Here is a 57671-nt window from a genome sequence, read left to right on the forward strand (position 1 = left end):
ATATTTTATTACCCAATCATTATTTTCTAAATCAGAATATTTATAGTGATGAACTTGATAATCACCTAATTTTAATAAACTATCACTTTTATTTTTATTACTCGCCTCATATTTATTATCCAAGAAAACATAATCACTAAATATTACTACGCTAAGAATACTATCACTAGAATCTTCAAATTCTGATTCCCAACTATAAAGCTTCCCTATTCTTTCCTTACTTTTTGATTTTATTTTTCTTAGCCCAACCATAGTTTCTTTAACATCTTTATTAATAAAAATCATCCTGACAAAAATATCATCTGAACTGTTATTGTAAACTAGCATTCTATTATCCATGGGATCGCAACTTAAAATCAATAAAGTTAAAGTGACTATATAAGCTATATTGTATTTTTTCATAACAACTACCTCTTCTTTAATGTTTTATTATCACTCCATTCCCCCCCTAGACGATTAGCACGTTTCTCGGTTGTTGAACCTTTATGACTTTTATTTCCAAAAGTGCTTTCTGTTGCACTTTTTAAACTTGGCCAGCCTATCTCTTGTAAATACTTTGTCTTATTGTATTTAAAATGAAATTTATAGTCTAAATAATGACCATATTCGTGATCTAAAGTATTAGCTCCTTCCATGTCTGGATTAGTGATAATCAAGTTCCCTAAGGTAATAGCGCCATTCATATGTTCAGAACTATATATTTTAACTCCTGGATATTTTTCTGGGTCACTTATATCCTTAACCTCTGAAAAGGTAACAGCAGACATTTTTTCAAAACCTGCTAATAAAGGTGCTGCTACTGACCAAATAGTTTTAGAAGGATCGTATTCATCATCAGGTTCCATCCCGGAAAGATCAAAAATAATAGAGTAATCACCTACAGGTTCCGCATATTGATCCGCAGAATAATAACCTTGAAAAGATCCATCTTTTGGACTATAATGTTCATATTTACCTTCATCTTCATTCCAGAAATAGTCCCCAGTATCATCTGCAAACCAGTCCAGTCCGTTTACAGGTGGCTCTTCCACTACCATCCCCGTAGGATCGGTAAAATTGACCGGGTTTTGCAAAGTATAATTATATGGTGACCACCCGGGGTATTTCTCCGCCATTGGGTCAACACTTAGCCACAACCACTAAACTTTTGCCTCGCGCGAGCTTCCACTTTCTTCAAAGAACTCAACTTCCCCATAAGAATAGCCTTTTATTTTTAGTAGAAAGAAAAAAATACAGGACTTTCTTTTACTGTTTTAAAGGCTGAAGATTTCCGCCTAGAAATACTCTAAATAAACCTTGTCTATAAATAAAGGGTTTTATATATGCTTGATCTGATATTCAAAGATGTACAATCTGATTGCCTTGATGAAAAATTGGCAGGGTAAGAATAAGTTGTTATTTTATTTGGAACATTGAAAGCTTTTTAATGGTTTTAAACTATCCAATGGCATAAATGCTGTGTGTCTTATTATCTTATGTTTTTTATTTCTGCAAACAGCCAAAATCCATTCATCACTATTGGTCTGATTTTTAGTCCATCCACTGATTCTGTATATTTTTTTATCTCTAAAGCTATCTTTTTCTATACTAAACCTAATTTTATCTACTTTAAGCTTTATACTTTTTGCATATTCCTCCTTAACTCTTTTTAAAAGTTGATTTTCATTTTGTTTATGACTACAACTAGATATCAATAAAATCAACAACAGACCTACTTTAATTTTCATATTTTAATTTCTAATTATTATACTATTCAAGTAAGTATCTAAATCATTAGATGGTTGAGCTTGTTTACCTCCTATAGGATAATACCTAGTTACTCCGTGGTGCTTAGATAAAATATAATGAGGCAGACTTGGATTCTTTTTTATATGCAAAAGATCACCACCATTTAAGTTTCCAAATTCATCAAAACTTTTGGAAGGGTATCCATATCCATAACCAGGAGAACCTCCAGGGTGAGTATGTATATGAAATAACTTCTTTCCGAAATCAACCATATTGCCTACTTTTTTTGAGGATGCATAGTAGTCCCAAGATTGCGACATTGTATTTCCACTCCAAGGACTTAAAGCTAATCCTTTACCACCTATTGATTTATCATCAAAGGCCCAGGCACTAAATTCTTTACTTGATTTAAAGGATAAAAATTTCATTGCTTGTAAACCTTCATCTAAACTACCACCTCTAAAAATCATCCCCTCCTTAGAGTAATCTAATCCAAATTCACCAGATAAGACACCTTTACTTATATCTTTATAATCACCATCAGGCATAAACAGACCACTTGCTTTTTTTTCTCCCGTAAATATCCTATCAAAATTGTCTTTTGTTTTTCTAATTAAGAATAATTCTCCGGTATTCTTGTCATACCCATAATCATCAAGTGGCTTTTGAACAGATTCAACCACCATCCTCGTAGGATCGGTAAAATTGACCGGGTTTTGCAAAGTATAATTATAAGGACTCCACCCGGGATATTTCTCCGCCAATGGGTCAACACTTAACCAAACACTCCATTTCGGTTTATAGTACCTCGCCCCATAGTAATTGGCTACTTTTTAGACTGGTTTTATAAAATTTATTTTATTTTTTTATAAAACAAATTTTGATCGTAATTTTCAATTAGTCGAAACTTTCCTAAGCTAGATTCTATTGGAAAATAAACAGTTATTAAATCAATATTCAAATATTTTTTATTTTTTTCAATCTTATTATTATTCAGTAAAAAATCTTTTAAAATTAGCTCTCCTTCAGATATTTCCCATTCAGATAAGTTTTTAAAAATAAGAGTACTGTCTTTTGAATAAATAGTTCTAACATATTCATTATTTTCGGTTATTTTTAAAGTATCAATATTATTTTGAAAATTACCAATATAAACTCCTTGGATATTATCTTCATTTATATTTTTGTTAGAGCAACTCTGAAAAATGAAGAAAATAAATATTAAAAGCATTTTACCAATCTGTGTCAAATCTAGTGTCATAAATATAATGGTTTTGTTTTAAGCTATTTACAGATTCTATCCATATATAGCTTTGCTTAGTTTCAGAATATGGCATTAACCTGTTAGTACGATTATGATCTCTATTATGCATTGGTTTTAAACCTGGTAAATGATAAAATAATGATTGTGGTGTTTTAGTATCGGTTAACAATATAATGACCTGATCTCCTAATGGGTATATACTTGCTCCTGCAGAGCCAACCATCTGTTCTGTCATATTTAAACCTGACCTAACTATACCACCCAAACCAAAATTAACAGGAGTATATCCTTTCTCGGCTCTTTTCAAGTACATAGCCCTTGCTTTATAAGCAGCATAAGACATTTTCATATCTTCTGTCATTGGATGATTATCGTCCATCAGACTTCTTTTCGGACCATTACCATTTACAAATTCATCATAAATTTTTTTCCAGTTTACATCTTCATTTCTATGGTTAAATCCTTTTATAACATCTGCACCTAAACTAATAAATTGTGAATAACAACCTGCTGTTAACTCTGTTCTCCCATCAAGACTACCTCCTTTATAATGCGTTACATCATACTTATCACCTCCTAGTCCACTAATTTTGTTTGTTTCATATTTTTGTTCTTCTTCATTCCAAACGGCTTCGTATTCGTGGTCGGATCCTTCCACCACCATTCCCGTAGGATCGGTAAAATTGACCGGGTTTTGCAAAGTATAATTATAAGGACTCCACCCGGGATATTTCTCCGCCATTGGGTCAACACTTAGCCACAACCACTAAACTTTTGCCTCGCGCGAGCTTCCACTTTCTTCAAAGAACTCAACTTCCCCATAAGAATAGCCTTTTATTTTTAGTAGAAAGAAAAAAATACAGGACTTCCTTTTACTGTTTTAAAAGCTGAAGATTTCCGCCTAGAAATACTCTAAATAAACCTTGTCTATAAATAAAGGATTTTATATATGCTCGACCTGATGCTCAAGGATGCACAATCAAATTCACTTGAGGAAAAATTGGCAGGATAAAATTTTACACTTTTACGGACGATTGTTGGTAAAAGAATTATTATTAGCTATTTCAAAAAACTCTCAAAGTCTTCTTCATCTTTAATAGCTTTCGGAAGAAAATCCTTAGCTATTTTTAAAATCTCTTCCCAATGCTGTAGAGTAAATTCTGTTGTTGTTTTTGAACCATAGATTTTGAAAGACAACTCTTTATCATCAGTTATTGAAATTTCCATAAGCGGCTCTCTTTCTTTTTCAAAACAAACCTCTACAAAAGGATATTTTGAAGATATATCTCCTACTTTTTCAAATCTTAGTTTTTTCATAATATTTATTTTACACCTCTAAATCCAATAAATTCTCCACTTGATCTCCAACTTGCAGCATTCCCATTCTTCAGTGTATAAGTTACCCAGCCTTCGGGAAATCTACCACCTGCTCCTGTTGTTCTTACTCCATTTCTCAAAATGTTTTTCAAACTTTCAGAACCTAACTTATTAAGAGCTTGAGGGCTATTATACACCTTCATTAGAGCTTCTGCTGATTCAAACCCAAAATATTCTGGATGTTTGGTCGTTGCTCTTCCAGCATTCGAAAGAAGTGTTTTTTTTAATTGAGAAATTCCTGATTTAAATAATAATTTGGCTTCAGGACCAGCAGGACCTGCCAACCATTCTAAACCACCTGACGAACCCAAAGGCTCGATTACATTTAACTTTGGTTTATTAAAAGCATAATCCCATAGGTTTGCCAAAGATGCCCCATCATAATAATTATGCTCATTATAAAATTCGGTATATGCATCTGCCATTTCACGGCTAAAAAAACCAAGAGATACACTCCCGTCATTAAGATCTTCCCTAGGGTTAATTAGGCTTGCCCAAGCTTTAGCTTCTTGAAAGTCACTATCGTTTACTACTAAAGTTTTATTTATATTATCTTTTACTTCAACTGTCTCCACCGTATCGGCATTCTCATATATGGTTTCCGGTACCATACCTGTTGGATCCACCATATTGATGGGGTTGTTCATCGTGTAAGCATATGGACTCCACCCGGGATATTTCTCCGCCAAGGGGTCAACACTTAACCAAACACTCCATTTCGAGTTATAGTACCTCGCCCCATAGTAATAGTTACCTGTTTCTTGGTCCAGTTCTTTCCCGTTAAACTTATAGGGTAAGCGTGGTCCCGGGGCATCGCTGTACTGCTCGGCAAGGGTTTCGCCAAAGTGAAAGTTTACTATAATATTGAATTATTAAAATTTTAAATAGAGGTTTTTCTGCTTAATAAACTGATAATCTCTTTTACCTGAAAACTTAATTGCTAAATTATTATTAGAATCTAAGTACATTTTTTGTATTATAGAGTCTCTAGAATTTATTAGATAAGAAAAGTCTATCATATATTTGAAATTAGACGTATCAATAGTTTGTTGAAATTCTTGTGATTTAGAATTCATTAAACTAAGCCATATTTTAAACTCTACTTTAGACCTTTTCAGTTTTGTTCTAAATTCTATATTTTTCTTTTTTTCTATATCTTTTATTCCAAGAATTTTAATTTGTTCATATAATTTATTATTTATTGTATCAAACCTTTTATTATTATAACTGAGTTTTTTTAAATATAGATAAAGATCTTTATATCTCTTGGATATTGGCTCTTCACTAATATCAAATTCATATCTTTTATTATTAAAAATAAAAGATATTGAACAAACAGATTCATATTCACTTTGCTTTTTATTAGACGAAACTAACTTATTATTTACTAATGAATTTAAAATGAATTTAATGGAATCTAATTCTTTTGTATCTAAAATTGTAAATTCCAATTTATTATATAAAGAGTTGTACTTGTTTCTATTTTTAAAAAGGGTATCGTTCTTTATATAAAGATTTAGTTCTCCCATCTTATTAGGAGAAGTGAAAAATTCATTATAGTAGAACTCTGAAAATTGATTTTTTTCGGAGCAACCAACTGAAAATAGAATTAAAAATATGAATGAATATTTAAAATTTATGTTTTTCATATTAGTTATTTAGCTTTTCATTAAAAGGTTTGCCATATTTACTATAAAGTGATCTATAACGTAGGTTTCTTCTTATATCTATACCTATATTTTGACCATAATTATATAAATGATTTAAGTGAAAACCTTTAAAATTATCAGTAGTAAATTTAAATTGAGGATTATCAATTTGCATTTTAAAAATCTTGAAATGCCCTTTTGTATCATTAAATGTTCCAGAAGTTATATGACCATAGGCTTCATGAACTTTAATTAAATTTCTTAAATTTTCTACTGTTGGCTTAAACCATTCATCTGCTACACTTTTACCATTTTTATGAACACCTCTTTTTATAAGTAGATTATCAGGAGTGCCATCTTTAGCATTATATAAACCTCCCAAAGCATCTACAATGTGTCGTTTTATAGTTATCTTTCCATTATTATTTAGACCATCATTAAGGTTATAATTTGCAATATGAGTTTCTACTCTATCTCTTGAACCAGGGAAAAGATAATTGAAAATTTCATTACTTAGATATTTTCCTCCATTGTCATCAACCAACTCATTTTTACTCATATTAGAAAAATCTTTATCGCCGTCATAAATGATAGGTTCTCCCGTAAAACCTTCTTCTGTATCTCCTCTATAACAACCTTTTGAATCATAAACAGGATTTTCTTCCACTACCATCCCCGTAGGATCGGTAAAATTGACCGGGTTTTGCAAAGTATAATTATATGGTGACCACCCAGGGTATTTCTCCGCCATTGGGTCAACACTTAGCCAAACACTCCATTTCGGGTCGTAGTAACGTGCTCCATAGTAATAGTTACCTGTTTCTTGGTCCAGTTCTTTCCCGTTAAACTTATAGGGTAAGCGTGGTCCCGGGGCATCGCTGTACTGCTCGGCAAGGGTTTCGCCAAAAGGTAAATTTACAAAAAATTGATAAGGATTCCCATCTATACTGGTAATGCCTGTGTTAGAACCTAAGTGGTTGGCATGGTAGTAATAGACTGGTAATGCTTGTGGGGCTGCTGCTATTTGAAGGTTACTTTCTATAGGGGCTGGCCTACTGGTATTATTCGTTGTAGCGGTATCTTTGCTCGCTTCATATTTTTTAAAAGTGACACTCCCTTTGCCTGCTTTTTGCGCATATAGTTGCAAGTCTGCAATTTGTTGTTGTTGCAGTTCTTTTGGTTTTAGTTGGTTACTTTCTTGTGTTGCCGCCGCCTGCGGGCTTCTTTCTGTTGCTGCTGTTGGTGACGTTTCAAACATACTAGGATCGCCGTTTCCTATGGCTGTGGCTATTCTTTTTGAACCATTAAAGTAATGCTTGGTATAGGAGCCTTGCGGGTGTATTACTATAAATGGGTTAGGATAGGTGGTATAAGGGTTAAACTGTATGGAGCTTTGGTTAGCTAAGGTTCCGTTTTCATAAACCTGTTCTAAATTGGAGGAGGCTTTTAGTACCCGCTCTCCGGTATAGTCATAGATATAATGGTGCATCACATGGTTCTCTTCTAATACCCTTAACCTATTGCTCTCATCCCAATACATTTTTGTTTCTACCTCTTGGGGGTTCATAATGTATTTTAGGTTTCCATTTAAATCGTAGGAAAAATATTTTTCTGTTTGTGTAGCTTCATCTATAATCGCTTCTATTTTATGGGTGCCATCTACGTATTTGTAAACATTTTTATAGGTGTTATTATTGTCTATACTTCCATTCTTGTTATGTTTCTGGGTTTTATTTAAAATGCTATGTGCATTTGTGTATCTTAATTCTGATTCATAATTCGCGTTAATATCACTGTAGCTATTTTGAAATTCACTTTCAAATATACCTTTGCTGCTGGCTAATCTGTTTATTTTATCGTAAGCATAACGAAATTCGTATTTTCCCCCCATTTTATTGGGATCCATCGCAACATCGTTTGCTACACTTACTACATTATTCATTTTATCGTAGTCATACTTTAAATTCAGGAGTTTATCTCCATTCTGTAGCTTTACACTATATCCATTTACATTGCGCAAAGCATTGGTATAGTCGTACTCTGTAACGGTATTATTACCATGTATAATTAACCTGGGACTTTCAAAAAATGTATAATAGGCTTCTTTTATATAAGTATAATCTCCTATAATGGAGAAGAGGTTCCCTCCCTCGTCATAAGAATAGACTACGTTTTCTCCATCGGGGTACTCTATATTTTTTATTCTGTTCCAAGAGTCGTAATTAAAGTTGGTGGTAAAATACCGGGTGGGTATATTGGGGCCTACTACAATTCTGGTATTGCTGGTTATTTCTCCCATATTACCATACTTAAAAGACTGTGATCCTGTCGCATCGGTTACATATACAAGTTTTCCTGTTTGGTTACCTTCTCCCGCTGATCCATATTTGTAAGTTACATTACTAATATTGCTGCCATTGGGCATATTGGGGTAATTTTCTTCTATGAGCCTATTATATTCATAATTATAAGTAATTTCTTCACTGTCTTGAGCTAAATTAGCAGTAACCAAGCTTATTAGGTTTCCGGCTCTATCGTATGTATAGGAAGTCATTCCTTTATCTGGATTGGTGTAAGCTATTTTTCTGCCGGCAAAATCATATTCGTAGGAAGAGGTAATATTATCTCCATCTGTATATGACAACAGTTCTCCTATAGCATTATAGGTGAATTTGGTTAAAATATCGCCATTGTCGCCTATCGTTTTTTCTTTTACCACTCTGCCTCGTACATCGGTAAATTTTTCAGAAATTACCTGACTGGAGTTGTTTTGCTCTATAATGGTTTTTGTTTTAAAAAGGTTATCTTCAATACCCGGGATATTAAATGTAGCATTATCTTCGGCATTGGTGAGTTTTATGGTTCTGTCTAGTTCGTCATATTTAATAATGGAAAAATAAGAAGGTGAAGGTAAATCTGCTTTTATAAAGTAATTTTCTATACCTTCTCCTTCTGCTGTCGATTGGTGTTGGTTTACTACCCTTGAAAACTCATCGTACACTTTCCAACCTGAAATATGAACAATGTTACCCCCCCACGTCTTTTTTAGTTTGCCTTACTCTTCCTAAACCATCCATAATGGTATAGGTTTTAATAGGGTTGTTGGGATGCTCGTAATCGTAATGAGAGGTTAATGCCACAGGAAGAAATTCTTCTCCTGAGGGGATAGATATAGTTTGACTTAAATCTTGTTCTCTTGGATAGTAATCAAATTTTATGGTATAGGGTTTATTGGCCTCTTGTTCTTTTGGACCTAATACGGTAGATAACCTGCCAAAATCGTCATAGGTATAATTCATCTCATTACCACTAATGTCTGTTTCTTTGGTGATGGCATCATACAAATAATCATATTCGGTAGAAGATTGGTAGCCAAATACATCTTCAACTTCTGTTAAAAATTTATGCTCTATATTATCGTAGGTGTACGTATAAGACATATTCTCTCCATTTAGGTTTCCAGGATAAAAGATTTCTATAAGGTTTCCATACTGGTCATAATCCATTATTGTTTGAGCCCATTGACCTTGTTGATTTAACTTTACACCGATTTTTTTAATGGCTCCTGTATTAACATCTACTTCGTTTATATTACGATCTCTTTTTTGATTGCCGTTATTATCGAATACTTGAATTCTCGTAGGTATGTTGAGGATGTTATTTTGTTCTAGGGTAGGGTTTTCAAAATATCCTATTTCGCTATAATAGTTATCACTAGTATTAGAAACATCTCCATTGTCGTAATATTTTGTAATACGACCTAAACCATCATATTCCATAACTATTTCACTTACAATGGGAGAATTGGTTAATTCATAATTCTCAGTAGTGGTTTTTTCTAATAGTACTGCAGCTCTTTTTCTTCCTTCAGTACCTCCAACGTCGTAATTTTCATCTAAATCAGAATTCACAATTATTAATCCATCATTTCCAATTTCTTTTAAACCATATTCATGTATAGTTCTTACAAAAATATTATTGGGATTGTTTTCGTCCCATTCGCCCCTTACTACTATAGATTCTTTGAGTTTACCTTTTAAAAAGTAGTTTTGGTTATGAAATTTATTTACTTTGGTTCTAAAAACATCTTCTGAGATGTCTCCGTTGGCATCAGCTAAATATTCTACGGTTTTTACGGTTTCAAATCCGTAGGACAGTCTTTCTCTTCTGTCATAATAAGCATTTTCATATTCATAAAATTTTGAGTAATTGGAATAACCTGTATTGGGAAGGTCGTAACCATCTTCAAGAGTGGTCTTGCTCAATACCCATGTCGCTTTTGGATTATTATAGGTTTTTCCTTGTGCTTTATAATCTAGGGTTACTTTTCCTCCTAAGGGATTGTTTACAGATTTTAGTTTGTTGGTTCTTCCTATCGCTGAGTAATTTACATTAATTTCGTCATTTGAATATTGAACAATATAATCGGCAAACCCATCACCGTTTAAATCTCTAAAATCTTTGGTTTGAACGGTTACGTTTTCACTTACATTTCCTCCTAAATTTACACCGAACTTTACGTGAATAACAGGAACCAACCAGCAACATATGGGGAAACCAAAAAATATTCCTACATCGCCGTCTGCACCAATAATTACATCTTGATAGTTTCTTTTTAAATTTACAATAGAACTAGCTGCAGTTAAGGAATAATCTTGATCAGCAAATTTATTTCCGTAATTAAATTTTACAGAACTAGAGCTACCTTCTAGGTTACCATCACTTTCTATGATATCGATTAATCCATCTCCATTTATGTCTTGAAATGCGGTTTTGGTATTGGTTTGCGATTCAGATATACCAGCATTTAAACTTGCTCCTACATTTGGAAATAATGAAGGGAAACTTAATCCTCCTCCTATACTGCTACTTGTTAACGTTGGAAAGGATTCACTATAGGTGAGATTTTTAAATATTTCAAAATTGTTATTATTCTGATGTTGTCCTTTATTTAGTTGATATAAATAACTTCCATTTATCTCTTTAATCCTATCGGGTAGCCCATCTCCATTTAAATCTAAGAAAAATTGTTCTTCTTTGTTTTGCCCAGCAACATTTACTGTAATCCCTATCTGGCTGGTAGCATTCCCTATAGAAAACTTATTACTTTTAGTAGAAGAAGCGTCTGTTCCTTCAGCCGAAGAAGATGAGTAAAGGGTATAGGCATCGCTACCTGTTGCAGAGGCTGCTATTCCCCAATTATTGTAAGAATTTAAAACTCCAAAATTGTGATCACCAGAAGGGTTGTTTAAACCTCCTGTCATATTCGATAAAACTAGGTTGTCTGCATACCAAATATCGGGGTAACCATCTCCATTCCAGTCCATAAATCCGGTAAGGGTATTGCTGTAACCGGGTGTAAAGCTAGATATTGCAAGCGGATTATACCCTGCGGACATTGTTCTTCTTGAACTTTTGCGTTTTATTTTAATAGCTTTCATTCCAGTGATATTGTTAGAAGGTAAACTTGGACCTTCCGTATCATTATCACTAATCTCTCCTGCAACGCTTCCGATACTTGAACCTCCAGAACTTCCAGTAGAAGATGGATCTATATTTCCTATGGTTATCTCTGTTATTCTGTCGAAATATTGATTTTCTGGATCGATTCCTACCCATCTATCTTCGTCTAAAGTACCATTACTTTTTGCATTTGCAGGCATAAAAGATATTTCTGGAATATATCCTGCCGGATTATTATTCATCCAAGCTTCCAAATTATTTATAACATCTTCTACCGCATTGGGGTCGGAGAAATCGGTATTTTCATTGGGCAAATTCATCTGATCTGCAATTGATTGTTGGGCGCAATCTTCAAAATCACTACTTTCTTCATCACAATTAATAGTAATTAAATCGAAATTATAATTATTGGACGTATTTACCAGAAGGTCATGATTGATTAGCTTTCCAATGTTATCTTCAGGAATGTTACTATCGTCATAGTTATCATTGTAATAAAATTGGCCAAAATTACCGTGCATTGATCCATAGTTGGAAAGATCGTTAAAATAGGAAACAGCATTAATTTTTAAAGAATTCCCCTGCCAGTTATAGCCTAATAATACTCCTTTAGTATTACCTACAGACAAAAGGTATTTTTGATATACTTCTTTATTAGTGTTTCCTGTTACATAATAGCTAAAATAAATTTTCCCTGACCAGTTGCCGAGGGGACCATTATGAACACTAATAGGCGAATCATCAGGTAAAATTATTTGTCCGTCTTTAATCTGAACTTTTCTTTTTCCAATAGGGATTCCTCCTTTTTTCACTACTAATAAGAATTCTCCATTATCACTACTACTAAGATTTCCAGAGTTAATGATTTCTGTGTTTGGTTTAACTCCAAAATTTTGTGAAGAATTGTTCCAATTTGTATAGTTGCTTAAGTCTTGACTATATTTATCCTTGTTGTTAGAGGCATAAAAAATAGAATAGTCGGGAACAGGGTGGAACTCCTGAGTTACATTAGGTACTTGTTGGTTATCTTGAGCATCTTGATCTGGTGCATAAGTTACTACAGGTTGCCAATTTATATCTTCCCAAAGAACATTAGAGTCTGAATATACTTCAAATTTAAAACTAAGTGGCAAATCATTTTGCTGATATAATTGATTGTTTAAGTTGTTAGATACTGTAGTGGTAGCTCCTGCAGGACAGTATTGTTGATAAATAATGTTTTCATTTTCACCACTAACTTCATAAATTCTTACATATACATCATCGGTTGGTTTATTGATGGAGAAATCTGGCCAATTAATATTCACCATTCCCGATCCCGGAATTCTAATCACTCCATTACTAGTTAAGTGAAAATAGTCTTTGTAAGTATATTCATTAACCTTTTTTCCATTTTCATCTCTATCAGAAACATTTAGATAATAAATTTTGGGCCTGGCACTATAATACGAATATCCTTGATTGGGTTTATGATATCTAAAATATATCTCTTGTCCTTTTATTACTTTAATGGGTGAATTATTACCTAAACCTAGATCTTGAACTCCCAATGGGGGATTGTTTCCGAAATAATTTTGTAAGCTGAACTCTCCGTTAACTCCTGGAGAATATTGATCCCTAAAAATTCTAAATGGTTTATTTGAGTATGTCTCACTTGTTGTTTCTATAGTGTGATTGAAGGGGGAAGAGCCTATATATACTTTTATTTCATTATCAACCTGAATAGTTCCTGTAAATGGAGCTTTCCAGACCTGTACTGCATCAAAATCTAAAAAGTCATCCTGCATTTGCTCTTGCTCTAGCTCTTCTTGCTCCTCTTCTTGGGTTTCAGTAGGATCTTGCCAGTTTGAAATTGGCGCCCCCGATGTTAATACGAGGTTTTCGGTTAATCCGCTATCTGTCGTAAAGTTAGGCTCTCCATTTTCATCTAAATAATTAAAATAAACTTCATTTCCTTTCACAATATCTATAAGACCATCTTGGTTCCCGTCTGTAAAAAACACCGAGGTTTCAGATTCGGTTTTATAGCGACTTGTTGCAGCATAAAATCCTGACGCATATACCGACCACGACTCTGCAAACATTTTTTTTGTTCTTGAATCATTACGGTAAAAATCATTCACGTGATGTACCGATTTACTTGTATTCTCAAAACTATTAATTAAATCATTGGAGTCGTTGTCAGAATTAACGCTATTGGGATAAAATTGTAATCCGCTATTATTCCTAAAAACAATGTCGTCAAGTCCATCACCATTCATGTCAATTAAGCTTATTTTACCTTTGCTTTTAGTATTGTTTTCGCCAAAATCTGCTCCAATGGTTACTGTTCTTGACTTATTATTGGAATGCACCGGAATTCTTATTTCCATTCCTGCAGAAGGTCTTATATCAAATCCTTTTTGAATATTTTCATTAGTACTGATTATAGATTCTCCATTAATAGCACCTGCTAAACCACTTAATGAATAGCTTGGATCTACATCGGGTAAAGAAATAGTCTGTGCCGGCTTAAAAAGATTTCCTCCATTTTCGGCTATATCATCATAATACTCAAAACTATGTCTATAAAACTCATTACCGTTTTTATTTTTTTCTACAACATAATCCAATAATGTCTTCTTAAAATTACCTTCAATATATCCTAATTCGTAGGATCTTATGGTTTGGTTTTGATAATATACCTGTATATCCGATAAAAGATATGGCGATACTTGTTTTAGTCCTAAGCGACCATTGATTGTGATGCTTGGTTTTATTTGATTTTCATTATAGTTAAATTCAATCTTATAGTTACCGTTTTGATTATTATAGCCTGTATAAAAAACTCTCTTTGGATAGAAATAATGGCCTCCGTTTAAATTTTGATTATCGCCAGAAAGATTTGACAAAGTCCCCTTTTTATATTCATATTTAATATTATTGCCAAAAGGATCAATTGATTTTTTTAGACTCCATTGGATAATATTATTGTCTTCATTTCTTATAACCGTATTTTCAGAAAGTCCATTTTCATCTCCTCCATACCAATTAATTTTACCGTCAGTATTTGTTACTTTCCAATAATAATTTGTTGGGTTAGTACCTATTCTTTCAATCTTGACATAACTCTCCTGATTTCTTAAAGAGAACTCTTTTATACTCCCAGATCTAGCTTGTGTTGTAATTGAATAGTTATTTGGCGCGTTCCCACTATGCCTATGTGGCAAAAAGTTTTCTGGATACACTAATTGGGCACCATCTAGATTATATAGTTCTGTTTCATTATTAGGGTCAAAATCTGGAATGCCCCATTTGGAATTGATGTTAATTGAAGAGAATCCTAAATCCCAACCATAACCAGCAATACCAGATTGCTTTTCACTATTATAACTTAAAGTTACACTTGGAGACATTCCTTTTCTACCTGTAGGGGTTTTTATAGGATATTTTAAATTTGCTTCTCCTGTTTGTGAAGGTCGAGGAGCAGCTATTATTGAAATATTGGAGGAAGGGTTAGCAATCTCAATATCACTTATTTTAGTAGATGTAAAAGCATTGGTTTGAGGGCTCTCGGGAGTTTGAATGACACCGTTTATGTAATCGCCTGAACCATATTTAGTTGATGAATAAATAATGCCTTTATTTATATTTATGGAGTCTTTTTCTACAGGAATCCAACTCTTAGAGTTTTTATCAAAAAAAAGTGTAAAAACATCCTTCTCTGAGTAACCTTTTGGTATAGCTCTTGGATTATATTTGATACCAAATGAAAATTCTTCGTTCACCAATGAATCTTGTAATAAAATATTGCAGCCTTCGTATTCATCGGTTACATTTAATACCCCAGATTGTAAAGAAGCTAAATCATTAAAACGTAATGGGGTTATCAATGCATGATTTGAATTGTTTTTAAAGTATAACTGAACAATTTTACTTTTAAATTGATTTTCTTTAGATAATGATACTGATTCATATTTAGGCTGAAAAGAAAACTTATGCTCAGCTGTATTAATAGCTGTTATGTCTAATTTTGATTGTTCAATTAATTTATTTTCATCGTTGAATAGTTGAACATCTAAAGTATTTTTATTTTCAGGAATTCTAACAAATCCTTCAAATTGATTGTTTACGAGATTTAACGTGGTATTTTCAACTTTCACTTTATAATTGCCAAAAGTGTTTTTAGTAGGGAATTCTCCTAAAAATCCTCTTATATAGGTTTCATCTCCAAATTTTAATAAGTTAGTTGAAGAGGCAATTACTATTTTTGAACTAGAATTTGTATTCTGATTGACAACTATTCTTAAGTTTTTAATTAAATAACTAAAATTGGACCTTTGGGGCATTCCAAATAGTAAGTGATTCTTTCCTTTTTTTAAAAGAGAAGGGTCTAGCTCTTCTCTTTGAGAACTCCACTTTTTGTTTCTTTTTATTAAATAACCACCGACTGCCTGAGTACTATTTATTTTCTTACTAATCCCATCACTACTAGTCACTCCATATAAGTCATATTCTAAATAGACTTTAGATTGATTTTTTGGAAGCTCGTCTATAGAAAAAACAAAAAGGTTGTCAATTGGATTGTCAATTGGCTTTTTTTCTGAAGTTCCTATGAATCCATGTTGGATATCTGGATAATAAAAAACAGATTCAGAATCTTTTGAAAGTATGTTGATGTTATCATTGTTTTTTTGCTTATTTATGGTTCGGATTGATTTTCCTGTTTTATTATTATGATTTACTTCTCTAAGATTATTTATTAATGGCATAGCGGGGCTTACAAAGGACCAATGCAAGCTTATGATTAATAATAATTTTGAAATTATAGACTTTATAAGCGCTCTTTTTTTACTTTGAGATTTTAACTTTATCATCTTGTTTATGGGAAGGTTGATTATTGGATAATTAGCTTTTTAACGGTAGTTTCATTACGTGAAGTAATAAATATAAGATAGGTGCCTGAAGTATTGAGGCTATTAGAATATTTGTAACCATTACTGCCCTCAAAATTTTTCTGGAGAATCAGTCTGCCGATAGGATCTCTAATTTCAATTTGTACTGAGGTTTCTTTCAAGAAATTTAAAGAAATATTGAATGTTGAATTATTTTTAACTGGATTGGGATATATTGAGATATCACCATTTTCGTTAAGTTTTTTTCGTTTTACAGAAAAGGGGATAATTTTCTTACAACCTTCTTTAGTATTAATCTTTAATTGGTAATCGCCTTTTTTTAATAGAGTAATTCTAGAATCTGTACCAATGACTTTATTCTCTTCTATATTGATCCATTCAAATTTAAGTTCATTTTTACTGATGCCAAAAATCTTTGGTTCAACAAGTATATCACTGTTTTCGAGGTAATAGGCTTCTTCCATGGCAACCTCAATCTTACTTTCTTTAATATATATGGTATCTAATTGAGAATTTCCATTAGAGTCGTGTAATTTAATATGTATTTTGCCTTTTGGAAGATCTGTTATTCGAAATAATTTATCATCAAATGAAAAGTTCTTTTCGTAATCTTTTTGTGACAAATTTATGCTGTAAGGGGATACGCCCTGTATCACCTCTATTTCAAGAGGAGATTCAGTTATAGTTTCTGTAAAACATTTATGTTCGTGATGATATTCAACTAAAAGCTTTGGCGCCTTGATCAAAGTTATATAGAAACTTTCATTAAATGCAGTAATATCAATATTATCGTAATAGTAATAAGAGCTATCTTCTTTACTTAGAGGAATCAAATTTTCCTCTTTTAAGTTGTTTTTTATATCGTACAAAGGGCTAACTGCTAAATATAAGCCTTCGTCGGTTTTTATAGAATCTTTTAAGAATTTCATTTTCTCCTTTAGAAATTTGAGTTGTATTTTCAAACTATCCTGAGAATTATTTATTGATTTAAATTTCCATATCTTACTTAGTGTTTGAAAGTTTTTATCTTTTTCTAATTTAGAAAAAATGGTTTCCCTATTATTTTCGCCCCATATTAAATAAGTTTTATTAGTAACATTAGAATTGTTTAATTTATTAAAAGGTTTAATCTCATTAAAACCTGCTTCTAGATCACCTTTAGAATTAAAAGACTGTAATTGTTTAAAATTTAGCAAATTAATATCAAAACCTATTCCTGTGACGTTTTGATTAAAACCAACATTTTTTTTAGGATTCCATATGGTATCATTTTCAGAATTAACATATATTTTGTCTGAAGATAGGCTTATTCCGTGTTTAAGTGATAAATATGTTTCAACTTTAGACTTATCTAAATCACTAAGTTTTTTAGGGTAATATAAAATCTCTAAGAATTTTATAGAATCTTTCTCTTTAATTATTTTGTCACCTAAAATTTTAACATAGTTTTCTTTTTGGGTAAGACTTGAAAATAAATTATAATTTAAAATCACTCCGTTCTTAGGATTGATTTCAACGAATTTTTTATTGTTTTTTAAAATTCCGCTGGTTGTTATTCTTCGTTTCTCTCCATCTATCGAAATATCTGCTATTGTGATTTCATCTTTTTTATCACTCTCAAAGACCAAAAAAATAGAGGAAAATCTATCTAATCCAAGCTCTAAATCTTTTTTCTTACCTAATTTTTCAGAATTTAAGATTGGATTGAAATTAAATGTGCTAATATTTAAACTATCACTGTAATTTATAATGTCACTTTTTAACCAAAGATCAGGGTGTGTTATCGTTTCTGAAAAATGTTGTTGACTAAAACTTATAAATGAAATTAAGAAGGAGAATAAAAAGAGGGAGTAATTATTTTTCAAGTGGCCAAGTATTAAAAATTCACAAAAAAGTATTAAAAACAAATAATAATAAGTTAAATTATTTTAATTGTTATTCAAAAATATAAATATTTAACGCTTTTGTATGTTTTTATATGTTAAAATTTTAATTAATTCTATATTTAATAAAGGGTTGTTTTATAGATAAATTAAGAAGTGTATTTGAAAGAAGTGCTATAATAGATAAGCAATTATTAATTAGTTTTGTTTTAAAACATATTTAATGCAGTTAGCTTCTGTTTATAAATATAAACAAGTAAGAAAGGGTAGTTTGTATAAATTATTATTTTTGGAATATAAGATGAAATTTACCAAATAATTCTAATACTATTTTTAGTAAATCAGGATAAATGCGTAGTTCTATAAGAAATAAAAATACTTTTATCTCTTTCACTAATATTTTTTGTGAAAATAGAAAGTAATCGTTTTTAGCTAGAAATTATTTTGCGGAAAGACTTTTATAATTTCGGCTCGTGGGTGCAATTATTAGGTGATCTTTTTTCTGGATTTTGCCAAGTGTTGAATACAGAATAAAAAATGATTTTTTCTTCTATAAGCTCGTAAATAATCAAAAAAAGAAAGGGGTTTATAAATGCTTCTCGGTGGGGTTCTCTTTTTTGGGGAAATGTTTGGGATGTTTAGGAATCCTTTTAAAATAAATGTCTAAATGTTCTAAAAACTCTTCTCCAATTCCTTTTTTTATCTTCATAATAAAGATTAGCTTCATTTTTGACCTCTTTCCAATCTAAGACATCATCAGGATTGTTTTTGTAGCTTTTCAGTCGTTTATCAAGTTCTTTCTTGTGTTCTGCTGGGACATCTTGATGGCTTCTTTTTCACGCTTTAAAACACGCTCCAAGGTATCTATAATGCTTTCCTTTATCAAATGATATTTCCGTGCTTCTAAATCCATAACCGCTCTTTTGCTTTATTTTAAAAATACAATTTTTGTCTTAATAGTTGGAGGTGTGATTGGGTATTCAATGATGAATTTTCTGATAAAGCCGACTCTGTAATTTTCAGTAGAAAATAGAATCTATAATTATTTGTGTCTATAGACTTCAATTTTAAGACAAATAAGATATGTGGCTGAATTGACACTTCGTCCTTAGTTTATCCTGGGCAAAGTAGAAGGGCTCAACTTGACCAGTTGATAGAAATTTTTTAAATCTATTTAATATCCAACCAATGGTAGCTTCGATACAAAATCTTTTAGAAGATTTCACTCAGCCACCATTGGTGAATTAGCTATTGTTTTTCAATGGAAATGGCAACGCCGCCACCTCTCGCTAGTGAAGCTTGATATACGCTGGTTGAATTTACTTCTAGTTCTTCAATTTCGTAGGCAGAAGGATTTTTTTCAAAATCAGCATCTTTCGCATCTTTATAAATCGTGGCTTTGTAGGAAGCCCCTTGGTCTAAAAAGTCCATCGGAATTTCTAGGTTTCTGGCTTTTTCATCAGTTACACTTCCTATAAACCAATTGTCACTATCGCGTTGTTTTCTTGCGATAGTTAGGTAATCACCAATCTTTGCGTGAATAACTTTGGTGGTTTCCCAATCGACCGCTACGTCTTCTATAAACCGGAAAGCATCTTCGTATTTGGCATAATTCTCAGGTAAATCGGCTGCCATTTGCATCGGGCTATACAATACCACATATAAAGCCAATTGGTTGGCTAATGTAGATTGAATGGCTTGGCCTTCTCGGTATTCAGCTAAATCAATCTGAAAGATTCCCGGCGTATAATCTACCGGACCGCTCAAAATTCGGGTAAAGGGTAAAATGGTGGTGTGGGAGGGAGGATTTTCATCTGCCCAACCATTAAATTCCATTCCACGAACCCCTTCACGGGTCATAAAATTAGGATAGGTTCTGCGTAAGCCGGTAGCTTTAATCGGTTCATGGGCATCGATAGCCAGCTGGTGCTTTGCTGCTGTTTCAATTACTTTTTGATGATGACGAACCATATATTGTCCGTGATGAAACTCCCCTTTAGGGACTAATCCACCGGCATAACCGGTTTTAATCGCATGAATGCCTAAATCTTCGTAAAACTGAAAGGCTTTTTCCATTCGGTTTTCGTAATTGTGAGCATCCCCGGAAGTTTCGTGATGACCAATAATGTCAACACCATTTTCTTTTGCGATATGCACTACTTTTTTGATATCGAAATCGTCATAAGTGGTTACAAAATCGAAGAATCCTATGGTGTCTTGCGCTCCCCAGTATTCCCAACCGGTATTCCAGCCTTCTATTAATAAGCCTTTGATATGGTGTTTTTTGTTGAAGTCGATATATTTCATCGCGTTTTCGGTCGTAGCACCATGCGTGGTGTAATTTCCTTCCGCATCTTTTCTTCCCCAAGTACTTTTTCCTAAATGCATTTCCCACCAAATTCCGGTGTACTTCATGGGTTGCGCATAGGAAGTTACGTTTTCTAATTTATTGGGTTCGTTGAGGTTTAGAATTAGGTAATTGGTTACTAAATCTTTGGCTTCTTCGTTAATCATAATGGTTCGCCAAGGAGAAACAAAAGGGGCTTTTGTTCTTACTTTATCACCGTTTTCCCATGGAACCAATTCTGTATTCAACGTGTTGTGTTCAGTTACACCAAGCGTCATTCCGGCGTAATCGGTAAGATTAGCTTCGTGAATGCTTAGGTATAAACCGGCTTCGGTTTCCATGGTGATGGGGGTATTCACCGCATGAAAATTGGTGATGTTTCTGTCATGACGTTGGGCATAACCTGCTTTTTGGGCATCGATTTCTGATAATTTGGTTTCTGAATAGTTGTATTCATAACTATCATAATCGGCAGGAATCCACCAAGACTTATGGTCGTGGGTAAGTTTGAATTGAGTGATTTCATCAGAGATCACTACATCACCGGTTAAATTTTCCTGCTCAGGAATATCGTACCGAAAGCCTATTCCATCATCAAAAACCCTGAAAATAATATTCAGCTTTCTAGGCTTTTCAGTGGTTTCTTCTAAGCTAACTTGAAGTTGTTTATGATGATCTTTAATCACACGTTGTTCTCCCCAAGGTTGTTCCCAAGTTTCATTGAGTTCAGTTTCTTCTACCTTAGAAATCTTAAAGTTCTTGGTCAACTCAGGTTGATTTTTAAACTTGAACCCTAGATAGGAGGTGTCAATTACGCTGCTGTTATTTTTCTGAACCGTGTAAAAAGGTTTTCCGTTTTTATCAAGTTGAAGACTAACTTCTATATTCCCGTTTGGGGAAGTGATGGAAGCTTTTGTTTGGTCTTGTTGTTGAGGTTCTTCAGCACATCCCGATAGAAGCAGGATGATGCTGATGAAACTGACTAATTTTTTCACGATTTATGTTTTTTAATCCAAAGTTGACGTACGTCTTTTAAGTCGCGGCCTTTGGTTTCTGGTACAAATTTCCAGACAAATAAAGACATGGCGATACAACTTACTCCGTAAATCCAGTAGGGGAAAGTTCCATTACTCATTTCAAAAACGGCACTTTCTTTATCCATCATCATCGGGAAGGTTTGCGATACTAAATAGTTAAATAACCATTGCGAGGCTACAGCAATTCCCATCGCAATTCCTCTAATTCTGTCCGGGAAAATTTCTGATAACAATACCCAAGTTACCGGTCCCCAAGTCATCGCAAAACCTGCAATAAATAGTAAAATACCTACTACGGCGATTAAGCTGAATTGTTGCGTGTAAATATCATAGGTGAGTAAGGCCAGTGCAGTTGCCATAATGAACCCTCCTAAGATTAAGAGCGGTTTTCTTCCCCACTTATCTACAGAGAAAATAGCAATAATCGTAAAGGCGAAGTTGACGACGGCGATTAAAATATTTTGGAAGATCGCACTCTCGGCTGTATTTCCTAAAGCTTCAAAAATAGAAGACCCGTAATACAATATAGCATTGATTCCTGTTAGCTGTTGAAAGATAGACAACATCACCCCCACAAAAACGGCAAAGCCCATGCCTTTAAAAGCCGCCCAACTGCTGCTTTCCTTTTTTTCCAATGAATCTTCAATTTCTTTTACTTTTTGTTGTGCCACTTCATTACTGTATCCCAGTTTTTCTAAAGCGACAATAGCGTGGTTGTGCTTTTCTTTAATGACAAACCAACGGGGAGAACCGGGTACAAAAAATAAAAGGATAAAGAATAAAACCGCCGGTATAATTTCTAAACCGAACATATATCGCCAGCCTTCATCAATATTCCATTGACTTAAGCTTTCTGTACTCACCTCTCCGGTAACCATAGAGGCTGAAAGGTGGTTTCCTACCCAATAATTGGCAAAGAAAACTACTAAGAATCCGGTAACAATGGCCATTTGGTTAAGAGAAACCATCGCACCACGTTTTTCTTTAGGAGAAACTTCAGAAATGTACATGGGGGAAAGTAAGGATGCTAAACCAATACCAATACCTCCTAAAATCCTATAAATCGAGAGGTTGAATAAAGAGTCTGCAAATGCACTTCCTATGGCTGAAATAGAGAATAAAAATGCGGCCAATAATAGTGATTTTTTTCTACCGATGGCTTCGGCTAAAATTCCGGCTCCAAGTCCGCCAAAAATACATCCGATTAATGCGGAACCTACGGCCCAGCCTTGCTCTGCAGTAGAGAAATCGAAATAGTCTTTAAAATAAAGCTGTGCTCCGTTAATTACCCCTGTATCATAACCAAATAGGAAACCTCCTAAGGTAGAAATGATAATAGGTAAAATTAATTTTCTGCTCATAATGATGATTGTGTTTGTGTAATAAGTTTGAACACGTAAATATAGGAGTTAAAATACTCTTAATTGCTTCACCTAATAAAAAAATCTATTGCTCATTTAAGTTGAATTTGAACCTACTAAACTTTTGAAATTATGATTTATTATGAAATAAATGGGAGACTGAAAAGTGATCATCTCCCATTTTTAGTAATATACTATCTATTAGTTTACGCTACTTATTTTATAATAAGCTTTTTGGTTTGAGTTGAACGGTCTGTGCTTATTTTTAAAATATATATTCCTGAAGCTAAGGATGCATTTTGGTTTTGGCTGTTCAGCGTTTTGTTTATTTTACCTGCAGGAACTTGTTCGTTCATGAAAGTGCTTATTAATTGCCCTTTAAGATTATATAGTTGAACTTTTAGAAGAGAAGCTTCCGTTAAATTCAAAGACAGCTCAAATTGGTCTTCTACAGGGTTAGGATAGATGCTTATAGTGTTCATAAAAGATTTGTTTTCTACAGCCATGGATGTAGTTTCGGTAATTTTAATAGCACCGATATAAGCATAACCAGCACCATTTTCGTTGTTTGGTCCTTTTTGAACTGTAAGTACAATATTTCCTGCACCATCTGGTTGAATGTTTTCAATAATTGCAGTTTCTGAAGTATTGCTGGAAGGATTTAAATAACCGACGCCACTATTTGCCCCAACTAAGTCATATTGTGTTTCTCTATTTTCAGTAGCTCCATCTCTAGAAGCAAAAATTTCGAAAGTATAGAAGTTAGAAGGATTTAAACCAGAAAAAGTAAAGGCTCCGGTATTATTATCACCATCTTGAACATAATAACTGTCATTAGTCGCTGTGGCCGGAAAGCCTAAATTGGAATCCGGATTCGTAATACCAGAGCCATTTCCTGCAACAAAATTATCGGTTACCGCAAATGAATAGGTAGATGCATTCCCTTGATCGTCGATAAAATTAGAGATTACCGCTTCCCAGTCTGATGAATAGTGGTTATTCCAGTTACCTTCAGTAGGATATTGATCATCCGTATTGTAATTTAAATCAAAATTATAAATGGTTTGGGAGTAACCCCCAAGGCTTACTAAAGCCCCTGCAATGAACAATAAAAATTTTTGAGTAATTGTTTTCATAATAAATTAATTTAAAATTAAACGTCTTGTTGTTTGTAAGTTATTGTTGGTAATTAATAGAAAGTATATTCCGTTTTCTAGTGCATTTCTAGACCAAGTAGCTTCTTGATTGTGAAGTTCTAATACCTTATTGTATACTTTTGATCCTAGGATATTGTACACCTCAATGGTTAGTTGGTTTCCAGAAAATTGATTGCTTCTAATGGTACAGGTGTTTTTTACCGGGTTGGGGTAAATTTTTAAATCATTATTAAGAGATAATGTTTCCACTTTTAGGACGGCATCCCTTACTTCGGTATGAATATCCATTCCTATAACCCGCTCAAATAATATTTCGTGGGCAGCATCATTCATGTGAATTCCGTCACCGGCATCATAAGCTGGTAAAATTCCATTATTGTTAGAGGTTCCAAATCCTGTCCAAAAATCGATGGTATGATCTCCAAACATGGTGTAAGTTTCATCTAACATATCTAACTGAATATTTAGTTTTGTTGTGTTAGAGCCAAAATCACGTGGTTGTGGAGTTGTGACCCAAAGCATGATGTTTTCTGAAGCAGCTGCATTTGCGATAAGCGTATAATTGTTTAATTGATCGGCAACCGGATAACCACTGGCAGCATCGTTAGATGGAAGGTTAATAATAATTCCTGTAGGATCTAAACTTATCGCTTTGGTAATATTTCTATTTACATCAATGCTTCGGTTAACACCTGAAGGAATTGTGGTGCCTGTTGGCAAAATGTTATACGTTGCAAAACCACCTTGGGCTAGGTTAATAACTTCGTACCTGGTATCCATTTCTGTTAAATAGGTATTGTACCTCGCTACCCAAGCATTGTTTGCATCTGAAGGGCCTGTTCCTGCAGCAGTAGATGAACCTAAAATTACGATTCTATAAACTTCTCCTTCATCGGCAATGACTTCAAAAGTACTATCGCTGGTATCGGTTTCACCTTCACCGGAAATTCTGACTAATGCATTGGTTGTAATTTCGTTAGGAACTACCATATCGTAATATTGAGAATTACCTGAAGTGGTAGCAATGGTAGACCAATTAGAACCATTGTCAGAAGAAAATTCAATTAACATATTAGGAACAGAGATACTTTCCCATTTAATTCTTACAGTTTTTCCTGCTTCCCAAATATGACCTCCATTAGGATAGGTTAACGTTAATTCAGGATCTGGATTGGTATTTGAAATAGGGCTGTCACTTTCTGTTAATTGTAAAGCACCTAAGTAATAAAAGCCAAAGTCGTTATTATTATTAGGGCCGGGTTCTGCTGTAAAAGTTATTTCACCATTACTAGTTGGCTGAATATTTAAAATATCTGCCGTATTGGAGGTGTTGTTTGAAGGGTTTAAAGCTTCTGAACCCGTCGTGGAGCCTTCTACAGTATATAAAGTTTCCCGGTTATCTGAAACTCCGGTCCTTGAACTAAATACTGAAAAAGAATAGTATTTGTTAGGATCTAAGTTAGATAATGTAAAACCTCCGGTAGGGTTTATATTTCCATTAAACCCATCATCGGTAGCTCCAAAAAAACTATCTCTTGAGGCGGTTCCTGTAAATGGTAATGCTCCATTGGGAGACGTGGTTCCGTTGTTGTTAATATGATCAAAAGAATCAGTAAGTGTAAAAACTATACCCATACTAGCTCCTGAAGAATTAATTAAATTCTCGGTGACTCCGGTCTCGTTTTGATTACTAACAACAATATTGTTCCAGTTTCCGGGGGTCGTGTGGGAAGAGCCTCCGAAATCGATGTAGGCATATTCTTGGCCAAAGGATATAAGGCCGGTAAATAATGCAAAAATGAGTAATAGTTTCTTCATAATTTATGTTTGTTTTAGTTAATAATCATAGAACATCATCTTTAGTTTAAGGTGAATGAGTTTGAAAATTTAAAATCTGAACTTGGTGCAATCCCAACTTCAAATTCTCCCGGTTCTGCAACGAATTCTAAACTACTGTTATAGAACTTTAAATCTTCAGCAGTAATCTTGAATTCTACCGTAGTTGATTCTCCTTTTTTTAAGTTGATTTTTTGGAAGCCAATCAGTTGCTTTTGCGGTGGCGTTATACTTCTTACTTTATCGTGAATGTATAATTGAACTACCTCTTCACCATCATAATCGCCGGTGTTCTTAATGGTAGTGCTCACGGTAATTGAACCATCCATATTCATTTCTTTAGAAGAAAGTGTTGTATCACCATATTCAAATTCAGTATAACTTAAGCCGTAACCAAACGGGAATAGTGGCGAGTTATCTACATCTAAATATTTAGATTTAAATTTTTCGAAGCCTTCTTTAGTTCCGGGTCTTCCCGTAGTTTTCATAGAATAATAAACCGGTACTTGCCCTACATTTCTTGGCCAAGATGCCGTAAGTTTTCCAGAAGGATTGTAGTCTCCAAAAATCACGTCTCCAATTGCATTACCGGCTTCTACACCCGAATGCCAAACCTGAAGAATATCTATAGGTAGTTGTGCTTCTTCTGAAATGTTTAATGGGCGGCCACTCATGAGCACCAATACCATACGTTTTCCGGTCTTCGCTAATTCACGGATTAGTTTTTTCTGACTCTCCGGAATTAATAAATCGGTTTTACTAGAGGCTTCCCCACTCATTTCTGAAGCTTCTCCCACAGCAGCCACAATTACATCGGCATCTTTAGCTACTTTTAAAGCTTGTTCCAATAGCTCTTCAGGAGATTCTTTGCTAATTTCTACTTTAGGACCAAATACATTTACGTTTTTAGCCATTTGCTCATCATTGGTGATGTTGGCTCCTTTAGCATAAGTAATGCTAGCTTTTGGCGCGACATTTTTTAAACCTTCTAATACTGGAATGGCATTTTTAAAGTCTCCGGTAGGAGCCCAAGTTCCAGGCATATTAGATTGGTTATTTCCTAGTGGACCGATTAAAGCAATTTTCGCTTTTTTATCGATAGGAAGTACATTCTGGTCTTTTTTTAATAAAACAAAAGATCGGGCTGCTGCTTTTCTGGCTAAGGCTCGATGTTCTTTCGTAAGAATATCTTTTTTAACTCTTTTCTTATCCAAGTATTTATAAGGATCTTCGAAAAGCCCCAACTTGTATTTTGCTTCTAAAATTCTTCTAGCAGCGGTGGTGATTTCTTCTTCGGTAACTTTTCCTTCCTCTAAAGATTTTTTCAAGGTAGAGACAAAACCTTCACCTACCATATCCATATCTAAACCGGCTTTTAAAGCTAAGGCAGACACGTCCTGTAAATCTCCCATTCCGTGGGCAATCATTTCATTTACAGAAGTGTAATCAGAAACTACAAAACCTTTAAATCCCCAACGTTTCCGTAATAAATCGGTTAATAACCATTTGTTTCCCGTTGCCGGAACTCCATCTACATCGTTAAAAGAACTCATGACACTCGCTACACCGGCATCTACAGCTGCTTTATAAGGAGGTAAATATTGATTGAACATTTTTACGCGGCTCATATCTACGGTGTTGTAATCTCTACCTGCTTCCGGTGCTCCGTATAAAGCAAAATGTTTCACGGTAGCCAACATGGTATTGGTGAGGGTAAGATCATTACCTTGGTATCCTTCTACCATCGCACGTGCAATTTGAGAACCTAAATAGGCATCTTCTCCAGCTCCTTCAGCCACACGACCCCAACGCGGATCACGGGAAATATCGACCATAGGAGAGAAGTTCCAGTTAATACCATCGGCAGTAGCTTCTTTGGCAGCTACTTGTGCCGTTTTTTTGAGCAATTCCATATCCCAACTAGAAGCTGAAGCTAAGGGAATAGGGAAGGTGGTTTTGTACCCATGAATCACATCAGAACCAATTAATAACGGAATTCCTAATCGGGTGTCGTTGACCGCATATTCTTGAGCAATTCTAATTTTCTCGGGACCGGAAACCCCAAATAAACCTCCAACTTTTCCGTCTTTGATTTTTTGCTGAACATTATCACTCACTACTGCTCCTGTGGCAACACCTCCTCCGGGGGTTAGTAAGTTTAACTGCCCTATTTTTTCTTCAATGGTCATTTTATCCAATAGCGCATTGACTTTTTGGTCCATTTCAGAGGTATTGATTTTTGGACCGGTATAGGTGTTTTCTTTTTGTTGTGCGCTAAGTGTGAGACTAAAAATACTTAACGAAAGTACTGTGATTGTTTTCTTGATCATAAGTGTAGGTTTATTTTATTGGAGTTCCTCTTAGTCGTTCAAAATTTTTATAAGCTTGATTTACTTTTTCTTTGGGGGTAGTTTCAAACTCTTTTTCGGTTACTTTATAATACTTTTGAACGGAATCTAATTTTTGATGCATCATTTGTATTTCATCTTGATATTCTTCAGAATTAATCAAGTTGTTTTGTTCTTTAGGGTCTTTTTCTAAATCGTAAAACTCCCAAGTGTCGATATCGTCATAAAAATGGATGAGTTTATAACGATTGGTTTTAATTCCATATTGGCGTTTCACCATATGAAAAGCAGGGAAGTCGTAGTAATGATAGTAAATAACATCCCTTCCTAGCTTAGCTTCTTCTCCATAGAGTACTTTTTTAAAGGAAATTCCTTGCATATCTTGAGGAATATCAATGCCCGCCATATCTAAAAAGGTAGAGGCGAAATCTAGGTTTTGTGTCATTTCTGAAACTTCAGAACCAGCTTCGATTTCTTTGGGATATTGCATTAATAAAGGCATTCTAAACGAAGTTTCGTACATAAAACGTTTATCGAACCAGCCGTTTTCCCCTAAATAAAAACCTTGGTCGGAAGTGTAAACTACTAAAGTGTTTTCATCTAGTCCTTGGGCTTCCAGATAATCTAAAATGCGTCCTACGCCTTCATCTACCGAAGCAATGGTAGCCATATATTCTTTAAGGTAACGTTGCCCTTTCCATTTGGCCAATTCTTTACCGTGAAGGTCTTTTTCCCAGAAAGCATCATTTTTAGGGCGGTAAGCAGCATTCCATTTTTCCTTTTGCTCGGCATTCATTCGTTCAAAATCATCTTTCCAAGGGTTGGCAGCTAGCGAATCGGTACCTTTATGTTTACTCAATTTCAGGTCGTGACCTTCATACATATCTTCATAAATGGTTTGCAGTTGCTCTTCAGCCGCTAGCTGATTTTCAAAATCGGGAAAATAGCTATCGGGTAAAGGGAATTCAACCGAATCATAAAGATTGGTATGTCGCAATGCAGGCATCCAATTGCGATGTGGCGCTTTGTGATGTACCATCAAAAAGAAAGGTTTTTCCTGATCTCTTTGTTGCATCCATTCAATGGAATAATCGGTGATTAAATCTTGTGCATAACCAGTCACACGGGTAGTGTCTTCTGCCGTAATAAAATCGGGATTATAATATTTTCCTTGATCATCGAGTATTTTCCAATAATCGAAGCCGGTGGGATTATCGGATAAATGCCATTTTCCTATGACAGCGGTTTGATAACCATTCTGTTGAAGAATTTTCGGTAAGGTTTGCTGTGTATTATCGAATTGCTCGCCATTCATTCTAAAACCATTTTCATGACTGTGTTTTCCGGTAAGGATTACGGCACGACTTGGGCCACAAAGGGAGTTGGTGTTGTAATTTTGATGAAAAATAGCTCCGTTTTTTGCAATCCGATCTATGTTCGGGGTTGGGGTCAGCTTTCCTATTTCACTTCCATAGGCACTAATCGCTTTTACAGCATGGTCGTCGGCCATAATAAATACAATATTCGGCTTTTGGTTTTCTTCTGTCTTTTTTGAATTTTTTTCTGCGGAAGAATGATCTTTACAACCGATAAGAACCGATAGTAAAATAAGTGATGCTATGTGGAAAGTTTTATTCATCGCAATTTACTTTGAATAGGTAAATCCAAGTTTATCTAATCCTTGTTGAACTTCTGGAGCTTGCATGAACAATTCCCAGATCAATCCGGTTCTATAGTTTTCAATCATTACAATCATCGGGCCTTGATCGATAGCTAAATATTTTTTAGCTGCCCATTCACCATTGTCTAAACTGAAGGCATCGTAAAAACCTGCGGGTCCCCAAACCAACTCATTTAAATCGGTATAAAAATGGCGAATGGCTCTCATAGATTCTTTCGGAGTATAAGGTAAAGAACTTACTGCTGCTGTAGGCGAAACTACACCACGATCGTCATCGGGAGAATGTGCGGCATAGCCGGTAGAACCATCTTTATTCTTGGTATAACTAGCGGTTAATCCCCAAGAGTCTTTGCCATAGGTTTTTGAGTGATTTGGATTTTCTTGGCAGTATTCGTAATTAATTTTTGAATGATTTACGTTTAAATCCCAGTAATTAGCGTATTGGTCTTCTAGACCTTTTGGGTTTAAGCCTAAATAAGAATAATGTGCCCAAAATAAAGGTCCGCCTTTATCGCCAAGCGTATTGTGTTTTAAAATTAAAGGAATTCCATAGGCTTTTTTATCGGTAGTGATGTTTCCTCCACGTGCCCAACCTTCGTGGTAAACTTCCGGTTTGATGCTGTGGTTAGGTGAAGATGCAGCCATAATATAGGTGATCAAACATTCATTGTAACCTTCGATCATAAAATTCTTTTCGAACTCATAATCGGGTGACCAATGCCAGAAAATACCATTTTTGTTATTAGTGTACCAATCCCATTCGATACCATTCCAAAGCTTATCGAATTTTTTAGCTACTTCTTTTTCCTTTTCGTTACCGTTTTTGAGGTATTCCCTCACAACAATAAAACCTTGGGCTAAGAAAGAGGTCTCTACAATATCGCCGCCATTATCTTTACTGTCGGAACCGAAATTTTTAGTTTTTCCGGTTTCGCCGTTGATCCAATGTGGCCAAGCTCCGTGGTAACGAGGTGTTTTTGCTAAGAAATCGGCAATTTTATCTAATCGATTTACTGCTTCTTCTCTGTTGATGAAGTTTCTATCCATCCCCACCACAATTCCCATTAAACCAAAACCGGAACCACCGGTGGTCACAATGTTAGGGTCGTTTTTAGGATAATTTCCATCTGGATGAAAACGCTCTCTTCCTAATCCTGAGTTAGGTTCGGCATAGTCCCAAAAATATTTTAAGGTTTGCTTTTGTACAAGGTCTAAGAGCTCTTCATCACTTAATTGAGTTGAATCTTTAGAAATAGATTGAGTTTCTTTTTCGGCAGTATTAGTATCTTTATTAGGCTTGTGTTTACAAGCAAAAAAGAAAATTATGGTGAATAGGGATAATATAGTTAAGGTTAATTTTTTCATTTTTAATTTTGTTTCTTTTGGCTGAGTAACCACTCATAAAATTTGGGATTGTTGTAGGTTTCTGTCCAACTGTTATGATTGGCAAACGGATAAACAGTATAGTTTACATTTTTGTTTCCTGCTTGCTGCAATGCAATGACCATTTTATTACTGTTTTCCGGGAGGACCACATCATCTAAAGCACCGTGAAAAATCCAAATAGGCATGTCTTTTAAGTGTTGGGCATTTCTATAAATAGGTCGGTAAATAGCACCACATACAGGAGCCATTGCAGCAAAGAGTTCAGGGTATTCTCCTCCTACTGCCCAAGTACCGTAACCACCCATACTTAAACCGGTGAGGTAAACCCTGTTTTCATCAATATTATATTTTTTAATGATAGATTTTACTAAACCAGCTACTTGGTGAGGTTGCCAATAGGTTTCGTTTGGGCATTGGGGAGCTAAAATTACAGCGTCAATTTTATTCCCTTTTTCCATATAATTAAAAGGACCGTGCATTTTTACTTTATCTAAGTCGGTACCTCTTTCTCCCGCACCGTGAAGAAAAACGATAAGCGGATAATCTTTTTTGGAAGTTTTATAGTCTTCCGGGGTATAAAGTAAATAGCCTAATTCGGTTTCTAATTCTACTTTTTCTTTAAAATGCTTTTTTTCAATTTGTGCAAAAGAAGCATTAGAAATCAAAGAAAGAAAGAATAGTATAAGCGCTAATTTTTTCATGTTAGTTTTTTAATAGGTAAATCCTAAAGTGTCAAGTCCGTTTTGAATTTCGGGGGCTTGCATAAATAAGTCCCAGATTAATCCGGTTCTATAATTTTCGATCATGACTATCATAGGTCCTTGATCGATGGCTAAATAGCGTTTGGCAGACCAGTTGCTTCCTACTAAACTAATGGCATCGTAAAAGCCTGCAGGTCCCCAGCTTAAACTGTTATGATTTTCATAGATGTTATGCATGAATGCTAACGACTCATCTGGTGTATAAGGTATGGAGCTTACTGCTGCCGTTGGTGAAACTATCCCTCGATCATTGGAAGGAGAGTGTGCAGTGTAACCAATAGAGCCATCTGAATTTTTAGTATAACTAGCGGTTAAACCCCAAAAGTTTTCTCCGTAACCTGAGAAATTATGAGGGTTTTCTACACAATACTTATAATTAATTAAGGTTTGGTTTTTATTTAATTGCCAGTAATTGGCATATTGATCTGATAAATTTGTTGGGTTTAAACCTAAGTAGGAATAATGTGCCCAAAATAAAGGACCTCCATATTGTTGGTGACCATTATGTTTTAAAATAAGTGGTAATCCATAAGTTGAATTACTTGCAACAATGTTTCCGTTTCTGGCCCATCCTTGATGATAAGCTTGCGGGTCTATGGCATGATCCGGAGAGGAAGCGGCAAGAATATAAGTAATTAAACATTCGTTGTAGCCTTCTATGGGAAGGTTCATCTGAAAGTCGTAATTAGGAGACCAATGCCAGTATAATACATTTTCACCATTGGTGTACCAATCCCATTCTACACCTTTCCATAGTTCATCGTATTTTTGTGCGATCGCTAGTTCTTCTTCCGTTCCGTTTTTTAGGTATTCGCGAACCACAATCATTCCTTGTACCAAAAAGGAGGTTTCTACTAAATCACCTCCATCATCCATTTGGCTAAAGGGTTGTACTTGTCCGGTTTCTCCATTAATCCAATGTGACCAAGCACCATGAAAAGTAGTGGTGTTGGCTAAAAAGTCTGCGATATGATCTAAACGCTGAACGGCTTCACTTCTAGAAATAAAACCTCTTTCTATTCCTACAATAAGGGCCATAAGACCAAATCCTGAACCTCCTGTGGTGACTATGGGATCGTTACCTTCGTTAGGATGGTAGCGTTCTCTGGCCATTTGTGAGTTAGGTTCGGCATATTCCCAGAAATAGTTTAAGGTTTCACTTTGAACAATATCTAAAAGTTCTTCGTCGCTTACGGGGTCTATGCTGTCACCACCATCATCATCATTGTTATCGTCTGGTGGATTTTCGGTTACCGGTGGATTAGAGCTATCATCTGAAGAGTTATCACTACAAGAATTGAAGCATAGACTAAGCAGAATAATTACTAAATATTTTATGTGGTTTTGTATAAGCATAGAAGTGTTATTGAGTTGAAAGATGAACTATACTACCCTTTACGGGTAGTATAGTTTGCTAATTCATCTAACATTATAAAAATTGTTTACCACCCTGGGTTTTGGTTCATCTCAGGGGTTTGAATCAATTGATTCTCAGGAATTGGAAATAATTCGTGTTGTCCTTCAATGAAATCTTTGCCATTTGCAGCCATTGCTTCAGCAGCTTGTCCTGTTCTTATTAAGTCGAACCAACGGTCATGCTCAAAAGCTAATTCTAACCTTCTTTCGTTCCAAATTTTATCTCTTAATTCTGTTTGACTTAAACCTGAAACATTATCAAGATCTACACGACTTCTAACTTGGTTAAGAGCCGAAAGGGCTTCAGAGGTTTGGCCAAGTTCATTTGCGGCTTCAGCTTTAATTAATAAAACTTCAGCATATCTAATTACTCTAATGTTCTTATCACCATCACTTGCCCCAGCATTTGCACTTGAATAGGCTTTTTCGTTATACATGGGGTTCTCTACGGAAGCACTTACTTCACGGCCATCCCAAAGCGTTTCTCCGGCAAAAATAATAGTCGCGTTTTTTCTTATTTCATCGCCTTCGACATCAAAAGCATTTACTAAATTTTCAGTAGGAGTATTAAAACCCCATCCCCAACCACTAGTACCCCGTGCACCTTGGGTTTGTGAATATTGATTTACACCGTGAGCAATAGCTTCACCTCTGGCTTGAATTTCAAAAATGGACTCTGTGCCGTTTTCGGTATATTCTCTCCAAATTTCAGCATAATCTGTTTCTAGGCCATATTCTCCTGAGTTGATTACTGCATTAGCATATTGTAATGCTTCTGTATATTCTTTTTGGTATAAATGTACCTTAGCAAGTAATGCTTGTGCAGCGCCTTTGGTAGCTCTCCCTAAGTCTTTTGGAGCATATTCACTTTTTAAGGGTAAAGCATCGATAGCATCCAATAAATCTTGCTCTATATATGCATAGACTTCTTCTTTTGGATTACGTGTAGATAAATCTGCTTCTTGGTCTATGATAGCTTCTCCATCGATGATAGTAATATCTCCTTGTAATGGAACATCTCCAAAAGATCTTACTAAATAAAAGTAAGTTAATGCTCTTAAAAATTTAGCTTCTCCAACTAATCTATTGCTGTAGCTTTCGTCTTCTAAACCATAATCTCTAGTGAATGCTATCGAGTAACTGGCTCTACCTATTGTTTTATACCAACGCGTCCACATAGATCTTACCGATGGCGCAGTACTTGTAAAGGTTAAATTGTCCAGTAAGTTTTTGTCTGCACCAGTATCGGTGGGAGAGCTTCCTTTATCGGCGTTATCAGAAATAATTTCTGTTATTCCTAACCAAGCAAAAGCATAATCCCAATCGGTATACATTCCATAAATACCATTTACAAATTGTTCAGGAGTAATGTTTTCATTGCTGTCACTAGCTTCAATGTTCTCACGAGCATCTACTTCTAGATAATCATCGCTACAGCTTATTATAGCTACACCTGCTAGAATACCTATGGCTATTTTTGTATATAATTTGAATTTCATAACAGTCATTTTATAATTCTAAGTTTAATCCCATTAATATTGTTCTTGTATTTGGATAAGCAGAAAGTTCTATTCCCGTAGTTCCATATGGTGCTCCGTCTGAGTTTAATTCTGGGGTGAATCCTGAATAATCAGTAAACAGGAAAGGATTTTGTGCTGAAATATAAATTCTAGCATTTGCTATAAAATCTACTTTCGGTAAGGTATATCCAATAGTGATGTTGTTAATTCTAAAATAATCACCATTTTCTAAATAATAATTAGAAGCTCTTGAATCTCTATTGGCTCCTGGATTAGAATTGGTGCTTCCCGGACCTGTCCAACGACTTTCATAAACATCTACAGGAACATTTTCTCCTCCTAGTCTCGTACTTTTTAAACCATTATAAATTTTGTTACCACCGGCTCCGTAACCAGATACAGTTAAATCAAATTGTTTATAGTTCATTCCTATGTTAATCCCAAAGTTATAAGTAGGAATATAAGATCCGAAATATTTTTTGTCTCTATCATCAATTACTCCATCTTCATTTTGATCTTTGTATCTTAAATGACCAGGCAAAGCTCCACCAATAGAAGCATTATTGTCTATTTCTTCTTGATTTTGCCATACACCATCTGTCTCAAACATCCACCAAGATCCTAAAGGTTCACCTTCTGCTAAACGTTTAGTGATTTCACCATTTGATAAACTACCTCCCAATTGACCATCATAATTATTTTTTATTTCAGTAATTTCATTATGATTGTAGTTATAAGTTACCCCAATATTGTAAGAAAAATCGTCATTTACATGGTCACTCCAATTAATGCCAACTTCCACCCCTTTATTGACAACTTCAGCTCCATGATCATAATAGTTTTGTTCATAGGGAGAATTTAATAAGGGCTGTACACTTAAGATGGTATTGGTGGTTGTTTTTCTATACCAATCAAAACTACCGGAAAGTCTACTGTCTATAAGCTCATAATCTAACCCGGCACTCCATTCGTTTACTCGTTCCCAACTAATAGGTTGAGCAGGAGAGCCTATAGATGCTCCAAAAATTAAAGCCTGATCTGGTCCAAAAACATAATTTTGGTTAGCACTAGCGGGATCAGTAATAATTTGAGTAGAGTTAAAAGGAACATTTGGGTTCCCTAGTTCTCCATAAGAACCTCTAAGCTTTAAAAAGTTTACAAAAGAACTATCTTCTAAGAAAGATTCTTTACTTAAGGTCCATCCTAATCCAACTGATGGGAAATAACCAATATACTCTTCATTGCTTTTAAATACACTAGCCCCGTCTCTTCTAATGGTACCAGTTACATAATATTTTCTATCGAAGTTATATTGTAGCCTTGTAAAATAAGATAAGTAACGAACAGGAGTATAATAATACTGGTTGGTTTGTTTTTCATAAGCGTCTGAAGCATGTTTTATACTCCAATACTGCTCTTTTGAAGGAACATCATAGGCTTGGTCATAATTAAACTCTCCAACTCCCAATTCTTCCTTTGATCCCCCTAAGGTTACATCAAAGTTATGGTTTCCAAAACTTTTTTTATAATTAAGAAAATTATCCCAGTTGTATTTAAAGTTCTCTATTCTAGAAAAGGAAAGAGAATTATTTACCCATTGTGGAGAATCTGGATTTTGTAATTTATTTTCTTCAAATTGTTCTGCAGTTCTTGTAGGGTCTCCGGCAATCCATGATTCTTTGCTAGGTACATAAACCCTTTGTTTGCGGTAGAATTTGCGCATACCTAAACGAGAGGTGAAGGTTAAACCATCCATGATTTCTAATTCGGCAGAAACATTTCCCTGAAGCGTTAAAGTTTTAATGTATTCATTGGTAAAATCTACTTGAGCAACAGGGTTTCCGTGAGAAGTTAATCTTCCTATACTTTCACCTTCTCCAGCTATATATGTTGCTTCTCCTGTAGTCTCGTTGTAAAAAGATTGACCGTATCTGCCATTCGGATAATAAACAGGTATAACAGGGGCTTGCCTATAAGCACTGTTAAACGCAGAAAATGGTTTTGGATTATCTTTAGTAGGAGTAATAGAAAGGTTCTGCTTAATTTTTAAACGATCGTCAAATAGTTTAAAAGTATTATTAGAAGTAATAACAGAACGTTGGTATTTTTGTCCTTCAAGAATTCCATTTTCTTCAAAAAAATCATAACTAAAGAAATAATCTACATAGTCTGATCCTCCCGATACTGAAAATACATTATTATTAATTGAGCCTAGTTGTAATAACTCATCATACCAATCAGTATCATATGGTTGGTTTTGGTTAAGAAAATTTTCTTCTCCTATCGCTGCTGTTTCTTCGTTATAATAGTTCACATACTGGCTTGCATTAGCCATTTCCACTTGGTTTAAAATATCTTTTACTCCATAGTAACTATTAAAAGAGAATTTAGGTTTTCCTTTTTTTCCACTTTTAGTTGTAACAATAACAGCACCATTTGCAGCTCTAACTCCATAGATAGATAACGAAGAAGCGTCTTTTAAGAAATCTATAGATTCGATATTAGATGGACTTATATTCTTAATGTCTGGTACAGGTGTACCATCAACTACATAAAAAGGATCTCTACCTCCTAAAGCAGTTCCCAAACCACGAATGGTAACTGTAGGAGTTGCCCCAGGAGCATCACTATTAATGATGTTTACCCCAGGTACTTTTCCTTGGATGGCTTGAGTAGCGGTAAGCGCAGGTTGTTTCACAATATCTTCTGCTTTAATACTACTTATGGCTCCTGTTAAATCCTGTTTCTCTGCTGTACCATAACCAATTACAACAACCTCACTTAGTGATTCTGTATCTGCTTGTAAAGATACGCTAATTGTTTCTTGGTTTTCTACAGGTATTTCTTGAGTTTGAAAGCCTACATAACTAAATACCAAGGTTTCGCCAGTAGCTACTACGATTTCGTATTTTCCATCAAAATCTGTAGTAGTACCCTGATTGGTACCTTGAACAGATACGTTAGCTCCAGGTAATGGTAACCCATCATCTGCTGAAGATACGGTACCTGTAACCGTCTTTTCTTGTGCAAATAGTGTTAATCCCGTAAATAGGAAAAGCATTGCGAGTAAATTTGTTTTCATGTGTGTTTAAATAGCTTTTAAATTAATAAAGATTATTAACCTCTTAATTTTCAGCAGATATTTTAAACATATGTTAAAAATGCAGCTGAAATATTATCAAATTTATAAAGCTGTTGCATTTGTTGTCAATTTTGAAATATAACTAAACTCATCAAGAAGTAATTAAATTTTAAATTACTGATTTTTAGTTTTTTAAATAAAAAATTGATGTGGGTTAGCGAGTAATAAAAATCTATTTGATGAGTTATTGATGAGTCTTGATTATGTTAATTATAACGTTTTCGTTACAAATGTTTTAATCAATTGAAAGTAAAAACTTAACTAAACTGTCTTTTTTGTCAAGGTTAAGTTTTTTTCTAAGGCGGTAACGATGGAGTTCTACACTTCGGTAAGTAATACCAATTAGAGGAGCGATTTCTTTAGAACTGAGGTTCATTTTTAAATACGCACAAAGTTTTAAGTCTTTTGGGGTGAGTTTGGGGAAATCTTCTTGTAGCTTCTTGAAAAAGTTATCGTGAACTTCATTGAAATTTCTTTCAAATAGCTTCCAGTCATCTTCAGAATGAGATTGTTTTTCTTTAAACTTGTTTAGTCTATCATAAAGTTTACTGTGCTCTTTCTTAATTTCCTCTTTATTGATTTCTTTCTCCAGTTGATTTAAAATTTCTTCTTTTTTAGCCATACTGGCAGCATAAGTAGCAAGTTCCCTTCTTTTAGAATCTAATTGTTCGCGTAGTTGTTTCTTTTCTAACTCTGCAAGGCGTTTATGATTTTCAATTTTTTCCTCTTTTAATTCTAACTCATTTTTATAAGCTAACTCTCTTTCAAAGCGGTTTTGCTTTCTAATATATCTTCTTTTGTTATATAGATGAATGAAGTAGAAAGAAAGGAAAATAAAAAGGATATAACCAATAATGGCTTGAACACTAAAATACCAAGGGGGTAGAATTGTAAATTTATAGGATAAAACTTTACTCTCTTGATTACCGGAAATGTTTTTTACCAATAAGCGGTAGTCTCCTTTAGGCAAATTTTCAAAGGTTATTTTATTGGAATTTGTGATTTCCCAGCACTGGTCGTAGCCCTCTAATTTGTATTTAAAGCTATGTTGGAGGTAATTGGCCGGCTTATGGTTGGTTAACGAAAAGCGAATGGAGTTTTTCTTGTAAGGTATTTTATAAAGACTATCAATTTTTTTTAGTTCCTCGTTGATGCTTAAGCTAGCGATAGAAGGAGCATTTTTATCTTGCACTTCTATGTTTTGATTGCTCATATCTACCAATAGATAACCATCGTCTAAAAAAAGATAGATAGAATCGTTGATCGCTTTAGCAAAGTCAAAATCCTGAACTAGTTTGTTTTCGGTTATTTTAGAAGAAAGTTGAAGCGTTTTGTTAGAAGAAATATCCAGTATATTTATCCGGTTCTCATTTTTTGTTACAATAAATTTATCCTGAAAAGCCATAACCTTATCTAGCGGCATTAACTTTTCGGTTAAAATCTCATCCTTAATAATGGTATCATTAATAATATCATATTTAAAAACCTGTTTTTTTCCGGTTAAAAAAATATCATTATTCAACTGGAAGATATGTTGAAATTTTTCTAAGGGATAGTGTTTATTTTCGATTAAGATTTCTCCATCTTGCTTAAATCTATAAATCCCATTATGAGGGGAAACTATCCAAAAGTTGTTGTTTTTATCTAAAGCCAATTCGCTAACCCGATAATCTGCGTTTTGAAAATGGCTAATTTTCCAACCTGTTTTACTTCTTATAAATTTACTAAGACCCGAATAATTACCTTGAATAAATTCATTTGGGTTTTCTGTAGGGATTAGTCGTGTACCTCCACTAATGGTGCTAAGAAACTCAAAAACGCCATTTTTGATGAGAAATGTTCCATTGTTATGGCCACAAATAATTTCATTACCAATTTGTTTCAAGTTCCATACTTGTCCGTTAGAGTTTTCAATAAAAGAAAGTTTGTTGTTCTCCTTTTTAAATACTCCGTGATTACTCCCCAAGTATTCAAGATCGGGATCTTTTCGGCTTTTTGCGATGGCATAAAGTGTTCCTAACTTTCCGCTCTTGTCATTAAAAGCATATAATGGTGAACTTAAATAAACACAGGCAAACCCATTGTCAAGTCCCAGCCATAAATTACCCGAGGCATCTTCATATTGGCTTAAAACCGTATTATTTAACAAACCGTTGTTGGTGTTAATGGTATATAAAAGTTCTTTTTGCTTATTGAGAATTAATAAACCATTGTTAATGGAGCCTATACAAAGTTTTTGGTCTACAATACTTAGGTTATTAATTTCAATTCCATCAATAATCGGACTGTCTTTATCTAACCATTTACTCAGGATATTGTTTTTATATAAATAAATGCCATTAAGTTGAGTTCCTAATAAAAATCCGCCCTCAAAAGCTACCATCGATTGGATGGTAAAGTCTTGCAAAGGCTTGCTCCACTCTTCATAAACAAATTCATTATTTTTTAATTGATAAACCCCTCCATATTTACTGGCTAAGTAAATAGAATTATTAAAATTATAGGTGAAGATGGCTGAAATATCAGGAAATGGAATTTTTTGTATTTCTCCTTTATTTTTGTTGAAAAGATACATCCCTTTAAACGATTGAAATACAATTTCTTCCTTAAACTTATAGATCTTCCAAATAGCATCATTTTTAAAGAAATCAACAGAAAACTTCTCACTTAAGCTTTTATAAATTAACTCGTTTTTATTGTTGTGGAGCCAATAGCCAAATTCTTGATAAGCCCCGGTAAACAAAGTGTCTTCAATAACTTTAGCAGATCTTATAACAAGGTGCTTAGGTAATTCATACTTTTTCCATTCGTTCCCATTATATTCGAGTAGTTTATAATTGTTGGCGGTATAAATCGTTCCTGATTTATCTTGTGTAATATCCCAGTTAGCATTTTCTCCTTGGTAATCATTTTTGGTATAATTTTTAAAAAAGGGAATGGTTTGCTGAGCTAGCAATAAATGTGAAAAGAAAAATAAGAAGATGAATAAGCCGTGTCTCATCATAACGAAATGGGGTCATTATTTCAAATATAATCAAAACCTATAAAACTAGGTTTGCGTTTTAATTAGTTAAGGTTTCTCTTTTTAAGGAAGAATTTTTTAAGGAGGGTAGAAGCCTCTTTTTCAAGTAAGCCTTCAGTAACTTTAGTTTTTGGATGTAATTTGCCTCCCATTACCCGATAGCCTCGGTGTTCATCTTTGGCGGCGAATACAATTCTAGAAATTTGACTCCAATATAAAGCGCCGGCGCACATTTGGCAAGGTTCCAAAGTCACATATAGGGTACAGTCAATTAAATATTTTCCGCCTAAGTAATTGGCTGCTGCGGTAATGGCTTGCATTTCAGCGTGTGCAGTGACGTCGTTTAGCATTTCCGTTAGGTTATGACCACGGGCAATGACTGTATTGTTACTTACAATAATGGCACCTACCGGGATTTCGTTACGCTCGTAAGCCTCTTGCGCTTCTTCAAGCGCTTTTTTCATGAAATAAGTGTCGTCAAAAGGAGTTAACATGATCCAAAAATACAATTTCAAACTTTACCTTTGTCGTATGACATCAAGATTATTGCAAAATATAAACGCTCCGAAAGATTTGAGAAAGCTCGATAAAAGCGAGTTGTTGCAAGTAGCAAAAGAGCTTCGGGAGTTCATTATCGATATTGTAGCTACCAAAGAAGGGCATTTGGGAGCGAGTTTGGGTGTGGTTGAATTAAGTATTGCTCTGCATTATTATTTTAATACACCGGAAGATGTATTGGTATGGGATGTAGGGCATCAAGCTTATGGACATAAAATTTTAACCGGAAGACGAAGTATTTTTGATACCAATCGAAAATTAAATGGTTTGAGCGGGTTTCCAAAACGCAATGAAAGTGAGTATGATACTTTTGGAGTTGGACATAGTTCTACTTCTATTTCTGCTGCTTTGGGAATGGCCATTGCTTCTCGGTTAAATGGGAATACAGTCAAAAATCATATCGCCGTTATTGGGGATGCTTCTATTGCTAGTGGAATGGCCTTTGAAGGGCTTAATCACGCAGGAGTAACCGATGCTAACCTCTGGGTTATTTTGAATGATAATGCCATAGGGATTGATCTGAGTGTAGGAGCCTTAAAAGAATATTTATCAAAATCAAAAATCGGAATTAAACCGAAACAGGATAATATGATTGAGGCTTTAAACTTTCATTATTCCGGTCCTATTGATGGGCATAATTTTGATTCTATTTTTAAAGCTTTTGAGGAATTAGAAAAAGTGAAAGGGCCTAAGTTTCTTCACTTGATTACAAAAAAAGGAAAAGGACTTCGGCAGGCTGAAGAAAATCAGGTGACTTACCATGCTCCTGGTAAATTTGATAAAAAGACCGGAGAATTACTCCCGAAAAATAATGAACAATTACCTCCCAAATTTCAAGATGTCTTTGGATTGACATTGGTAGAATTGGCCAAAACAAATAAAGAAATTATAGGGATTACCCCGGCAATGCCTACCGGAAGTTCTTTAAAGTATATGATGCAAGAATTTCCCGATCGTGCCTTTGATGTAGGGATTGCAGAGCAACATGCGGTTACACTTGCTGCAGGTATGGCAACCCAAGGGAAAACGGTTTTTTGTACTATATATTCTACCTTTTTGCAGCGTGCTTACGACCAATTAATTCATGATGTGGCTTTGCAAAACTTACCCGTGATTTTCTGTGTAGATCGTGCGGGATTAGTAGGGGAAGACGGGGCTACCCATCATGGTGTTTTTGATATAGCTTATTTGCGTTGCATCCCAAATTTGATAATTGCGACTCCTGCTGATGAAATTGAACTTCGAAATATTCTCTACACCTCTTCTTTAGGTTTAGAAAATCCGATAGCCATTCGCTACCCTAGAGGAAGAGGAACAAAACTCGACTGGCAAAAAGAATTTCAACAGGTAACTATTGGTAAAGGAAAGCAACTTCAACCTGGTAATGATATGGCTATCATTTCTGTAGGAACTATAAAAACAGAAGTTGAAAAAGCCCTTGGGCAACTCCAGCATTCTGAAAAAGTGGCTCACTACGATTTGGGTTTTGTAAAACCCTTGGATGAACAATTATTAACCGAAATTTTTCAGCAATACCAAACCGTAATTACGATAGAAGACGGCGTGATTTCCGGAGGAGCAGGCGAAGCGATTTTGGCATTTGCCCATAGACATCAATTTACTTCAAAAATAATGAACCTAGGTGTTCCTGATGAGTTTATTGAACAGGGAACTACAGAAGAATTAAAAGATTTGGTAGGGATTTCTGCTGAAAAGATAAAGAAAACCCTTCAACAATTATTAACTTAACTTACTGCCTGAAAGCTTTTCAAAAGTTCGAAGCGCATGACCGTCGGTGAGGGAGGCTACCCGAGAACATAATTGTATTAACCATTGATAAATTGATTTTTTTTCTGTTTCAAAATCTTTTAGAAAACTGTTTAAAATAAGCTTGTCGTAATTGGTGAGTTTCCCGTTTACATTATTTTCAATGGCTTGCGTGTAGGTGTCTAAGAGCATCGTGATAATTTTATACCCTGCAATTTCCTTTTCAATTACTTCCTGACTTTGATAAATTTTTTCTACACTCAAACTAATAATATCTTCAATCTGAGCTTTGTAATTGGATTTGTCTAATAAAGATTTGTGAAAGTTTCCTTCTAAAATAGCCTCTTCATTTTCAATAAATACTTTTGTGGCATCCTGAATTAAGGTGTTAATCGCTAGGGACCTTAAATAACTTAATCTACTTTCAGTATTGGTTAAGGCATGGTATTTTTTGGTATTGATGCTGTTTTTTACTAATTTAATTAAATATTCTAGGGCAAAACTTTCATCAATTAAGCCTAAATTAATTCCATCTTCAAAATCAATAATGGTATAGCAAATATCATCGGCTGCTTCCACTAAAAAAGTAAGTGGATGCCGTTTGTAATGAATATCTTCTTTTCTTCCGGAATCTATTAACCCAAGTTCTTGGGCTACATCTTTAAAAATGTCTTTCTCACTTTGAAAATAACCAAATTTCTTATCGGCTATCTCATCGGTAGGTCTATGGGGAAGCGATTCTTTGGGGTATTTGGTGAAAGCGCCTAAGGTGGCGTAAGACAGTCTTAAACCATCCTTGTTTCCGTTTTTGGTTTCTGTTAATAACTTAAAGCCATTGGCATTTCCTTCAAAATGGGTAAGATCGTGATATTCCTTAGGGGTAAGTTGGTTCTTGAAACGTTTGCCGCTCCCATTTTTAAAATATTCTCCAATTGCTTTTTCCCCTGAATGTCCAAAAGGAGGGTTGCCTATATCGTGAGCTAAGGCTGCTGCAGCTACAATGGCACCAAAATCATTAAAATGATATCCATGGGTTGCTGAAAGATGAGGGTGTTTTTCAATAATTTTTTTTCCTACAATCCTACCTAAAGACCTTCCTACTACAGAGACTTCCAGACTATGGGTTAATCTAGTATGAACAAAGTCGGTTTTAGAAAGAGGGATTACCTGTGTTTTGTCTTGTAAACTTCTAAAAGCAGAAGAGAAAATTACCCGGTCGTAATCTACTTCAAAACCTAGTCTTGTTTCATCTTGTTCTGTTCTTAATCTTTTGGTTGTGTCTCCAAAACGTTTTAAAGAAAGTAATTGTTCCCAGTTCATATAGTTAATTTTCCAATTGTAAAAGTAGGTAAAACTTAAGAAAGATAAGTAGGGATATTTTTATTGAACTTGTTTGTAAATTGACAGGATAGTTTTAATAAATCAATCAAAGTTTAAGGTTTTTACAGATTTGACGATAAATACTTTAATTTTTTGTTAATATTGATTAGTTTTACGATAACACCTTATTTTCCAATGAAATAATAATTACTCACCCTTTTGCATTTATGAAAAAGTACTTCACGTTACTTATAGTTTTATGTAGCCTAAACGTTTTTTCTCAAAGCATATCTGTTGATAATTCAACAAGTCAGCAACAATTAGTAGATATGTTATTAAATAATGCTTGTTTAGAAGTCTCCAATATTTCAATTTCTTCGAATGTTTCTGTGGCAAGCTTTGATAATAATAACGGTGATTTTCCTATTTCTGAAGGTGTTATTATTAGAAGTGGAGAGGCTCAATACACGGCGGGAATGTATACAGGAGAGAATATAAGTACACAGCAGAATAGTAATGGAGATGCAGACCTGGAAGAGGTGGCTAATAGTTCTGGTCAAGTTGCAGATATTACCGATGTGGCTTATTTACAGTTTGATTTTGTACCTATATCCAATAAGTTAAGTTTTGATTTTTTGTTGGCTTCAAATGAGTATGGAGAGTTTCAATGTATCTCCAACGATGTTTTAGCATTTGTATTAACTAATTTGAATACTGGAGAAAGCAATAATATTGGGCTTATCCCAGAAACACCTATTCCGGTATCTGTTAAAAATATAAGGGATAATGCTTATAATCCCGAATGTAGTTCTGAATATGAGGAATACTTTGATGTCTATAATGTAGATAATCCTGCTTCATCTACGTTAAATATGAGAGGGCATACAAAAGTATTAAATGCCTCTTCAGGTTTAGAGGTGGGAGCGCCTTACAGAATTAGGTTCATTATTGGTGATTCTAATGATCCAGATTATGATTCTGCAATTTTTTTAGCAGCAGGAAGTTTTGAAACGAAAGTAGATTTAGGAGAAGATTTTACTTTATGTGGAAATGAAAGCTTTACGTTAGATACAGAGATAGATGCCTCTGTGTATTCTCATACTTGGAAGAAGGACGATGAAGTTATACAAGGGGAGACCAGCTCCTCTTATACGGTAACAGAAGGAGGAACCTATTCGGTTACTATTGCAAATAGTGATGGAAGTTGTGTAGTTACCGACGAAATTGTTATTAATCATTTTCTTATTGGACAACCGGCAGATTTGGAGTTTTGTAAAGAAGCTTCTATACAAATTAGATTAAGACAAATATTTACTGATGAAATTGCTTTGGGAGAACCTTTAAGTATCTATGATTATGTATATTATATAGGAGATGAGGATTATGAGAATCAAACAAACCCTGTTGAAGATGAGGATCTTGGGGATACTGGAATATATAATCTAAATGTAGATTTTGAGGTGATCACCATTTATGCAATAATTACAAGTACAGATGATTCCGGTTGCGAAGAAGTTATCTCGTTTGATGTAATTATACATCCACTCCCCGAAGTAGAGGTAGAACAGGAAAGTGTAATTGAATGTACGGAGTATATATTACCTTCATTGCCCGACGGGTATACTTATGAGGGTGGATATGTTGCAGGAGATGCCATTGTAGAAACGGGATCTTATCTAATTATAACTCCCCCCAACCAATACGGGTGTACCAACTATTTAGCTTTTACAGTTCAACTAATTGCAGATTTTATACTACCGGAATTTTCTTGTGGAGAGTTTGTGGTTCCTACTCCTCCAGAAGGAACTAGTTTTTATACAGAAATAGATGGGCCCTATGGAGGTGGAGAAATTATAGAACCAGGAACTATTTATACAGAGGATGTAACCATATACTTTTTTGCTGAAATTGATGGGGAAATCTGCAAAAATGAAGCGATTGTTAAAACCATATTGCCAGCACCAGACTTAGGGCCAGATGAAACCATCATTAACTGTAATAACGAGTCTTATACTTTGCCTAGCTTAGATACTTATGGATTACCAGATAGTAATATTGGCTATTTCTTAGCACCTAATGGAGAAGGTCCGGAGTTGGCCGAAGGAGACATAATAGAGTCTAGTACAATAGTCTATGTGTATGCCCAAGTGGGGAGTTGTACAGATTCTAAAAAAATATTTGTAAGGATTATTCCTGATTATGAAGATGTTGATGCTTGCGGAGAATATACGTTACCCTACTTGCCTGGTAACTTATACTACCACACAGAAGCCGCTGGAGAGGGGCAAGTGATAGAAGCCGATAGTACCTTAACAGTATCTCAAACTATTTATGTTTATTATTTTTCTTCTGCAGAAGAAAACTGTACCGATAATCTTTCTTTTTATTTAGAAGTGAATCAAACTCCGGAAGTAGATTCTTTGCAGAATGCAGGGTTGCAGTGTGATGCAGATACCTATATATTGCCTGCGTTACAGCATGGGAATTATTATACTGAAAGTAACGGGGAAGGAGTGCAGTTAAATGAAGGCGATGTCATTGCGGAACCCCAAACTATCTATATCTACAATGAAGAAGATGGTTGTTCTGATGAAACGTTTTTTGAGGTAATTGATGATCCTCTTCCTCCCATACAGAATTTCGCAGATGAGTATGAATGTAATTCTTATACTCTTCCTGAGCCAACAGGAGGCAATTTTTATACCGCCCCTTTTGGAGGAGGTACTCAATTACAAGCTGGGGAAGAAATAACCGAGACACAACTCATTTATATTTATAATGATGGAGGGCCTGGATCTCCATGCTATAACCAAAAAGAATTCACCGTCAATATTGTTCATGTAGATGTGTTAGGGCAAGTAGAAGATGTGGATGTTTGTGATCAATTTATTTTGCCTACGTTAAATCAAGGAAACTATTATACCGAAAGTGACGCTGGAGGAACCATGCTTTCTTCCGGAACAATTATAACGGAATCTCAGGAAATTTACATTTATGCGCAAGAAAGTAATAATAGAATTACCTGCACTAGTGAAACGAGTTTTACGGTAACTGTATCTCAAACGCCAGACTTGCCCGGTTATAATAATGTGGAAGCTTGTGGAAGTTATACGCTTCCTAACTTACAGGAGATAGCTGACACGAATATCGGTTATTATTGGGAAGCTGGAGGTAATAACCCGATTTCTTCTGATGAAGAGACCTTTTCGACAGCGGGAACTTTTACCGTTTATGTATATGCCGAAGCTGCAAATAACCCGCAATGTTTTGACGAAGAAGAATTTGAAATCACTATTTATCCCCTCTTAGATTTTGAAGTGGAAGGTGGAGTAGTTTGTTTAGATGCAGAAACGGGTGATGTAGTATCTCCATTCCTGTTGCAATCTGGAATAGACCCCACAGAATTTCAAATAGATTGGTATTTAAATGGCAGTTTAGTCCATACCGGTGAAAATTATTATGCAGAAGAACCGGGTGAATATACGGTACAAACTATTAAACTTACGCCGGAAGTAGGAGCAGATTGTAATTATAATCCAACCACAGTTACGGTCATCCCATCCAGTCAACCGGAGGTCAAGGTAAAAGTAAGTGAAGATTTTGCTGAAGTAGCCACTATTAGCGTGGAAGTAGTAGAAGGTTATGGAGAATATATGTATCAACTAGATAATAATTTCTTTCAAACAAGTAATTATTTCTACAATGTTTCTTCAGGTACCCATACAATTACGGTAAAAGGAATAACAGGAGATTGCGGAGAAACTACTGTTGAGGTTGATGTGATTAATTACCCTAGGTTTTTTACGCCTAATCAAGATGGGGTAAACGATACTTGGAACATTTCAGATTTAAAGAATAATAAAGAAGCCGTGATCTATATTCATAACAGGTTCGGTAAACTTTTAACCAGTTTTTCCCCTTCCCGTGGTTTTTGGGATGGCACTTATAACGGAAAACAAATGCCAAGTAACGATTATTGGTTTAAAGTAGAATATGTAAAAGACGGTAAAGAAAAACAGTTTGTGGCTAACTTCACCTTGAAAAGGTAATTACCGCTGTAGGTTCTTAGCAGTTTTTTCAATTTCTAAATACCAATCTTCTCCAAACTTTTTGATAAGGGCTTCTTTTACAAACTTGTAAATTGGGGTCTGTAACTCTTTTCCCAAAGAGCAAGCATCATCACAAATAGGCCAGCGATGATAATTGACGGCTGAAAATTGAGAGTATTCCTGAACCCTAATCGGGTAAAGCTCACAAGAAATAGGCTTTTTCCACTTGATTTCACCAGCCCGGTAGGCAGCTTCAATTCCGCAAAGTGCAGTTCCGCGGTCATCAAAAGTTACATAAGCACATTCGGCTCCATTCACGAGAGGTGTTTCGTACTCACCAAAATCATTTTCTACGTGAGTGCCTTGTGCTTCAATAGCTTCGATGCCTTCTTTTCTTAAAAATGGCTTGACGGTAGGGTACACTTCTTTTAATAAATCTACCTCTTTAGCTTCCACCGGTGCTCCGGCTTCGCCTTCTACACAACAAGCCCCTTTACAAGCAGAAAGATTACACACAAAATCTTTCTCTATAATATCTTCTGAAACGATTGTTTTTCCTATCTGAAACATATTTGCAAAGTTAATAGGATTTTTTTGTAAGCCATAAATTTAACACCGACAATGAGGTAACGAAAAATTAATATAAATTTTTGAATTTAGTTCTTGTAACCTATTCAAAATAAAATACTTTTGCGCGCATTTTAAAAAAAGAAATGTTATGGGATTCGATATTAAAGAAATTTTTACAGCGGGAATGATCTTGTTTGCAGTAATCGATATTGTCGGGAGCATTCCAATTATTGTAGATTTAAGGGAAAAAGTAGGGCATATTCAAAGTGAAAAAGCTTCGATTGTGGCAGCTATCTTAATGGTGATTTTTCTTTTTGTAGGGGAAACTATTTTAACCCTTATTGGGATAGATGTAAACTCCTTTGCCGTTGCCGGTTCTTTTATTCTATTTTTCTTGGCTATTGAAATGATTCTTGGGGTTCAGCTTTATAAAGACGATGCTCCGGAAACAGCTGCTATTGTTCCGTTGGCATTTCCTTTGATTGCCGGAGCGGGAACCATGACCTCTTTACTTTCATTAAGGGCAGAATACCATACCGTGAATATTATCGTTGCGATTTTAATAAATATTGTGATCGTCTATGCCGTGTTAAAATCTTCCGGAAAAATTGAACGTATCTTAGGAAAACAGGGAATTAGTGTGATACGTAAAATTTTTGGTGTAGTTTTGTTAGCCATAGCAGTTAAATTATTTGCAGCGAATATTCAAAACTTATTTTAACCCCATGAAATATCTTATTTACTTCTTAATTGTAAGTGCGGTAGGTCTATTGATTTACAACCTCACGATGATAGATTATAGCGATTTAATGGCGAAAGACAGCAAAGTAGCCGTAGCCTGTGTATTGGCGTCACTTTGTGTTATCGTACTCATGCTCATTTTATTGATTTCTAAAGAAATTAAAAAGAAAACAGAAGCTTAAGAAGGATTTTTCTCCAGTTCCAGAATTTTTTCAATCATCGCATCATCTTGATTGATGATTTTTTCGAAAGCATTAGTGCCAAATAGTTGTTCTGCCATTGTTGCCCTAAGGTACTTTTTCAATAAATAGCGATAATTGGTGGTTTTGAAATCGAAGTTGAATTCGTTGAGGTAAGCAATGTATTCTTCTAAAATTTCTTCTGAAATCATTTCTTCTTCCTCAAATTCCTGCTGACTTATTTGGTTGTAATAACTTCGGTTTTTTTCTAAAATGTTGAAGATAAAACGGTCCATCACTCCACCACGAAGCATATAGGTTAAGCTTTCCTTTTCAAAATCGGTATTTTTAGGGACAAACACATCGGGGATAATCCCGCCACCACCATACACTATTTTTCCTTCCGGGGTTTCATAGCGTAACGAATCGTTTACATGAATAGAATCTTTAGTTTGTAATTCGCCATTTGTATAGCGGTTATGGTATTCATTAAAATATTCTTTATTTCCGGAAGCATAAGGTTTTTGAATAGACCTTCCTGTTGGCGTGTAATACCTAGCTACGGTTAATCGTACAGCACTTCCATCACCTAAATTCATTTCTCGTTGTACCAATCCTTTTCCGTAAGAACGGCGGCCTACAATAATTCCAATATCATTGTCCTGTAAAGCTCCGGCCACCACTTCGCTGGCAGAAGCCGAATTTTCGTTGATAAGTACATACACCTTGGTGTTTTCAAACTTACCTTTATCGGTGGCAAAGGTTTTGTTGATTTCTCCCGATTTATTCTTGGTGAAAACAATCAGTTTTTTCTTGCTGAGAAATTCATCGGCTATTTTTACAGCCTGATCTAAATAGCCACCGCCATTATCCCTTAAATCTAAGGCAAGTTCTGTGGCTCCTTGTTTGATTAGGTTTTCGATGGCCGTTTCAAATTCTTCGTAAGTGGTTTCGGCAAAACGGTTCACTTTTACATACCCCAGTTTATTAGTTAACATATAAGCCGCATCAACACTTTTAATGGGGATCTTGCCTCTTTTTACCTTGAAATTTAAGAGCTTTTCTTCTCCTTTGCGTTGTACTTTTAAATTCACAATGGTATTGATTTCTCCTTTCAACAGAGAAGAAAGGGAATCGGTTCCAATAGTATTTTGGGCGAGTTCAATGCCATCGGCGTATAAAATCCGGTCACCGGCTTTAATTCCAGCTTTTTCGCTGGGTCCGTCAGCAATTGCTCTAATCACAGCAATCGTATCGTTTAAGGTATAAAAACTTACCCCGATGCCCACAAAATCACCTTTCATATTTTCGGCAACAGCATCGTATTTTTTCTTGGGGATATAAGTAGAATGTGGGTCTAAATCTTCTAAAATTTTATTAACGGTAATATCGACAATACTATCGGTGTTCACCTCATCTACATACTCGTAATCTATGTAATCTATTAAGCGGTTTAGCTTTTCTTTTTTAGCATTTTTAGCGAATAAGCCTTCAGAATTATCAGAAAAATCTAGCGAAGAGCCAATGAGAACGCCTATCGCGCAAGCGGCACCAATAATTAAAGGCAAGTATTTTTTAGAGTAAGTATTCACTATACACTATGCTTCTGTTAGTTTAGTTCAGTTATTTGATCAATTTGAACGCCTGCTTTTTGCAAAAAATTCAAACCCGAATCATCTTTATATCCGTTTTGATATACAACACGTTTTATGCCAGCTTGATGAATTAATTTGCTACATTCTTTACATGGCGACATCGTGATGTAGAGCGTGGAGTCTTTACAGGATTGGGTAGAGCCGGCCACTTTTAAAATAGCATTAGCTTCAGCATGTAAAACATACCATTTGGTGAGGCCTTCTTCATCTTCACAACAGTTTTCAAAACCGCTGGGCGTTCCATTGTAACCATCTGAAATAATCATTCGGTCTTTGACAATGATGGCACCCACTTTTTTTCGTTGGCAATGAGAGAGTTTTCCCCATTCTACGGCCATTCGTAAATAAGCTTTATCAAATTTGAGCTGTTTTTCAGCAGACATTGTTCAAGATTTAGATTAGTAACTTGGTATGGTCTATTCTTATTGTAAAAATTAGTCGTTCGGAGTGCTTTTTTGTAACAAAGTAGGGAAAAATTTTCACTCTAATCGAAGAACTTAAAGATTAACATACCAATTAAGTCTAGATGGTAAATTTATAAGAATAATTTTCTTTTTTAGTCTTTAAAAAAACAAGAACGTTTTTTTACCAGATATTATTTTTTATCAACATAGGAATTACAAGCCCAATAACGATGGAAGCAACTACCAATACCCAATCTCTTTTAGAATAGTTAAATAATGACTGAAAGATTAAAGCGAAAATCAAGACACAAATAACAATGATGGCTTGAGCGGCTTCAATGCCTAAAGCAAATTCTAATAGCCAAACCAGTTTATCTGTTCCTGAACCTACAGAGCCAACAAAGAAGGAAGAAAAGCCCAGTCCGTGTATAATTCCAAAGAAAAGGGTGACGGCAAAAAGAATACCCATGCCTCCTTCCTTAGGTGTTTTTCCTGCATTTATTAAATTATAAAGCGCGGTAATAAAAATCGTTACCGGGATAAGAAATTCTACATAGGCAGAATTAACTTTTACCACATCAAAAGTGGCCAGTAATAATGCTACGGTATGACCCAGGGTAAAGGTAGTGACTAACCAAAAAACCCTTTTCCATTCTAAAAAAGTATAAGAAGCCACCAATACAATTAGAAAAAGTACGTGGTCGTAAGCATTCCAATTTAGTACGTGGTTAAGGCCCAGTTTAAAGTAAATCCAAAATTCGCTCATGTAGGGGTATCCGTTTAGTATATCAAACTTACATTTTAAAATTTAGATTTTAAAAAGAATTAATTAATTTGTTTGTCCTTTTAAAACTTGTTTTTGGGGTGGTATAGCCATAGTACTTTTTAAACATCATAATAAAATGCGAAGTGCTTTGGTAACCTAAAACATTGCTGTTTTCATGAACTGAATGACCTTTTTAATAGAGACTATTTTTATTTTTAATGGAATAGCGTGTGCCTAATTGTAATTTCATAAATCTCTTTTAAGTGAGTTCTATGAAAATTTTTAGTCAAATAAGTATTTATTTTTTTGATGCTAAAATTCTATTCTACAATTTTGGCAATCATTTCATTTAATTTTTTTATTTCATCCTGCATCTTCTCGATTTGAGTTTGTTGCTCTTGAATGGCTTTTGTTAAAACAGGAATGAGTTCTGTTTGCTTCATACCTATATATTTCTCATCAAAATCAACAACAATCACTTCATCAGAAATATTGCTATCCTTAAGGGCTTTTTTTACTTCTTGAGCTATAAAGCCATAGGTTTTTTGCTCATCTTTAGCATTGTTATAGATAAACTCAACTGGTTTTAGTTTTGAAACCAAATCTAAGCCTACCGGAATCGTATTTATGTTATGTTTTAAATTTTTATCTGAAATCGTTGTCCAACTCGAAGCATACATTCTGTATACATTGTTATTGCTATTACCAATAGTTACTTCATTATTTGCATCGTTCGCACTTGAAGAAACGTTAGTTCCAATTCCTATATTGTTGTTTCCAGAAGTATGCCTTAGCGCTTTAAATCCAATTGCAATATTATCATTACCAACAGTATTGTTATATAGTGCTTCAAAACCTAAACCAGAATTTTGATTTCCTTCAGTATTTTGAGCTAAGCTGCTCTTTCCAAAAGCGACATTACTACCTCCTACAGTATTTTGAATTAAGCTGCCCGATCCAAAAGCAGCATTATAACTTCCCGTTGTATTTTTAAACATAGCACCATATCCATTAGCTGTATTTTCAGAGCCTGTGGTATTAGCAGTGAGTGTTCTAGCGCCAATACTTGTGTTGTGTTCAGCTGTAGTGTTATGTTCCAAGGAATTTGACCCAATTGCGGTATTGAAAGTCCCAGTAGTGTTTAGCCTCAAAGACCTATATCCAAGCGAAGTATTGCGAACTCCCGTTGTGTTATTATATAATGATTCAGTTCCTACTGCAACATTAAATTTACCCCCATCATCGTTTCCAGTATTTGAATATAAAGCGCGATATCCAATACCAATGTTATCCATTCCAGTAATATTTGAAATCAAAGCTTGATAACCAATACCAACGTTTTGAGACCCTGACGAATTATTTTTAAGGGCATTATAACCTAAGCCTACATTCCTTCTATTATGGCTATCATCATTTATTCCTGCTTCAATACCTAAAAAAATAGACGATCCATTATTACTTCCATCATCATCACTTTTCCCATCGGTTAAATCATTTATTTTTTCATTTATTTTTGTTAATGGCGACCAAGTCTCTGTACTATTTTTCCAATAATAAAAACCAGGAAGATTAGTGTCATTGGTAGTTGTTAGGTATACCAACATGGCATCTTGATCGGCAGTAGGGTTAGTAGCTGGGAATACATCTACTTTTGGGATTAAAATGCCATCTGTGGCCGCTGGTGAACTTTGATTACTGGACCTAATATCTAATACAGATTTGGGGTCTGAAGTGTTTACTCCAACTTGGGCATTTGTTTGAAATAAATTGAATAACAGGATAATACAAATTAAATTCTTCATCTTCTAGATATTTATTTCAGCAGTTAAAAGTATTTAATTCTTCATTAAGCAAAAAAAAATCAAAGAAAACTTGCTTAAAATTTGTTAAAAAGTAAAAAAAATCGTTAAGAGGTTTCTAGTGTAGTTCAAAAACTAGAATTTTATGCTTTTGTATATCGAATTAATTCTGAAATTTTAGGAAAAGAACCTGAATATTATGTCTGTTTATCAGGGGGTTATCGTATGGTCTATGCGGTGGTTATTTGTTAGATTAAAAATTAACTTTTACAGGTATACTGGTTAGCAAAAAATGCTGTTTCGAGGAAAACGTGGAGCGGAAGAAGAGTTTTTAAAATTTCTAATGAAAGAACTTCGTCCTGAAATTAAAGAAGATGGCATTTCTTCTCCAACTACTTTTTTAGGGCATTTTTTTGAAGGGCGAACTGTACTTTAACTTTACTAAATTATCCCGATTATTTTATTGCTTATTAAGCATCGATCCTGGTGTTTGGTGGGTAAATGAATTTCTATTAGGCTTAGCTGAAGGGAAGCTGTTAATGGTAAATTTATCGAATAAGCGCTTGTTTTTCAGCTTTTATGATTATCAAAACCTAGAGGTGACAGAAGGGAAGCCAGTACCCTTATTTAAAAAATTTTAGTCTAAATCCTGTATTGGAGGTTTAAAGACTAACCAGAAGAAAATCACGGTTCTGTGATGTTCCATCGGAATATGACAGATTAAAATTTTTATTTCAGTAACCTCTAGTGTACTTTATTATGTTAACTTCAAGACCGTCAGTTCGAGGAAGAATCTGTTAAGATTTTTGTATCGAGAATAGGGCTTGAAGTTAAATAATTGTTCTCGATAAATTTTTCCTGCACTTTGTTAAGGAAAACCACTCGAACTGACGAAATTAGTTTTTCAGACAGCTTCTTTTAGCGAATATCTATTATAATAAAGTACTCGGGCAAACATAATCTGATGTTTTTACGTCTGTTTCTTTAATGGCTTTAAAACCGCCCAAAACATCTTTAAAATTGTCATAGCCACGTTTTTTTAGCATAGAACTGGCAATCATACTACGGTAACCGCCGGCACAAAAAACAATAAAGGGTTGTTCTTTTGGGATTTCTGCTAAATGTTCGTTTAAGGTATTAAGAGGAATATTGATGCTTCCTTCTACGTGTTCCGAATCGTATTCACTTTTTTTGCGGACATCGATAAGCGTTACCGTTTTTTCATGGAAAATTGTTTCAAATTCTTTTGCGGAAATACGTTCGGTGGTATCTGTTTCTTTTCCGGCCGAAATCCAACTGTTTATACCTCCTTTTAAGTAACCAATAGCATGGTCGTAACCTACCCGCGCTAAACGGGTAATGGCTTCTTCTGCTTTGCCTTCATCGGTGACCAACAGTATCTCTTGATTGATATCTTTGATGAGTTCGCCAACCCAAGGCGCGTAATTTCCGTCTAAGCCAATATTAATGCTATTCGGGATAAAGCCTTTGGAGAAATCGGTAGCGTTTCTAGTGTCTAAAATTAATGCCTGAGAAGCATTAGCAAGCGCTTCAAATTGGTCTGGGGAAAGCGGATTTTCAGCTTTGTGTTTTACCTCGTCAAAACTTTCGTAACCCTGAATGTTCATCAGTACGTTTTTAGGAAAGTAACCCGGAGGTGCAGTTAACCCATCAAGAAGTTCTTTTATAAACTCTTCTTTGGTCATATCGGCACGCAACGCATAATTTGTCTTTTTCTGATTGCCCAAAGTATCGGTGGTTTCTTTGCTCATTTTCTTACCACAAGCAGAGCCGGCGCCGTGATTGGGATATACGATTAAGTCGTCGCTTAAGGGCATGATTTTGTAGCGAAGTGAATCGTAAAGATGTCCGGCCAATTTTTCTTCGGTTAATTCTGAAACCACATGTTGTGCTAGGTCAGGTCTTCCTACATCTCCAATAAATAAAGTGTCTCCGGTGATAATTCCGTGTTCCTTTCCGTTTTCATCGATCAGTAAGTAGCTGGTGCTTTCCATGGTATGACCTGGGGTATGCAGTGCTTTTACTTGGTAATTCCCAACGTTAAAAATTTGGTTGTCCTTTGCAATCGTAGCCTCGTAGTTGGGTTGTGCTCCCGGGCCAAAGACAATTTGTGCTCCGGTTTTCTTTTGTAAATCTAAATGACCACTTACAAAATCGGCATGAAAATGCGTCTCGAACACATACTTGATTTTAGCATTGTCCTTGTTAGCTCGGTTGAGGTATGGCTCTACTTCCCGTAGGGGATCAAAAATGGCTGCTTCGCCGTTATTTTCTATATAATAAGCGGCGTGCGCCAAACATCCGGTATAAATTTGTTCTACTTTCATGATAACTATTTTTTAAAATCCTACTGTAAAACTAATTCTGATTTACAGAAAGTTATGTAACCTCGGTTGCAAAGCTTACACGATAATAGTTCTTAAAAAATGATATTTATCAGGCTTGGGGAGTTGCTTGAAAGGTTGGGGAGGGGTATAGGTTAGAGTTTAGTATTTGCTTCTTTTGTTATAAAATCTCCTTAATTTAATTGATCATCTTGTCAATATTCAAGGGGTAAGCCCAGAAGAAA

Annotated in this window: 38 protein-coding genes and 1 pseudogene (1 of these 39 running past the window's edge); 5 read left to right on the top strand and 34 right to left on the bottom strand. The window is 34.8% G+C overall.

From position 1 onward, the window contains the following. The 27 genes and pseudogenes from FVB9532_RS01380 to FVB9532_RS01510 form a co-directional block, all read right to left on the bottom strand. Nucleotides 1–402: the 5' portion of a hypothetical protein gene (locus FVB9532_RS01380; protein WP_150543421.1), read on the bottom strand. Its footprint begins 120 nt before the window's first position; 402 of the gene's 522 nt are visible here — the first part of the coding sequence; its start codon is at nt 400–402; the stop codon falls past the left edge of the window. Nucleotides 403–407: 5 nt separating this feature from the next. Further along, nucleotides 408–1115: a hypothetical protein gene (locus FVB9532_RS01385; protein ID WP_150543422.1), complete on the bottom strand. Its 708-nt coding sequence runs from the start codon at nt 1113–1115 to the stop codon at nt 408–410. Between the two features lie 285 nt (nt 1116–1400). Then, nucleotides 1401–1727, bottom strand: a complete 327-nt coding sequence (locus tag FVB9532_RS01390) for a hypothetical protein (RefSeq protein WP_150543423.1) — start codon at nt 1725–1727, stop codon at nt 1401–1403. Between the two features lie 3 nt (nt 1728–1730). Continuing rightward, nucleotides 1731–2540 (bottom strand): annotated as a pseudogene (locus FVB9532_RS19950) (RHS repeat domain-containing protein); the annotation flags it as partial. Nucleotides 2541–2581: 41 nt separating this feature from the next. Further along, on the bottom strand, nt 2582–2989 hold the full coding sequence (locus tag FVB9532_RS01400; RefSeq protein WP_150543424.1) for a hypothetical protein: 408 nt from the start codon (nt 2987–2989) through the stop codon (nt 2582–2584). Further along, the gene (locus tag FVB9532_RS01405) at nt 2961–3734 is read right to left on the bottom strand and encodes a hypothetical protein (protein WP_150543425.1); all 774 of its coding nucleotides are present in this window, start codon (nt 3732–3734) and stop codon (nt 2961–2963) included. The genes FVB9532_RS01400 and FVB9532_RS01405 overlap by 29 nt, the downstream gene beginning before the upstream one ends. A gap of 317 nt (nt 3735–4051) precedes the next feature. Next, on the bottom strand, nt 4052–4309 hold the full coding sequence (locus tag FVB9532_RS01410) for a hypothetical protein (RefSeq protein WP_150543426.1): 258 nt from the start codon (nt 4307–4309) through the stop codon (nt 4052–4054). Nucleotides 4310–4314: 5 nt separating this feature from the next. After that, a complete protein-coding gene (locus FVB9532_RS01415; protein WP_150543427.1) occupies nt 4315–5232 on the bottom strand; it encodes an RHS repeat-associated core domain-containing protein in 918 nt (305 codons plus the stop codon). A 9-nt stretch (nt 5233–5241) separates the two neighbouring features. Beyond that, the gene (locus FVB9532_RS01420; protein WP_150543428.1) at nt 5242–6018 is read right to left on the bottom strand and encodes a hypothetical protein; all 777 of its coding nucleotides are present in this window, start codon (nt 6016–6018) and stop codon (nt 5242–5244) included. A 1-nt stretch (nt 6019) separates the two neighbouring features. Continuing rightward, nucleotides 6020–9019 (bottom strand): RHS repeat-associated core domain-containing protein, encoded by a 3000-nt coding sequence (locus FVB9532_RS01425; RefSeq protein ID WP_194716456.1) that lies wholly within the window; start codon nt 9017–9019, stop codon nt 6020–6022. A 25-nt stretch (nt 9020–9044) separates the two neighbouring features. Continuing rightward, nucleotides 9045–16232 carry a SpvB/TcaC N-terminal domain-containing protein gene (locus FVB9532_RS01430; protein ID WP_194716457.1) on the bottom strand — a complete coding sequence of 2396 codons (7188 nt, stop codon included), beginning with the start codon at nt 16230–16232 and terminating at the stop codon, nt 9045–9047. A gap of 125 nt (nt 16233–16357) precedes the next feature. Beyond that, nucleotides 16358–18241, bottom strand: a complete 1884-nt coding sequence (locus FVB9532_RS01435) for a DUF8202 domain-containing protein (RefSeq protein WP_150543430.1) — start codon at nt 18239–18241, stop codon at nt 16358–16360. A 604-nt stretch (nt 18242–18845) separates the two neighbouring features. After that, nucleotides 18846–18968, bottom strand: coding sequence for a hypothetical protein (locus FVB9532_RS19840; RefSeq protein WP_262714381.1), 123 nt, complete (start codon nt 18966–18968; stop codon nt 18846–18848). Then, complete coding sequence (locus FVB9532_RS20020; RefSeq protein ID WP_286950536.1) at nt 18910–19041, bottom strand: hypothetical protein; 132 nt, start codon at nt 19039–19041, stop codon at nt 18910–18912. The genes FVB9532_RS19840 and FVB9532_RS20020 overlap by 59 nt, the downstream gene beginning before the upstream one ends. Nucleotides 19042–19507: 466 nt before the next feature. After that, nucleotides 19508–21601 carry a glycoside hydrolase family 97 protein gene (locus FVB9532_RS01450; protein ID WP_228482231.1) on the bottom strand — a complete coding sequence of 698 codons (2094 nt, stop codon included), beginning with the start codon at nt 21599–21601 and terminating at the stop codon, nt 19508–19510. Next, entirely contained in the window at nt 21598–23004 is a 1407-nt protein-coding gene (locus FVB9532_RS01455) for a sugar porter family MFS transporter (RefSeq protein WP_150543432.1), read from the bottom strand. The genes FVB9532_RS01450 and FVB9532_RS01455 overlap by 4 nt, the downstream gene beginning before the upstream one ends. Nucleotides 23005–23219: 215 nt before the next feature. After that, a complete protein-coding gene (locus tag FVB9532_RS01460) occupies nt 23220–24140 on the bottom strand; it encodes a T9SS type A sorting domain-containing protein (RefSeq protein ID WP_150543433.1) in 921 nt (306 codons plus the stop codon). 6 nt (nt 24141–24146) lie between these two features. Continuing rightward, nucleotides 24147–25979, bottom strand: a complete 1833-nt coding sequence (locus FVB9532_RS01465; protein WP_150543434.1) for an SGNH/GDSL hydrolase family protein — start codon at nt 25977–25979, stop codon at nt 24147–24149. 41 nt (nt 25980–26020) lie between these two features. After that, nucleotides 26021–28327, bottom strand: coding sequence for a beta-glucosidase BglX (gene bglX, locus FVB9532_RS01470; protein ID WP_150543435.1), 2307 nt, complete (start codon nt 28325–28327; stop codon nt 26021–26023). A 10-nt stretch (nt 28328–28337) separates the two neighbouring features. Then, nucleotides 28338–29984, bottom strand: a complete 1647-nt coding sequence (locus FVB9532_RS01475; protein ID WP_150543436.1) for a sulfatase family protein — start codon at nt 29982–29984, stop codon at nt 28338–28340. 6 nt (nt 29985–29990) lie between these two features. After that, the gene (locus FVB9532_RS01480) at nt 29991–31391 is read right to left on the bottom strand and encodes a glucoamylase family protein (RefSeq protein ID WP_150543437.1); all 1401 of its coding nucleotides are present in this window, start codon (nt 31389–31391) and stop codon (nt 29991–29993) included. A 2-nt stretch (nt 31392–31393) separates the two neighbouring features. Continuing rightward, a complete protein-coding gene (locus FVB9532_RS01485; RefSeq protein WP_150543438.1) occupies nt 31394–32113 on the bottom strand; it encodes a carboxylesterase family protein in 720 nt (239 codons plus the stop codon). 9 nt (nt 32114–32122) lie between these two features. Continuing rightward, a complete protein-coding gene (locus FVB9532_RS01490) occupies nt 32123–33529 on the bottom strand; it encodes a glucoamylase family protein (RefSeq protein ID WP_150543439.1) in 1407 nt (468 codons plus the stop codon). Between the two features lie 86 nt (nt 33530–33615). Then, the gene (locus tag FVB9532_RS01495) at nt 33616–35088 is read right to left on the bottom strand and encodes a RagB/SusD family nutrient uptake outer membrane protein (RefSeq protein ID WP_150543440.1); all 1473 of its coding nucleotides are present in this window, start codon (nt 35086–35088) and stop codon (nt 33616–33618) included. Between the two features lie 10 nt (nt 35089–35098). After that, nucleotides 35099–38191, bottom strand: a complete 3093-nt coding sequence (locus FVB9532_RS01500) for a SusC/RagA family TonB-linked outer membrane protein (RefSeq protein ID WP_150543441.1) — start codon at nt 38189–38191, stop codon at nt 35099–35101. A gap of 295 nt (nt 38192–38486) precedes the next feature. Further along, nucleotides 38487–41255, bottom strand: a complete 2769-nt coding sequence (locus tag FVB9532_RS01505) for a helix-turn-helix and ligand-binding sensor domain-containing protein (RefSeq protein WP_150543442.1) — start codon at nt 41253–41255, stop codon at nt 38487–38489. Nucleotides 41256–41317: 62 nt separating this feature from the next. Further along, nucleotides 41318–41767, bottom strand: coding sequence for a nucleoside deaminase (locus tag FVB9532_RS01510; protein ID WP_150543443.1), 450 nt, complete (start codon nt 41765–41767; stop codon nt 41318–41320). A gap of 37 nt (nt 41768–41804) precedes the next feature. On the opposite strand from FVB9532_RS01510, the gene FVB9532_RS01515 reads away from it, so the two are divergent. Continuing rightward, the gene (locus tag FVB9532_RS01515) at nt 41805–43580 is read left to right on the top strand and encodes a 1-deoxy-D-xylulose-5-phosphate synthase (RefSeq protein ID WP_150543444.1); all 1776 of its coding nucleotides are present in this window, start codon (nt 41805–41807) and stop codon (nt 43578–43580) included. Here the strand turns inward: FVB9532_RS01515 and FVB9532_RS01520 are convergent. Beyond that, a complete protein-coding gene (locus FVB9532_RS01520; RefSeq protein WP_150543445.1) occupies nt 43572–44918 on the bottom strand; it encodes a deoxyguanosinetriphosphate triphosphohydrolase in 1347 nt (448 codons plus the stop codon). The two genes, FVB9532_RS01515 and FVB9532_RS01520, sit on opposite strands and share 9 nt — an antisense overlap. 227 nt (nt 44919–45145) lie before the next feature. Here FVB9532_RS01520 and FVB9532_RS01525 point away from each other — a divergent pair, with 227 nt between their 5' ends. After that, a complete protein-coding gene (locus FVB9532_RS01525) occupies nt 45146–48967 on the top strand; it encodes a T9SS type B sorting domain-containing protein (protein ID WP_150543446.1) in 3822 nt (1273 codons plus the stop codon). On the opposite strand, the gene FVB9532_RS01530 is transcribed toward FVB9532_RS01525, so the two are convergent. Beyond that, a complete protein-coding gene (locus FVB9532_RS01530; RefSeq protein ID WP_150543447.1) occupies nt 48968–49537 on the bottom strand; it encodes a DUF3109 family protein in 570 nt (189 codons plus the stop codon). It abuts the gene before it with no gap. Nucleotides 49538–49685: 148 nt separating this feature from the next. Here FVB9532_RS01530 and FVB9532_RS01535 point away from each other — a divergent pair, with 148 nt between their 5' ends. After that, nucleotides 49686–50258, top strand: a complete 573-nt coding sequence (locus tag FVB9532_RS01535; protein WP_150543448.1) for a MarC family protein — start codon at nt 49686–49688, stop codon at nt 50256–50258. Between the two features lie 4 nt (nt 50259–50262). Then, nucleotides 50263–50460, top strand: a complete 198-nt coding sequence (locus tag FVB9532_RS01540) for a hypothetical protein (RefSeq protein WP_150543449.1) — start codon at nt 50263–50265, stop codon at nt 50458–50460. On the opposite strand, the gene FVB9532_RS01545 is transcribed toward FVB9532_RS01540, so the two are convergent. The 4 genes from FVB9532_RS01545 to FVB9532_RS01560 form a co-directional block, all read right to left on the bottom strand. Then, the gene (locus FVB9532_RS01545) at nt 50457–52016 is read right to left on the bottom strand and encodes a S41 family peptidase (protein WP_394349643.1); all 1560 of its coding nucleotides are present in this window, start codon (nt 52014–52016) and stop codon (nt 50457–50459) included. The two genes, FVB9532_RS01540 and FVB9532_RS01545, sit on opposite strands and share 4 nt — an antisense overlap. A gap of 50 nt (nt 52017–52066) precedes the next feature. Next, a complete protein-coding gene (locus FVB9532_RS01550) occupies nt 52067–52495 on the bottom strand; it encodes a deoxycytidylate deaminase (RefSeq protein WP_150543451.1) in 429 nt (142 codons plus the stop codon). Between the two features lie 202 nt (nt 52496–52697). Continuing rightward, complete coding sequence (locus FVB9532_RS01555; protein WP_150543452.1) at nt 52698–53282, bottom strand: HupE/UreJ family protein; 585 nt, start codon at nt 53280–53282, stop codon at nt 52698–52700. A 320-nt stretch (nt 53283–53602) separates the two neighbouring features. Then, a complete protein-coding gene (locus tag FVB9532_RS01560; RefSeq protein WP_150543453.1) occupies nt 53603–55084 on the bottom strand; it encodes a tail fiber domain-containing protein in 1482 nt (493 codons plus the stop codon). A gap of 289 nt (nt 55085–55373) precedes the next feature. Here FVB9532_RS01560 and FVB9532_RS19380 point away from each other — a divergent pair, with 289 nt between their 5' ends. Then, complete coding sequence (locus tag FVB9532_RS19380) at nt 55374–55517, top strand: hypothetical protein (RefSeq protein WP_194716458.1); 144 nt, start codon at nt 55374–55376, stop codon at nt 55515–55517. Nucleotides 55518–56013: 496 nt separating this feature from the next. On the opposite strand, the gene FVB9532_RS01565 is transcribed toward FVB9532_RS19380, so the two are convergent. Then, nucleotides 56014–57429 carry an MBL fold metallo-hydrolase gene (locus tag FVB9532_RS01565; RefSeq protein ID WP_150543454.1) on the bottom strand — a complete coding sequence of 472 codons (1416 nt, stop codon included), beginning with the start codon at nt 57427–57429 and terminating at the stop codon, nt 56014–56016. Nucleotides 57430–57671: the final 242 nt, after the last annotated feature.

It is taken from the genome of Mesonia oceanica (genome assembly GCF_902499555.1).
GTDB lineage: Bacteria > Bacteroidota > Bacteroidia > Flavobacteriales > Flavobacteriaceae > Mesonia > Mesonia oceanica.

Bases quoted from the DNA above. Each gene is read 5' to 3' on its own strand.
- FVB9532_RS01385 (WP_150543422.1), bottom strand. From the start codon at position 1,115: ATGGCGGAGAAATACCCCGGGTGGTCACCATATAATTATACTTTGCAA.
- FVB9532_RS01390 (WP_150543423.1), bottom strand. From the start codon at position 1,727: ATGAAAATTAAAGTAGGTCTGTTGTTGATTTTATTGATATCTAGTTGT.
- FVB9532_RS01400 (WP_150543424.1), bottom strand. From the start codon at position 2,989: ATGACACTAGATTTGACACAGATTGGTAAAATGCTTTTAATATTTATT.
- FVB9532_RS01405 (WP_150543425.1), bottom strand. From the start codon at position 3,734: ATGGCGGAGAAATATCCCGGGTGGAGTCCTTATAATTATACTTTGCAA.
- FVB9532_RS01410 (WP_150543426.1), bottom strand. From the start codon at position 4,309: ATGAAAAAACTAAGATTTGAAAAAGTAGGAGATATATCTTCAAAATAT.
- FVB9532_RS01420 (WP_150543428.1), bottom strand. From the start codon at position 6,018: ATGAAAAACATAAATTTTAAATATTCATTCATATTTTTAATTCTATTT.
- FVB9532_RS01430 (WP_194716457.1), bottom strand. From the start codon at position 16,232: ATGCCATTAATAAATAATCTTAGAGAAGTAAATCATAATAATAAAACA.
- FVB9532_RS19840 (WP_262714381.1), bottom strand. From the start codon at position 18,968: ATGAAGATAAAAAAAGGAATTGGAGAAGAGTTTTTAGAACATTTAGAC.
- FVB9532_RS01455 (WP_150543432.1), bottom strand. From the start codon at position 23,004: ATGAGCAGAAAATTAATTTTACCTATTATCATTTCTACCTTAGGAGGT.
- FVB9532_RS01460 (WP_150543433.1), bottom strand. From the start codon at position 24,140: ATGAAAACAATTACTCAAAAATTTTTATTGTTCATTGCAGGGGCTTTA.
- FVB9532_RS01465 (WP_150543434.1), bottom strand. From the start codon at position 25,979: ATGAAGAAACTATTACTCATTTTTGCATTATTTACCGGCCTTATATCC.
- bglX (WP_150543435.1), bottom strand. From the start codon at position 28,327: ATGATCAAGAAAACAATCACAGTACTTTCGTTAAGTATTTTTAGTCTC.
- FVB9532_RS01475 (WP_150543436.1), bottom strand. From the start codon at position 29,984: ATGAATAAAACTTTCCACATAGCATCACTTATTTTACTATCGGTTCTT.
- FVB9532_RS01480 (WP_150543437.1), bottom strand. From the start codon at position 31,391: ATGAAAAAATTAACCTTAACTATATTATCCCTATTCACCATAATTTTC.
- FVB9532_RS01485 (WP_150543438.1), bottom strand. From the start codon at position 32,113: ATGAAAAAATTAGCGCTTATACTATTCTTTCTTTCTTTGATTTCTAAT.
- FVB9532_RS01490 (WP_150543439.1), bottom strand. From the start codon at position 33,529: ATGCTTATACAAAACCACATAAAATATTTAGTAATTATTCTGCTTAGT.
- FVB9532_RS01495 (WP_150543440.1), bottom strand. From the start codon at position 35,088: ATGAAATTCAAATTATATACAAAAATAGCCATAGGTATTCTAGCAGGT.
- FVB9532_RS01500 (WP_150543441.1), bottom strand. From the start codon at position 38,191: ATGAAAACAAATTTACTCGCAATGCTTTTCCTATTTACGGGATTAACA.
- FVB9532_RS01505 (WP_150543442.1), bottom strand. From the start codon at position 41,255: ATGATGAGACACGGCTTATTCATCTTCTTATTTTTCTTTTCACATTTA.
- FVB9532_RS01510 (WP_150543443.1), bottom strand. From the start codon at position 41,767: ATGTTAACTCCTTTTGACGACACTTATTTCATGAAAAAAGCGCTTGAA.
- FVB9532_RS01515 (WP_150543444.1), top strand. From the start codon at position 41,805: ATGACATCAAGATTATTGCAAAATATAAACGCTCCGAAAGATTTGAGA.
- FVB9532_RS01520 (WP_150543445.1), bottom strand. From the start codon at position 44,918: ATGAACTGGGAACAATTACTTTCTTTAAAACGTTTTGGAGACACAACC.
- FVB9532_RS01525 (WP_150543446.1), top strand. From the start codon at position 45,146: ATGAAAAAGTACTTCACGTTACTTATAGTTTTATGTAGCCTAAACGTT.
- FVB9532_RS01530 (WP_150543447.1), bottom strand. From the start codon at position 49,537: ATGTTTCAGATAGGAAAAACAATCGTTTCAGAAGATATTATAGAGAAA.
- FVB9532_RS01535 (WP_150543448.1), top strand. From the start codon at position 49,686: ATGGGATTCGATATTAAAGAAATTTTTACAGCGGGAATGATCTTGTTT.
- FVB9532_RS01540 (WP_150543449.1), top strand. From the start codon at position 50,263: ATGAAATATCTTATTTACTTCTTAATTGTAAGTGCGGTAGGTCTATTG.
- FVB9532_RS01550 (WP_150543451.1), bottom strand. From the start codon at position 52,495: ATGTCTGCTGAAAAACAGCTCAAATTTGATAAAGCTTATTTACGAATG.
- FVB9532_RS01555 (WP_150543452.1), bottom strand. From the start codon at position 53,282: ATGAGCGAATTTTGGATTTACTTTAAACTGGGCCTTAACCACGTACTA.
- FVB9532_RS01560 (WP_150543453.1), bottom strand. From the start codon at position 55,084: ATGAAGAATTTAATTTGTATTATCCTGTTATTCAATTTATTTCAAACA.
- FVB9532_RS19380 (WP_194716458.1), top strand. From the start codon at position 55,374: ATGCTGTTTCGAGGAAAACGTGGAGCGGAAGAAGAGTTTTTAAAATTT.
- FVB9532_RS01565 (WP_150543454.1), bottom strand. From the start codon at position 57,429: ATGAAAGTAGAACAAATTTATACCGGATGTTTGGCGCACGCCGCTTAT.